The organism is Paenibacillus sp. Dod16, assembly GCF_049893405.1.
Lineage (GTDB): Bacteria > Bacillota > Bacilli > Paenibacillales > Paenibacillaceae > Paenibacillus_AQ.
Map to the genome: position 1 here is coordinate 1 of NZ_JBNDYG010000024.1, position 57,671 is coordinate 57,671.

Genomic DNA, 57,671 nt, shown 5'->3' on the forward strand with positions numbered 1-57,671 from the left:
AAGAACAAAATAGCAGTTTAAAAAATAAGAACAAAATAGCAGTTTAAAAAATAGAAACGGCAAAATTCTGCAGGTCTGTCCATTTTTAGAATGGAGCCACCATATAAGCTTGATCCTTATTGGATCCTGTTGTCTTTACGTCAATTTTCGAATTATGCAAAATGCTCAATTATAAAATACATAACGGCACATATAAATTTACTTATTTTAAGGAAAAGCTTCTTTCTAAGGGGAAGGGTAAGCTACCAAGGGTAATTTCTATTCCAACAATTCGGGACAAAATTACACTTAGCGTGCTAAATGAAATACTTACTGAAGTTTTCAAGGATGAAATTGAGGGGAAATTGACTCAAACAATTATCGATGAAATAAAAAATGCAGTAAATTCCGGAGAATACAATTACTTCATTAAAATAGATATTAAGAATTTTTACGGTAATATTAACCATCCAATAATCCTTAAGAAAATCCAAAAGAAGATTAAGGATAAAAGTGTCTTATCTCTGGTTGAAAAAGCTTTGATAAACCCTACAGTTACGGAAGGAAAGAGAAATGTTGAACCGGAAGTGCCTTCAGTTGGGGTTCCGCAAGGTGTTTCAATTTCGAATATCTTAGCTAACATTTATTTATTAGAAGTCGACAAGAGAATCGGCAGTTTTAAAGGTGTTAAGTATTTTCGCTACGTAGATGATATTTTGATCCTTTGTAAAACTAGCAATAAGAAAAGAACCTTTAAGTCTATTGAAAATGAACTATGTAACAAACTAAAACTTGCTATAAATAGTAAGAAGGACGAGGGCCTACTTACAAAAGGTTTTGATTATCTTGGATATGCCTATAAAAAGTTAAATGAATACAAGTATGGTTTTAGCGTTAGACCAAACAATCTCTTGAAGTTAGAAACATCAATAATTGAAATTTTTTCGGAGTATAAAAAAAATAAAAGTAGTGAACAGTTTTTGTGGGATATAAACAATCGGATTACTGGTTTTGTTCTTGAGGATAATAAGTACGGATGGTTGTTTTTTTACTCGCAGATTGACAACGTCGCAATATTGTATCATTTAGATTGGTTTGTAAATAAAATGTGTGGTGTGTACAAAGTTAAGCCAGCTTTACAGAAACAGATAAAAAGATTCGTCAAAGCGTACTTTGAAATTATTATGAAAAGAGGAAAATCAGCTTACATACCAAATTCAAAAGAATTTCCCCTAGATGAGAAAAAAAGAATTCTTCAAACAATATACAACATTAACAGATCAGAACTTGATAAAATGCCTAATAATGATGTAGACAAACTATTCAAAAGAAAAGTGTACATCTCGGTAAAAGAACTTGAGAAAGATGTGCAAAATATTTCGTAGATTGGGATGGAAACAATGGATGATATTTTAGATCAGATAAAGCGTTTTGCTGATGAACGAATCTGGAAAACAAAGAAAACCAGAATGGAGGCTGAGGCTAGATTAAAGTTTAATCACTTGATATCAAATTTATTAATCAATTATTACACTTTTACAGTGTTAACGTTCTCAATTTGGGCATTGTTCTTAGACCCAGAAAGCGAAACAGTTAGGTATGTCACACTTATGACACTTATAACTTCAGTTGGGCTATTTGGAGTTACTCTACTTATCTCAACTTTAGGTTATAGAGAGAGGGCCGTTCAATTTAAGGATTCATATATTAAACTAGATATTTTAGAAAGCGAGTTCAAACATTTAATTCGAACAGCATATAAACTTCAAAAAGAGGAAGTTATTGATCAGTTTCATAAACTTGAGAAAAAATATTTTGATGTATTAACTTTGTCAGATAATCATGACCAGGTTGATATAGAAAAAATGGCCATTGATAGAAAGTTGCCTGGATTTGAAAATATGATTGACAGTTATAGATGGAAAAAATGGCTGAAAAGAGTTGTGATCACCTTGCTGTTTGTTTTTCCGCTAGTCCTCGTATTTATAGTGACAAGAATTCAATAAAAGAAAAGGGATCAAACTGGATATATTCAGCCCCTTATGTATAGATACTAAACCATGAAGTCTCGTACACAAGAATACAATTCGGCATAGCAATAACCAGTTTAACACTAATTTCTTAAAAACTATGGGCGAGTTGAGAAAGTCTCAGTTATAAGCATGGGAATTACGGAATGTCTCAATTGAAATTATAAGAAGTCTTGTTTGTAACTATTAGAACGACAGATTTGATCGATTTCTAGTCTCATTTGTAACCATTACTCACAGAATGAATGGTGAAAGAGGAAAATTGATTTGGAGGTATCTTAACATAATAAGAGCTAAAAAACCTCTGGCATTCATATTTGAAAATGTCATAGGTCTTGCGAAAAAGCATAAAAAAACTCTAGATCGATTAATCACTTACTTTAATAAGATAGGTTATGAAATAACCTTCAAGATACTCAATTCTAATCAATTTAATACCCCTCAAGATAGGAAACGAGTTATTGTTGTAGGGATTCGCAGAGATCTTGGTTTTGAATTTGTATTTCCAAAGGAAGTACCACTTACGAAAACCATTCGAAGTGTAATTGGAGATTTACCAATAGAGAGTGGTTCATTTCCAAACCACATTGTAACTTGGACCAGTCCTTCACCTGAACGTATTCAGGATGTTATTCAAAATCCTCGACCTAACCAATTTCGTGGGATGCGGAGGTTGGACTGGGATGGTTCAGCACCAACGTTGACTGCGCATATTGCCAAAGACGGTCGTGAATTTCTTCATCCTGAACTTGATCGAAGGCTAACCGTTCGAGAGTGTCTACGTATCATGAGTGTTCCGGATGACTACATATTTCCTGACCATATTCCAATATCACATCAATATCGAGCAATTGGAAATGGTGTTGAATACAATATGGGTAAGGCACTTGCGAGTTCACTATTATCCCAATTGAATCAAGTACCTACTCAAATTTGTCTTTTTTGAGCATGAAACAACAAAATAACGGTTATTTTCTAATTATGAACAGCTCTCCATTTGAGGAGAGCTGTTTTTTAGTAAATACAAAAATATGGGGAATTAAAGGACTGACTCCGCTAAGTAGTCTCTTCAGAATCAAATGTTGAATGAGTGGGAAACAGTTGGCCTGGTTTCATTCCAAAAAAGTCTGCTGCAACTTTAGCATTATTTTCATTTGGAATTGCATTTTCAAAAATCCACTTTAATACCGATCTTTCACTAACCCCAACATGTTTGGCAAGATCAGAAGTAGAACAGGATTTCTCCATCATTAAGTTGTATAGTATATGGTTAGTAATTTTCCATTTTTTTAGTTTTCTAATGGGGCGATTGGGGTATTTTTCTTTTTTCTTGATAAAACATTTTTCACACAAACTTTCTTCGAATTGTGGTGCTCGTCCACAATTCAAACAGAGATTGTTGTTCATTCGATAATGGATCCGAAGCTCTTTCCTGAAATCTCTACTTGCTTTACAAAAAACACATAAATACGTAGTAGAATGTAGTTCACACTGAGCGCATTGATCATTTGCTCTTCGTTCTTGACGGAGTTGCTTCATTGATTCAGATGCTTTAGTTCTGTTCATCTTGTAGATCACCAATTTCAAATAGTATAGATTTAGTATACATCAGCACACGCCTAACGATCGATTCTAAAAGGATTTTTTATAAGATCCATGGTTGTCTATCTTTATATGTCACTGAAATGTAAAGGGTCTAACCTATCTCTCACTTTTAATTGATTTCCTAAATCTTTACAACCCATTTATAAAACTCTATAATAAAAATATAATTCTTGTGATGATTCGGGTGGAATCATGCGATACCACTTTTTACTTGTAAACACCATTCCTTGAGACGAAAGCTCCTTTTTTTTAGGTGCCATTCATTACGTCCGTGGATTTGGTGTTTTCTTATTTTTCAAGAGGAATTCTCTAAATCTAAGGAGGTTTTTATATGAATTATTAATAATAGCGAATTAATCTTTCATTATGGTAATAAAATTATCATAGAATAAAAAAACTTTATGAGGTGAAATAAATGCCAAAATCAACAGTTCAATGGACATCCTACATTCTTAACAATATGAGAAACCAGTTCAATTTTGATTTACATTTTCAACGTGCTTATGTTCGAGGAAAGGACAGAGGATGGAAGAGTCTATTAATACATACCTTTCTTATAAATGGCTACGTTCCAAATCTACTTGTTTGGAAAAATGGTGATCATCTAGGAGAGTCCAAACCAGGAAAATTCAAATGGGTATATTACTCAGTTGATTGTAAGCAAAGGGTAACTACCTTGTTCCATTACTTTGATGATCAATTCCGTTTAGCAGAAGATACTCCTCTTGTTGATGGTGAAAATGTAGCTGGGAAACTGTTCAGCGAGCTTAGTGAGGATATGCAGCAAAGATTAAAATCGTATAATTTCGCAGTCACTATTTTTGATGAGGAATATACACTTGAGGATGTTGAGGAGATATTCTACAGAGTAAATCAAACCAAGCCGCTTACTGACTACGAACAGTCTCGTGCACTTCTCGGAGAGACTAATTTGACAATTCTATCTGAAATAACACAATTTGGATTCTTTAACAAGATCAATTTCACTTCAGCCGATTTAATGGGAAAAGTGAATGAAAAAATAGTGTTTCAGATTATGGCTCTAATGACGAATCGAAAAATGTCTTTTAGCGGTAAAGATATCAAATCATTTATCGCTGAAATAGGCAAGAATGTGATACCTGGACATATTATCGAAGAGATCAGAGATAATTGCGAATACTTGGAAGAAGCTATTGAGGATTGGAAAGTGAAACATTGCAAAGATGGGTTAAAGAAGTCTGTGATTCCTTCACTGTTTTTAGCAGTTTCATTTGCACGGACTTCCGGAATGAAGTCGAGTGACTTTGGGGTATGGGCAAAGAGATTCTTAGTTGATGAATATTCAAAGGATTCAGAATTTGGACAGACCATTCAAAGTAAAACGAGCAATCAAGAAGTGATTCAGAAACGTAGTACTTTGATGATGGAAGACTTACGTGAACATTTGGGTGTCGCTATCTGAGTATTGAACGTTTGTCTTTGTATACAGTTTTAAAGATATTAAATTGAGAGATTTTAGTGAGGAATAAATATGAGATCAAGTTATGAAGATACCACTAAAGGTCAAAATGCTTACTTGAATGACATTTTCGTAGTATACAATTTGATGAAAAGGAAGGTTATTAAAATGCCTAATATTGTGGAAATATTGAAAGATAAGTTATCTTTGATTGCTTACAGTTCATCAATCCCTGGGAATCGTCTTAACGGGTTAGAACTTGCTATGCGATGGGTCGAAAAAGCAAAGTGGGCAAGAGAGGCAATTGAAGCCATTGAAAAATCGGATATAGAGACAATCTATCCTATTATTGAACCTTTGAAAAATGACTTACAACAAATTTCGGAATTTCCTTATAAGCAAAAATTAGATGAAAATACACGGTTAAATCATGCTGTTGTTTGCTATAAGCAAATAGAAATTGGGAAAACAGCATATCTAAATTTAATTGATTATTTGGAAACTGCAAAGCCGTAATTCCACTATAAAATCTGAATATCCTAAAAAATTAATGAATGCCTTTAAAAACCATGGGTAACAAAGAGAGCCACCTACGTCATACGTAGGATGGCTCTTTTTAATATCTTGCTTTTGATCGAAAAGGTATTACATTGTTTCTTTTTTTAAACTGATTTTTGAAAGATGGTACATTGGTTTTCATCTTCTTTGGTCTACTCGAATAAACAAGATACAAGAGATGTGGAACAGAGGTTAGGAATCCAACAATGAGAGATACAATTATAGCAAAAACGAGAGCAAATGGAAGGAACCAAAACATGATTACAGAGAACAAGTTTCCATAGTATTTCACTCCAAAAAGCCATGCCTTGTAAATCGATAAGAGAATATAACCCCCGATTAAAAGGTAATAGAGTTCATTATTGTCCCGATAAGCCTGGTAACCGATAAGAATCACACCAAGAATGAAAACAATCATGTTTTTAATTAAAAGCGATTTGTGGTCCAATTGCGGTTCCCCCTTGAACAATTTGTATAATTTCATCTTAGCATGGATGAAAATTATAAAGTCGTCTTCAGAAGAATTATTTAGTTAGAAACTCAAGAAGGAAGGAGTCCGCATAAAACCGTTTCTTGTTAGCCGTACATATTTAACTTTAATTCTCAAGACTGGTGTTGGTAGAAGGTAATAATATGAAGAGTCTTCCTTATTAATATTAGTTCGAGCAATGTTCCAAACTTTTGATCTGATTTGTTGTGAGGTTCCCAATTCTAAGATCCCAGCAGGCTTGTATTCACCTTGCTCAAAACGACTTAGCATGTAACCGAATTTTTTCTTTCTGATCCCTGTTACATAAACTTCTTGCTCTTTGTAATTGAGCCATTTAAGCCATTGTTTAGATCGCTTACCTGTTTGATAGGAACTTTCGACTTCCTTGTAAACACAACCCTCCCAGCCCCGCTCCACAACCTGTTTTGCAAGGTTTTCCCCATGGAGCCCTGACAATGAAGCGACCTTAGAAATTACTCCATCATCAATTAAAACCTCATTTAGTATCTCTTTCCGTTTATAAAGTGGAAGACCTCGAAGATCTTGACCATTGTAATATAAAATGTCCCAGGCAATGAAAGTAGTTGGGGAACGCTCTGCAGCGATTTTTATCTTAAACTCATTACGAAGACGAAATCGATCCATCACGCTATCAAAATCAAAGTCAGACAAGTCAGGGTTAAACGAGGCAACCTCGCCATCCAAAATAATGGAGCGTCCTTTATTGATTTTTTTGCAGATCTCCGGAAACTGGTTTGTCATATCGGTTTGATGCCGGCTCCAGAGCCGAGAGTAATTAGTATCACCTATTAAGAGTCCTCGGACACCATCAATCTTGGGTTCTGCTAGATATTTGGAAGATGTTAATGGGGATGGTGTTTTCTCCAGCAACATCGGAGAGATGAAATTAGGTATCACTTTAATTCCCCCTTATTACGATGATAACACTTAACAACGGATTCTGGTCATGGAAATGAAAGGGGATATTAATCGATCGATCAGTCATTGTATAATTTTTTGTTGTATAGGAAATTTTAAGAAAATACCAAACACAGGAGGAAAATTCCATGGCACGAAATAACAATTTATTAGTACCACAAGCGGAAAGAGCTCTTCAACAGATGAAATTCGAGATCGCCCAAGAATTAGGAATTCAATTACCGGCAGACGGGTACTACGGTAATATGGCGACAAGAGATTTGGGATCCATCGGTGGTACCATAACCAGTAGATTAGTTCAAATGGCTGAGCAAAATTTAAGCAACAATACCATTCGTCATTGAGCCTAAATCCTTCATATTGATGGTTATCTTTAGAAATGTTAGTATAAAGGTATAGACTTATTCAATTGCGCACTCTTGGCCATGCGGCGAAAAGAGTATTAAGGTAAAACAATAACGCTTAACACAGCGGACTGTTTTTTGAACTCGCACTTTGTGCGTTCATTTCGGTTTGTGTGTTGGGCGTTTTTTTGTTGCCCTAAATAGGTCTAATCACAACCCAAATTTCAGGAGGATGATAAGAATGGCTCAAATGGAATTGTTAGAAGTATTGGAAAAGATCAATAGTGTTCAAGTGGAAAATACAAACCGATTGGATCAAGAAGATCGTATCTTTTGCGAGAATCAGGAACGGCACTATCGTCAAGCCTTGGGATGTTTCAACTCGTTTCAAAATCATATGCAAAAGATTCACGATAATGCCTTAGATGATGGCGAGTTGGAGTATTGCTTTATCGAACGATACAGCGACCATAGCTTTGTCAATGGACGGATAGAAGAAATTAAAGAAAGACATGTAAGGAAAATATGTTCGCACTTCATAAAAAAATATAACGTGACATTAGAAGCTGATAGCATATTCGCCAAGTACAAAAATCAGGATATTGATTATATCACCATTGTTGATGAAATCTATATCCAATTAGGAGGCTTCAATTTCAAGGAAAAAGCTGTAAATGAAATTAAAGAGGCCATGATTCATGCCACAGCAGAGCGTGAGGGTTGTAAAGTGAAGATAAAAGGGCATCGATTGTCATTCAATTATTCCTCTCTTATTACTGAAAGTAACATATGGGGAATAACAATGGATCGTCAAAAGGCTTTAATTATATTTAATGCGCTGACTCATTTTGATACGGGCAACACTCACGCGCACTGGATGTTGACCAATTATTACTTCCGAAAGGGAGATGAAGACAACGGAAGTTCTTTATTTGAAAAGCATGAAATTGCTTTTACGAAAGTAAAGGCAATCAAATTGTTTAAGAATTGCCGAGTGGATATTGAATTTAGATCCGGAGAAGCAGCTTTGCAATTCGCTAAAGAGTATTGTGGATACTTTGATTCAATACAAACTACATAGTAAATCGAGGAGGGGTGACAGCTATCTGTTATCCCTTGTTTTTTTAAAACTAAGGAGGGGGATTTCATGAAGTATCCTATTTACGATAACATTGTGCCAGTTTCTAAGCGTGCTGAGATCAATGAGAAGGTGTTCTATTTAGTGGAAAACAATTTATGTGCCCAGTACAATATATCTCCTCACGATGTATACAATACATACACCGGCAGCGGTGGATTGCATGGTTTATCGTTCAGTGAATTTGATAACTTTTACAAATATACTGAAGCAAAAAAAGAACTCGAAATGGGCCAGTTTTTTACACCCCACAACCTGTGTAAGTTTATTGCAGATTGCATAAGGGTCGGGAGTCATGATCTTATAGGAGATCTAACTGCCGGTATGGGTAATTTTTTTAATTTCATGCCATCTGAGACGAACTGTTATGGGAACGAGTTCGATATTAAAGCTTTTAAAGTAATGAAGTATTTATATCCAGCAGCGCAGTTAGCTGCTGATGATATTCGATTTTATAATCCCAATGTGACTTTTGATACGATTTTTGGTAACCCCCCGTACAATTTAAAGTGGAAGATAGGGGCCCATGACTATTCGAGCCAGCTATTTTACTGTTATAAGGCATTCGAGCTCTTAAAGCCAGGAGGCATGTTAGTTTTGGTCGTCCCGCTTAGTTTCATGAGTGATGATTTTAAAGACTCTGGGATAATAGCTGAGATGAACTCCCGCTTTAACTTTGTTTATCAAGCAGCTTTGCCGCCTCAATCCTTTAAGTCCGTTGGTGTAGATTTCTTTCAGACCAAGTTGATGGTGTTCCAAAAAAAGAGTAAGTCGATCCCGGACGGGAAACCCTACTCCACTCAGTACGAAACACTTTCAGCACTTGATGAGATAGAGTCATCACGTATCCATAAGACATACATTAAGCCCATTATCATTCAGAAGGATACGGTAAGGCATAAACTGTTTTTTGAGAATCTTCAGAATAATCATAAGGAGAATGAGTTTCAGCAACAGGTAAGAAAATACTTGTTTGATATTAAACGAAATCCTAAAATCAATGAACAGTATGCCAGATGTAGAAATCTGATTGACCAATACTACAACCAGAAGAAGCCTAAGGAAATGAAAGCTGATGAGTGGGAGAATCTACGTTTAACTAAAACAAAGGTGTTAGGTTCCCTTCGAGAGGTCTTAGTAAAACAACATGAGACTGAAAAGGATATGATCCGGTTAGTTAAAACCAATTACGGTTTGCGCTTAAAAGGTTATTCCAAGAAGACTCGACAGTATTTATCGAGGCTTAACGATTCCTCTAAGACTTTTACCGAAATGATGTTGAAAAATGAATATCCTTTTGAAGATCAAACTTACATCAAACTTGTGGAGAAAAAGAAGCGGGAATTTATGAAGCAATCCCAACCATTTGATGAGATGGAGCAAGATCGCGAAATAGCTGAATTTCTTGATAAATTGATCATTAAAAATGTTGAATGGGATTGGGAGATTCGCCCGAACAAAAAACAAAAGGAAGATACGAACAAAATCCTTCAAAAGCGCTACGGATATCTTCAATGGGGACAGGGTTCAGGAAAGACGATTTCCGGTATCTCGAATTTATTATACAGGGCATCCCAGACACGTATCCGGAACACCTTTGTCGTTGGGCCGGCAATTGCCATCTATAATACGTGGGAGGTTATGCTTAATGAGTGTCAGATTGATTTTATTCGAATCTCCTCTTTGAAAGATATTTCTTATATACGACATGGCCAGGTCGTGCTGGTGACAACTGATATGTTGATGAAATATCAAAGGCATATCAAGCAATACATCCGAATGCAGTCACAGAAAGTGCTTTTGATTTTCGATGAGGCTGATATTATAGCTAACCCATCATCGAAGCGTGCGAAAGCTGTGAAAAACTGTTTCCGGAAAGTGAAGTACAAAACATTACTAAGTGGGACCATGACACGTAATTCGATCGTTGAGGGATTTGGTCAGTTAGAGCTTCTTTATAATAATAGTATTAATATGCTAAGCGAATGTGAGTATATCTTTTCACGTAACAAAAAAGAGGATGATCAAATTGAACATCACTTGAATCCAGGATATATGCAGCCCATTCCAGCATACATGAAGGGCTATAAACTATTTTCAGCATCTCATACTCCAAAGAAGATAACTGTCTTTGGCGTTGGCCAAGATAATCAAGATATTTACAATGCTGAACAGTTGCGAATTTTACTTGATAAAACCGTTATAACCCGGACTTTTGAGGAAGTAGTGGGACGAAAAATTTACGAGATCGTTCAAACCACATGTCAATTTCATGATTCCGAAAGGAAATTGTATCTAAAATGCATCGAAGAGTTTCACCAAATGAGATACCTCTTCGAATGGACAGGAAACAATCGGAAGGACAGTATGTTGCAGATTCTGAACCAATTGACTTTGATGCTTAAAGTCTGCAGTATTCCTCATACATTTAAGGAATATGAGGGAAATGCTCTCCCATCAAAGTTTGATACAGTATTCCAGCTTCTAAAAAAATGGAATAAAGATTATGTGGCTATCGGAGTGAGACATAAAAAAGCAGCATTTGCTTATGAAAAAGCTATCCGAGCTATGTTTCCCCATCGACCTGTATTTGTCATTACTGGTGATAGGGTCAAAGTTAGGAAAAGGAAGGAGATGGTCAAGGAGCTGAGAAATCATCCTAATGCTATTCTAATTTCAACACAACAGAGCTTGAGTAGTAGTATGAATATTGGTTTTATCAATAAAGTCATTATCGCCGAACTTAGCTGGAATGATGCTTCAATGAGTCAGTATTATTTTAGGTTTATTCGATTTGATTCTCAGGAGGATAAAGAAGTACATTTTGTTACTTATGAGAATAGTATTGAAAGCAATCTTCTCGGGTTAATCTTGGCAAAGGAACGCCTTAATTTATTTATGAAAAATCAAGAGAAAGATGATGAAGAACTTTACGATATGTACGGAGTGAATTTTAATCTTCTGGAAATGCTGATGACCAAAGATAAAGATGAATATGGAAATGTACATATTCGATGGGGGCAGCAAGTTTTCGTTTCATAAAGGGCATGTATCTTAATCAAAAGAGAAGAATAAGGCTAATGAAAAAGCGAGCACCATTTTGGTGACTCGCTTTTTTTGTTCCTCATACTCTATGTAAAATCAAGTGGAGACCCGGGAATAATAAAACTCATGTCCTCTTCGTATTTCCAACTCAAATTCTTTGGATTGAGGTAGGAGATTCTCCATTTTTTCATTCAGATCAATTCCATTGCAAAACTCTCTTACCTCGTACAAGTCAATTTGCGTAATCACAAAGGTTGGGTTATCACTAATCAAAAATGTGTTGGTGATTTCCCATTGGTCTAATGGTATGCGTGTATACTTCATGTGCCCCTGGCATTTTTTAGTAACATCCTTTACGTTGAAGAATTTCGTCAGGATACTTATCAGATGTTGCTCATCCATGCAATCCTGTTCTGGTACAAGTTCTTCGAATTTAAAGATAATTGCACCTAGGATATCAATAAACTGCGGAAGGTTAATTTCTGTTTGAACGAATACTGAGTATTTCTCGTGATTTCTACTGTAATAATGTGTTATTTTATATGTATTTTCGGATGTATCCAAAACATTGGCCTCCTTAGCTTTCGTCAGAAACTAATTGGTTAGCTGCGACATGAATGAGATAGCCTCTAATTCGAATAATTACTTCATCGTATATGGGGTTATACAGTCTTACTGTAAGAAATAAAATAGGGAGAGTCTTGTAGCGGACTATAAAACTTAAAAAATGATGATGTATCGCTTGCTTGTACATGATCCAGATCTATTGGTTCAAGGCATAGCAGGTTCTCCATCAGCCATTTTTCTTCCAAGCTTTTTATTTCATAAAAAGATGTAAAGTTGTGGATATTGCGAAGCAGCATCTCCTCATTAGCAAGTTCGGTGAATGAATGATCGATTAAGCATAAACCTACACGATATCGACGCCCCAACATCAGTAGGCTACGGAGTTCTTCATCGGATTTGTAAACTAATGGGGTTTCAATCATTAGAAAGACAGGGATACGTTTTTCATCAGCTGATCGCCTAAATGCACACATACTAAATGCTGAAATAAAATGATCAACTAAACGAAATCGGAAGAATGGGTCTATCGATTTTGATGGATGCACGAGTACAATCCCCCCATTAGTCATGGCATCCGAGATTGAGGCGTAGGCCAAAGGATTAGTTGCTATTTGGGTGGTATATAGTGGAGTAAGATTGTGTATCATTGACTCAGATACTTTGTGCTTTATCAGAATGGCCTCTATAGCCTCCATGAGTTCTAGATCTTCTGATAGTATGAATATACCTACTGGTTCACCAGACACCAACTTTTCTATGTCTTGTTCGATTCGCGGTAAAGCTGCAAAAGTGATTAATTCTTGTTTTGAAGGCCCGATCAGGAGCTCATGTTTGAAGCGATCTTCTTCCAACATTACAGTCTGGGTTTCACTGAATATATCGTGGCCCAAAACCACATCGAATTGTTCTTTTATGACCAATCTAAACACTCCTTTTAAATAAAAAATTCACCGGCCCAAACAAGCCATGATGGCTTAATGGACCGGTGCTTCCGGTTTGTATAATATCAACTTTAGTTCGATCTTATCAGAATATTTCTCAAGATTCAAACGAGCTTCTTGAAGAGGCTCAGCCATGGTATAATAGGCTTTAAATTAAAGAAATCCACATTGAATCGGAAGCACCGAAATAACCCGTGATAGGGTTATTTCGGTGCTTTTTTTATAAGGAGGTCAATTTGATTAAACGGTATTATACTATTATGTTTTTAGTTTCTTTTGTTTACATGGGATTGGAGATGCTAGCCTCTCGAATATTTACCCCATATTTCGGCAGTAGTCAGTACATTTGGGGATCAATCATATCTATTTTCCTTGTTGGTTCAACTATTGGCTATTGGGTTGGGGGAAGGGCAGCTGATACCAATAAGAACAGAATGATCCTGACCGTATTTCTTTTGGCCGGAGCGGGAAGCATGGCAATAATCCCATTCTTTGCACCATATGTACTTCCGGTTTTGAACCAGTTACCACAAGGGATTGGAATACTAATTGCATCCATACTTCTCTTACTCCTCCCAAATATATTCTTAAGCGGGATCGTGCCGGTAATATCTAAGATTGTTTTAAATGAGGGTGTAAGCGGAAAAAAAATAGGTCATCTTCATCAGATACCTGCAGTTGGCAGCATTTTTGGAACCCTTTGTACTACCTTTCTGGTGATTCCAAATTTTAATGTCGCATTCGTAATTTGTGTTTACTCCGTGATGATTTTACTCTCAAGTTTCCTCATCGGTAAAAAAGGTGGTATCAACTCCATGGTAATCAGTATTCTAATTTTACCTGTTTGCTTTATTCCTATTTTGGGCATGGCCATCCATAATAAAGATCAAGGTTTGATGTACCATACTGAAAGCATCTATAACCCTATATCAATTGTAAAACTGGAATCTGTCTACGGGAAGAAAGGGAATTACTTGGGGATGCAGTTTAATAAAAACAGCTATCAAGGAATCATGGATATGGATCAACCAGATGAGCCACTACTGAAATATACTAAAAGCATGATTGAAATTGCTGATTACTATATGCCTGACTTCGATCGGGGGGTTGTGATAGGGCATGGTATTGGCACGATCCCCCAATTTTATAAGGATAAAAATCTTATCAGCGTCGAGTTGGATTCCGAAGTTGTAGAGCTGAGCAAACAATTTTTTGGTTATAACGGTGACCATGTGATAGTTGGAGATGGTCGTAAGGTGTTAGGCCAACAGAGAGATGCATCTTTCGATCTTATTTTCCTTGACGCTTATCAAGATTTAACGATCCCTTTTCATTTAACAACAAGAGAGTTTGTGCAAGAGGTACTTAAGAAGTTAACTTCTGATGGAATAGTTATTCTCAACTATGCAGGTAATCAAAGTGATGATTTATTAGGAGGGATAAAAAGCACTTTCGGTACAAGTTTTACCCATATTAGGATGTTCGGAACAAACGATAATAAGGCGGGTTCTCAAAATATTATCCTAGTAGGTAGTAATAAACAATTGGATCCTCATGAATTTAGAACCTGTGTGGAGATTACTGTAAAGGATGGAAAGGTTATAACTGACGCAAACACGCATTACAATCAACTTAATTAATTTTTTATAGACACAGAGCTTGTTTGGGGGAATTTTCTTATTTTATTTACTCCGGTCGTTTTATATCCTAAAAAGCTGGCCTGTAGCAGCGTCTCATTTAATCATATTCTCGATATTTTTTCTTTGTGATACCCTAAGGATAGATAGAGAGCGCATATACAGACAGAGGAGCACGTCATATGATTGGATCGGACCTGGGTCAGGTTTTTAAAGACGGAAATTTACTCCGTTTAGAAATTGTAAAAGCTAGGGGGAAACGACAAGTTATTTTCGGTAAAGTACTGCAATTTGATAGAACACGAGAAATATTATTGGTTTATGAGCTGGATTATAAACGAGTAGAAATACTCAGTTTAAATGAAATAGAGAACGTTAGCATTCCTGTAGAGCGTTAATTATCAGCTTTGCAAAAATAAAAGCGCCTCGGTACGATGGGAGTACGCAACGGGTCATAGCCCTTAAAATCCCATCATCCAGGAGGACGCTCTACTATGAAGTTTAAAGCCCAGGACAAACAAAATCAACTCATTGAAAAAATTACCCCTCAGCATCTCGTCGTCGGAATCGACATTGCACAGCTAACGCATGTCGCTCGTGCGGTAAACTTCCGTGGGATTGCTATTGGCAATCCGCTATCTTTTTCTAATGACGAAGAAGGATTCCAGATCCTTCTTCGCTGGATTCAATCGTTGCAAGCAGCCCATAATCTTAACTGCGCTATCATCGGCATGGAACCGACGGGGCATTACTGGCTAAACGTCTCCAGATGGCTATACGAGAAACAATTCGAAGTTGTTCTTGTTAATCCACATCTCGTGAAAAAGAACAAGGAAAACCGTGACAATACACCATCGAAGAGCGACAAAAAGGATGCTCTGGTCATCGCAGACATGGTTAAAAACGGCTACTATTCGTTCATTCGCAACACGCCTGAAGCGTTTGCGGAACTTCGTGTCTTACTTTCAAACCGAGACTCCATCGTTACAAGACTCGTTAGTGCGAAGAACCAAATCCATCGTTGGGTTGACGTAGTGTTTCCTGAGCTGCGACAAGTCTTTAAGAACCTGATGTGCAGAGGTTCATTGGCCACATTACGTCTTTTCCCGACGCCTGAAGAACTGAGCAAGCTAACGCCTCAGGAAGTGGTAAAGGGCTGGAAATCCATTATGCAACGTCAACCCGGGGACAAAAAAGCTCAAACCCTTATTGCGCTTGCTCATCATTCAGTTGGCTCTAAGCAGGCAACGAAGGCGTACAAGCTCCACCTAACGCAGCTTCTCGCTGAATATGACCTAGCTTGTGAGCAGCTGCAAGTAGTAGAGGCAGAGATTGCAGCAGTTTTAGCCCGTATTCCTTTTGCTAAATCAATGCTTGCTGTCAAAGGGATTAGCGCCATTTCACTCGCTGGTGTTCTTGGTGAGGCCGGAGATTTAAGTGGTTTTTCTCATGGTAATGCACTGCTTCGCCATGCTGGTCTCAATCTTGCAGAAGCAAGCTCAGGTAAATGGACGGGGCAGATGAAGATTAGTAAACGTGGACGATCACGCCTTCGCCGTTTCATTTTCATGATGACCATAAGTTTAGTTGGTAACAACCCAGAGTTCAAAGCGATGCATGCGTACAATGTACAGGTCAGAAAGATGAAGAAAATGAGGTCTCTAATGAAACTTTGTGGTAAATTAGCACGAGTACTCGTTGGAATGGCTCGTAGTAAAGAGGCTTACAATCCGTATAAAACGAAGCCAATTCAACAAGCAGCTTAAGTTTAATTTAGCCGTTTCGTCGTATGAATTTTGGCTTATTCGCAGGATTTCAAAGAAAGCACGGAGTACCGGATGTATTGAACCAAAGGGCACCGACCCGTAACGTTAGCAAGACCGGCCTCCACCCCTTGGACAGGCGTAACGAAGGAATGAGAGGGCACAGACCCGTTGAGACATGGGAGTGAAAACCTCCAGGGCGGCGTGGAGAATGCGTGCAGTATATGGAATTATATGGGGTTTGTAGCTTTCCCCTCTATTTCCTCACGCCTTCATGTTGTCTTGGTCTACTACGAGGGTTGTCTTACGTTCCTTCTGCAATTCTGGACAGGGGTGAAATCCTGCGAATAAGTGAGTATTCATGAGTAAATTGAATCGTACTGAGGGAGTTCAATTAATTGATTGGAGCAAGCAGCAACAAGATGTTTATCTTTGTTAACACATTACTAAGCATACTGGGCAAAGATTTCACTTAAGAATAACCAACAAAAACCAGATTTTTTATAAAGATCGAAACACAATGGCGTCTTGCTACCTAAATTACAGGTGTAAGGCGTTTTATTTGTTTATGATTTATTTCTGGAAAATAAGGAAGTCTGATATAACATTGGTATCGAGTGTTTATCTTACATTGAAATAAAAAATTGTACTAATATATCCTTGCTTAATCAGTGCGAGGGCAAGGGAGGGACGATAATGTCTGAAGATATAAGAAAAGTCTTTGACAGCGATAGTAAGACAAAAAAGCGGGCGGCAAATGGTTCGTTTAGTAGGGTTAAAAGCGGTAGAGGTGGTATGGTAACTGCTTATACCTTAATGACCAAGGAACAGCAACTTGAATACACTCAATGCGGGGATGGAAAAAGTTACAATATATATGAACAGATTATTCCAATTGAACAGTTTAAACATTTACCATTAGATATCCGAAAGCGTTGTTGGTCTGAATGGATAGATAAGTTTTTCATGAAGGATATACTACAAACTTGGTCAGTGAAATCGATTGATGAATTAAATTTGATTCTGGATGAAATTGATATTCCACTTGTAAATGGCCATTGGGTAGAGGATACATCTGTGTTCTTGGAGGAACTCCCTGCAGGCGTTAACATTGAAGAAGATTCATCGATGACTCTTAGTGACTTAATTGCCAGTGATGCAACAGTTCAAAACTTTAATGTGGATGGAGAGATGATGACAAGGGATCTAATACGAATATTAGAACAAGTAATTACCGAGGTTAGAGGAAGTAATCGAAAATTTTATGTAGGCCTATCAATCCAAGAAATGATTTGAGTTAAATTAAAATTGAACAGGAGTTATTGATGAAATCGATAAGTGGATCTTTTTTCAGAAGATTGTTTAATCCGGAAAAGTATACAGGGCCGAAGAAGGAAGAAATAATTCCAACATTCCTTAATCAAAACTTTGAGTTAACTTTACAGATTTATGGAGCGATTATGGGAAGCTGTGTTGGTGATGCATTAGGTGTACCGGTTGAATTCAAAGGCAGAAAAGAGCTGAGAGCGCGGCCCATCAGAGGATTGACTGGGTATGGTACTTGGAATCAGCCGCCAGGAACATGGTCAGACGATAGCTCATTATTCTTATGTACACTAGAATCATTACTCGAAGGTTATTCTCTTCAAAGTATTTCAGATAGGTTCCTTAAGTGGTATAAGGAAGGATACTGGACTGCAAATGGAGTAGTTTTTGATATAGGAACAACAACCAGACTTGCTTTAGATAGATTATCATATATTACGCCAACAGATTCAGGTCTACATGATGAAGATAGTAATAGCAATGGTTCATTAATGAGAATTCTTCCGCTCGCTTTCATATCATATAATAAGGATATCCAAGAAAGAGTAGAACTTGTTGAAGAGGTATCTTCTATTACACATGCCCATCGACGTTCAGTTCTCGCCTGCATTATTCTCATAGAAATCGCCTCGAATCTACTTAAAGGGCATGATCGAATCTCTAGTTATTATTTGATGCAGGAAACTATGAGAACTCATTTTGGACATGAATTTCAAATCACATATTTCCCTTCGGTATATTATGATATACAAGATCGTCCAGAGGATGCAGTTTTATCAACTGGTTATGTAGTGGATACTTTAGAAGCTGCCATTTGGTGCTTTTTAAAACATGATTCATACAAAGATGTGGTACTCGCAGCTGTTAACCTGGGTGGGGATACGGATACGATAGGAACCATAGCTGGAGGGTTAGCTGGAATGGCATTTGGTTACAACGACATCCCGAGAAAGTGGGTACTAAAGATCGCAAGGAAAGACGATATTGAGGATCTTGCAAAGCAGGTATGTGAATATATAGCAACAAGAGATACTAAGGATTTGTAATTATTAGTTTATTACTTATTGTATTACTCACCTTATAAGGGGAACGAAGTCTTGTTCATTATCAGAAAATTACCCGATCTCAATTCCCCATGAATTGAACAGAATACTTAATTCGGAGCTCCATTATGTAATTATTTTTGTTATGGTATTGATCATCTTTATGGTTTCAGAGGAACCCAAAAAATCCTTGACATGATTACCGTACTGGATGAGCCCTCTTTCCAATTTTACATAAATTTCAACTGGTAATGAAATGAACCATCGCTTCTGTTCTAATGCAAAAGGATCTATACCTAAATGTTGATATTCAACTGGAGAAAGAGTTAGATCACCTTGATATACTATCTCAATGTCTCCAATACAAGATAATAAGGTGATATGTGAATCTAAACTGAAATTTATGAAATAGAGAAAATAAGGATATTTTTCAAATAATCCTAAAACCCAATTCCTAACCTCTTTTAATTCGTACAATTCCGCTGGTATGTCTCCATATCCATCGAACATAATAATGACCGTTCCAAATGCAGAGGAGCCCATTTCTTCTAATAGCAAAACGCATTCATCTATAAACTTGTAAGACATATTATCAATTGATGACTTTGCTATGTTCATGAGATAAAGAGTTCCAGATGCAAGTTCAGTTTGGTTCGATATATCAATCATGAATTCATCGTTCATTAGTTTTCTCCAGTATTTTTAGTATTGTAAAAGCATTTATTACGTGAAAAAGACAACCATAATAATATTTATAATGAATAATTGCATTATAAGTGAAAACATCCTATATTGAGAAACAAGTTTAGAAGAGGGTCTCTATTTTTTATTGATTTGTTTGTATAGTTCACACACACTTTTAATACGTGAAAGGGTCGCCAAATAGGCGACCCTTTATAAATATGGCATGAAGTGAATGGAGATACATACGTTACTCAGTCTGTTTCCTCTGCTAACATTTCAAGAAGTACACGATAAATTTTTCTTTGTTTGGCCTCACTTTGCTGCAGCATAAGTGTAACACTTTCCCAGACCCAGTTCTTCTGATAGAGATATTCTTCATTGTCGTTATCCATAAGATTGAAGATGCTTACATCAAGAGCGTCTGCGATTTTAATGAGTGTTTGGATCCTAAAATTCTTCTCTCCTCGTTCAATTTGACCGACATAAGATCCTGTTGATCCTATAGCTTCTGCAAGTTGTTCTTGGGTCCATTGTTTTGCCATTCGATAAAGTCGGATTCTTGAACCTATCAGTTCCATCACATTATTCATCTCTACACCTCGTAGTCAGTGTAGAACATGAAATAGTCACAATTGGAGTTCTTATAACGACTATTTTCATGTTGTTATTGTCGTTTTTGTTTGTGTTAGTTATAATTTTCCATGAGCCTCCATATTTAATATGTAATTCGCAAGTTTACTGAGGAGGCCAAAGTTAACAAGAGAGATGTGTTTCAAGCATTATTCTATTATGTTGCTAGATGGGCCAACTGTCCAAGGAATAAAAGTGAGGAAATGAAAATGAAGGAATTTAAGCAGGGGGATTTTTTGTACAGTAGCTCAAGACTGTATAGGTCAGTTCCAGAAAAGAAACAAAAACGTGGGTTAAACATATTGTTATATTTCATTAGTGCTGCTTATCTTTTGACAACAATAGGTGCTGTTATGTATTATTGCTATATTTTTTTAAAGTTTGCTTTATGATATTTGCCGCATTAATACATACATATTGAAGACTCCCGAGATATGGGGATATTTCAAGGAGAGAACTAAATGAAAAGAGAAATTGAGAGAGCACGCATAGAATTATACGAGCTTGTAGAAGAATTCAACCTCACTGATCCTATTGTACTGTTGAAGTCAAAGGAATTAGATGAGCTATTAAATCAATATGATGAATTGCTATTAAAAGAAAAATCATCATTAAAATAATAGCGACTGTTTAGCTTTCTGTTTATTCGTGAGACCTAATTTAGTTCAATAACTATGGCTGCTTTTCTGGTTGAGCTCATCGAAAAGAGAAGTGAATGATTGCTTTCAAATAAATTGAGAAAAAATAGATGGTTTATTTGCACATAAAAAATCCCATCAATATTTTTATTGTTGGGATTTTTACATGTTTTATTTTATATGCTAAGGGGATTCAAAACAAAAGTATCGTATACTTATATTGGTGCCAATGGAAAAGGTTAACTTATTCCTGTGGTGAAATCGTTTCTAAAATGAACATTACAAATCCCAAACGGTGGGTTTTGTATAATATTGATCTAGTAAAAAGATTGCTTGAGCTCTGTAAATCGCTCTATGACAAAAGTGTATAATACAAGATCTTATGATGCAATACGATTATTATTTGAAACAGATAGAAGAAACGATATAAGCGAGATCTAGTAGTATCTTCAAAGAAAGGGTTGTGTCTTGTTAGATGATTTCATCATCGCTTCTTTTTATAAACTCTAGTATTTCTAATGTAATTTCTGAGATGGCATCCTCTTTAGGTAGATGAATGTATCTACTAATAGAGAGGATGTCTTTTTTAAATAAATCAATGAGTGCCAAAATTGATTCGTGATCATTATTCTTGGCAGCTTGTAATAATTCTAGGAATTCATGGTCTGTGATAATTTTCTTAACATTTTCTTTTTCCATTTATTCACCGCCTGTTGCGTCATGTTTAATTGATTGGCGACCTCGGATTCGGTTTGTTCGAATAAATACAATTGAGAAATAATAAATTTCCCCTGAGGTGGTAATGCTTCTAATAGTTGTTCTACGATAATCCTGTCCTCACTACTCAAGGTTGAACTAGTAATTGTGAACTGCTCCATTCCATTGAAATAACATTCTCTCCGTTTAATAGTTTTCGCGCGGTATTGAACCCTCCAACCAATACGGTATACTTCTTTCTTAAATCGTTCGTAGACATTTACTTGCTTCTCCATTGATCTATCCTCCCTTCATCCTTTCTAAATATAGGGAAATATATTGGGTGTTTCCACAACCAAAATAGGAACATTTGTTCCCCATTATAACACTTTTCTAATCTTTCGAGTTGTGAAGTTTAACTTATATGTTCCCTACATTATAAAAAATAAGGTGCGGAGGGGATTTCCTATGCAAGTAACAGATTTTGCAACATTAGTTACTAATGTCGGTTTTCCAGTAACACTATGTTTTATCCTCATTCGTTATGTATTACAAACCATTGTAGAGAAATTGGATTCTTTGGATGAATCTCTGAATCAATTAACTGAAGTTATCCATTCCCTTAAAATGAATGAGAGCGAGAAAAAAGATCAGGATTAGAATATATTATATGTAGTTTGAAATTATATATGTATACTTGAATGGCCTGCACTCAGGGGGTATCCCGCTTCACAACCTATTTATTGCTAAGGAGGAAACCATGAAAATAATCGATTATATTTACGGGATCGATGTTTCAAGCAGAAGCAAAAATTTAGGCTGGGTAAAAATTAATGCAATGGGAGAAATCGTAGATGGAGGCATAGGACTTAATAGATTGCCGTACATTCTTGATCAGGATATCAAAAATAAGAGTCTCAGCATTGCAATTGGAATAGAAGCAGTGATGTGGTATCCTTTTCCGGACATAACTGATGGAGTTTACGAAATGAAAGGCAGATTTCCTGAGGAATTAGGAATGTACAGGTGCCACCAAGGAGTAGCAGCAGCAACGACGGTCAAGACAATGTTGCTAGAAAGATCTATTTTTCTTGATAAGGATACACTAAAGACGGATGCGACCAAAAATGTCAAGAAAATGCTAATTGGTGATTCACGAATATTTCTGTACGAGGGATTTGGAGCTGGTGAATACAAACCTAAGGGGAACTATAATCTATTTATGAATAATGCGTCTTTGTCAGTCCCCAATGGCCCCTTACTTAAAGGAGAAGATTCTATTGATGCGTTTGTTATTGCATCAGCAGCTTTATATGGTTTAACTTCCTATATAAACCCCAATTTCCCAAACCAATATACAAAGCATTTGGTTGTAACATATGACAACCAATACAAAACGATTTTTCAGGGACTCCACGAAACAATATATCATGCTGGGTACCATTGTATTTGGGAATCGATAGTGGGACACTCTTTTAAGGAAGACGAACCTAAAGTGTGTAATATTTACGGGTTTAAATGGAAGTGATGACGATTTATAAATAAAGTGTTTTTCTCTTCAATGATCTATTCTAATTCGAAGATAGAGAGGAGCAACACCACGAATGAAAAATCCAAACGACATTACATATCACGCTACGTACGAACCAGATATGAAGAAGATGGTTAAAGCATTACAAATTATTTTTGAAGCTAGGGTTGATGATACGAATCAGGATAATGCGAAAGATACAAATACGAGTTGTATTGAGAATGAATCCTCAATTATTATTAGGAACTCAGAGAACTCAAGAGTATAAAAGAAGATCAATGAGCTGATTATTAGAACCTTGATATATTTTTAATTACTAAGAGATGAATGATCTAGTAAGAGGACCTAGCCAATTAGTACTACATATGATACCTTATGATAGGTAAGGATATCCATATAAGGTGGGGGAACTCATGAAAAAGGCACTAAAGCTACCTCTTTTAATCGCCACATTAGTTTCAGTAATACTGTTTATAAGTCCATTAGCTAAACTAGAGGCTGCATCCAATATTATCCCTAGTAATGCATATGCCTCTGAAGCAATTGCGATATTTTTAGATGGGCAGCTAGTTGTAACGAAAGAAAAAACATACACCCTTGATGGGATCAAGAAGAGTGGTATCTATTTACCAGTAAAACTTTTAGCCAAGCTCAAGAATGTAAAAGTAAATTATACTAAGCCGATTACGGTCAAATCTGATATAGGCACTTTTAAACTGGATCATACAAATTCATATTTGTATGATGATACGACTTATATAACAATTGAAGATTTTTATAAAATGACAGGCTTATCAGGGAAGTATCTTTATGAACCTAATTCCCTTTTTTTATGGAGTGACACGAGTGGGAAATCTAAAACTACACAACTAATTGATCAAATTAATAAAGTTTCAGATGATCTAAAAAATTATATGGGTAAGAAAGTATACATATATAAAGGTGAAAAAGTGGGTCACGTCATTGAAATAGATCCAATAACCGGTGATTCAGTTAGATTTAATATCCTCCTCAATAATGGTAAGGTAATTGAGGAGATTGTTATTGGTGAGATACCCGATTCATTTTGCACTTATTTCCACTATGAGCTCATGAGTTATCTTTATACAGGAAAGTATTTCTGGGCAAATAAAAATCTCTTACCATCCTCAAATCCCTTGTTGAATATTGAAAAAGTATATTTCAAATCAATTAAAATGAAGGGGAAAGATTTAATTATTCAAGCAAAGCGTGCGAGCGGGCATGATGTCACTTTTAAGCTGAGTTTTTACGATGATCCTAGTGAACCAATTAAGAATGGATTTTATTCAACGAATCCGAAGAGTGTTTACACCAACTGGTCTTCTAATGTCTGGACTAAAATAACACAACAAAAAATAAGTATAGGTATGTCTCAGGATCAAGTTTTCTTGTCTTGGGGGGCACCAGACGAAATAAACTCGTACACAAGTGCTAAGATGAAAATTGACCAGTGGGTTTATGGAAGAACGTACATACACTTCCATAATGGAAAACTTAACTCTTGGACTGATTTCTAATAAATCTTTCAGAGAAATATTATAAGGAGACAAAGACATGACAGAAAAAAAGGAAATTCATTTAGACAAACAAATGTTTCCTTTGTCGATTGATGGAAAAATGGTCACTCCACATGAATGCGTAACAATGATAGAAACTGTTCGTACAATGCGCTTAGAAACGTCTAATGAGATAACAACTAACCAGAAAAAACGGGTTAAGTTTCATGAGGATAGAGGCACATCGAAGAGTCTATGAGTGTTGGTTTTGACTATTGTAGCTGGATAGATTGGTCTAACTTGCAAAAGAAATATTTTGGGTTTAGCTCTGGACAAGGGGAACCCTCCTAAGAGCTGAAATATCTCTTATATATCTCACACTATTATGGATAAATCGATTCCTTTTGTCTTTACGACTCGTAGACAGAATGGTATATTTATAAATAACTAAATGATTTCAAAAGAGGAAGCACCTCTATATTGGCTCTAGTAGCCATTATAGAGGTGCTTTTTTTTTATTTCAAGAATTTGGGTGAGAAGTAAGAACCATGTAATTACTTTCTGGAAATATAAATTTAACCATGCATGAGCACCTCACTCATTTTGAATTGCTTTCAGACAATACAAACTAATTTCAGTAGGAGATGAGTAAAAGAAATGAAGATAATTTCAAAGATGAAAACTATCTATCAGCAATTTGGTCTAGTGAACAGAAGAGCATCAGGACATTTGAGGAGAAAACTATTTTCTTTAGCCATGATGTTAATCGTCACTTTAAGTCTTGCTCCAGAAAATGTTAACGCTGCAGAAATGCATCGGTTTGAATATGCATCATCTGAGAATTTGACTCAGCAGGAAATCGACCCAGCCCTTGCTCCAGAAGCTTCATTCTTATTATCACCAAGTAAAGAAGCAAGAAACGGCCTTGGATATTATCGAGATGAAGTTATTCCAGGAGAGAAAAGAAAATACACATTCTATGTGAAGAACCTGCTAGATGAGAAAATTAATCTCAAAATTTATGCTACAGATGCATTACCGGCTCAGAACGGAGGTAGAGGTTTTGGTAGTTATAACACAGGAGTGACGCTTGGAGGCTCGTGGTTTTACCCACAGGGGCCCAAAGACATTACATTGGGACCGAATGAAATGCGGGAATATACCTACACAGTTAAAATCCCCGAAAATCTAGAACCCGGACAGCATATCGGGGTAGTGGGAGTATCGCAGTTTAGAGAGGGTCAAGAAATAAAGACGAATATTGAGAACGCAACTTTAACTCCAGATGTATTAGAAGAACTCGGTATGTGGGTTGTTATGGATTATAAAATTGATAAAGCTAAACATGGCATGTCGATTAACTCTTTGAACCACGATTATGTGGCATCAGGGGAATCGAGATTTACAATCGATCTTGAAAACAAAGGCACCATTCTAGAACAACCAACAGGTTACTTGGAGATTAGGGATAGTGCTAAAAAAGTCGTATTCCGTGAGGATTACGAAGCTGGATCCATTTACTACGGAACGACTGCCAAAATGGTAAGTATTGCCGAAAACCAGCTGCTGCTGCCTGGTAATTATGAAGCTTACTTTGAAGCTAATTTCAATGGTCAGAAAGAATGGAGAATCTTCCAGTTTACTGTAACTCCTAAGGAAAAGGATGAAGCTCAAGCGGCGATGGAGCACAGCCAAAAGCTCGAAGTAACCGATGGCATTCCAGACTGGCTGAAATATGTAATTGTCATTGGTTTGCTTCTGATCCTGCTTCTATTAATTCTTCTATTACTATCTAAACGGAAGAAAGGCGACATTGAGGATCGAATTAAAATGTACTTGGAAAAGGGATTTACTTTTGACAAAGCAAGGAAGAAAGTGCAACTTGACCAAAAGACATTCACTCTTTATGTTGTCAAACTCGGGTATGTACCAGATGGTAGTGAACCTGAGTGGCATAAAACTATTCATACGAGCAAGTATGGAAAACGCATCGAGAGGGTTGAGAATTCCACTGCAAATTTAGAAGATACGTTTAGAAATACTAGTGGTGCTGTGATAATACTTGGAGAAGAGCAAGATGTTGTAACGGAAGGATCTGCATCATCTGAAAACCTGAAGAGGGGTGAGGACGATGTAGGCAAAGGAGCATAATCAACTAAAGAAGTGATACGGTTTCCGTTAGAACAAGTCGGAAAGCAGAATGGAAAATAAACGTAATTTGGAGGTCTGTATACATGGCTGCAGAAAGAGATGTACATAAAAACAGGAGAAAACCTGGTAAGAAACGTTATTTAAGCGCACTGCTGGCTGCTTCGTTATTGATACCGAGCGTATTAATGCCAGGAAAGAATACGGTAGAGGGCGCTGGGCATGCGAATATTGAAGACATTGGATACTATTATGAAGATCATCAATCACGTACTCGTGCATATCTAACTTTGAGTGATGGCAGGAAGATTCTCTTCAGAGACAGGGGAGAATACTCCGGTCCTGCTGATAAAGATAAACTAGACGAAATAGGCTCGGATATTAAAAAGTATAATGCGCAAAGCCCTGATGACAAAGGTGTAGGTATGCGCCTGATGTCTAACGGGGACTTTTACTACCGGAAAGACTCAGGTTACAATCCGGCGAGTTCTTTTGAAAAGATAGCGTCTGGGTGGACAGATTTCGTGTACAATTCCGAGGGTTATAATGCATATACCTTTTATGGTCTGACCGCAGATGGTAGGGTAGAGTCATTAGGGGCTGGAACTTATGGGCAATTAGGTAACGGCATAAAAGCAGATACGACTGTTCCTGTTGAGGTTGTAGATCCTGATCTATTCGATACCCCACTAACAGGGGTCAAGAAAATGATACAAGTAGATAGAAACGTTGTTCTATTTGTTACAGAATCGGATGTATATAAAATCGGTCGCGAGTTTGGTGATACTTCTTACACTAATGCGAAGCCCGTAAAAGTAACATCGATGTTTCCGGGATTCTCCGGTCCAGCTACGTTTGATATGGGCTATATCGATGAAACGTCCTACGGGACAAAGCAAATATCGTATACCTCGGATAACACTCGAATCGGAATGCGTTATTTCGAAGTTAACGGGAGCTTTTATACATTAAGGGATACGTCGGTATACCCGAAAAATACAGATCGTTATACACCCGGAGCTACCACTGAGATCAGTACTAAGACTTTATATCCATTTAACGGTGATCCGACGAATATGAGTAGGGAAGTTTCAAATTTGTCGGATAAGACTGATGGCAGTATCTCTAACACAAGCAATACGTTCATGTACTTGGATGGCAGCGGTAATCTGAAAGCATGGGGTCTTCCTGCTAATAGAATAGGTGCCGATTATGTATATCACACCGACTACACAACGTCTGAATCGACTGTGATGACGAATTTGAAAAAGTATACGGTAAACGCGAATCGTGATGTGTCTCTCGTTGCCGGACTAGGTACTAACGGCAATGTATATGTAATTGGGAGTAACGGTAACACAGCGTACAACGGCATCGTAAACGGTAAAGGGATAACGGGTATTGCGGGTAGAATCGAAACACAGACAAGATTATCTGGACCGGATGGAGCCATTAAGGATATCACTGATCTGGCATTCGATACAAAATCACTTTACCTGTTGAAAAATACAGGTGATGTATATGTATTTTCAAGCAATGCAAAGTACACCAACACATCAGCATCAGGCGTAAAATTTGTTGGCTTGCTTGAAATCGCATTGGACCTTAATGTCCAAAATGTTTATGGAATTGGTTCCGATGGTAACCTGTATAGATTGGATGAAAATGGTAATACAATCAAACAGGATGGGGCAACTGGTATCTATCCTCCGGGGTATACACCTGCACCGACAACGATTGATAAGCCAACTGAATCACGTTCTACAGATAAATTCGAAAACACAGTTGTAACGCTCAACTACCCTGCAGTAGCAAATAAGAAAGAGTACTCGTTGGATAACGGGGCAACTTGGTTAGAGTACACAGCACCAATTACGTTAACAACTGCGGGTCCTGTAAAGGTTCTAGCCAGATCCGGACTCGATTCGTTGTATAGTGAAGTGCTCGAAGTGACGGTAATTAATAATCCAATTGTGATTCCTGTAGGATACCCTAAACTACTGGAGCAAGATGGGGTACTTACGGTTGATACGGGTGCTATCGACATGAATCGGGTCAAATTGCAAGTAGAAGTAGATGGAAATATTCTCGATTACACAGCGCCTATCCAATTATTAGAAGGCGATCATGTAGTATCCGCTATTATTACAAACAAAAACACGAGTGATGAGCTTTCAAAGATTACAGAAAATATCACTGTGGCACCAGCTGCGCCGGGAACGCTAACAGCCCCTGTCGGAAGTGTAGGTGAAGTAGATGTTAATAATCAAAGACCACTGTCTATTAGCTTTAATCCAACTCAAGGTTCACTTCAAATTCAGCATGATGGTGGATCGTGGGTCGACGAACCAGAAATCTTGAATCAATATTCCGGCACCACTGAAGAACCTTCTTCCACAGAACGTAAATATACGCTTCTCGTTGATAATGTGGTGGATTCCGTATACAAAGCTCGTGTGACTGATGGCACTAATTATAGTTTTGAAACGATTCTGGTTGTAACGGCTCAAGTCTATGATCCGTCATTATCTCGGGATATTGATGATAAACTATTAATCGATTTCAGCAATTTACCGACAGGAAATTGGATGAAAGAATACTCTTTGGACAACGGGGCTTCTTATCAAGAGTACACAGGCCCAATCGACATCGGTGCTTCGTTACCTATCAAAATCCGAGTAACAGATAGTGGAAGTGGTAATGTACTGATTGATAAAGAGTATATAACTCCTCCGTTAAATGGTGGTGCAAATCCAAACCCTAATCCAGGAGTTGACCCAACTTGGGGTGCTGAGGTTACTGGCGCAGAGCAAGAGGCGATTCTAAACGTTATTGGAGGAGCGCTATCATCTAAGTTTAATGGTTTGATGCTGGATAACATCGAGATTCAAACTGTAAATCAGTATCAAACGATTAATTCGGTTACAAACACCTTGATTGAGGATAGCAGAGGTACCGCAGATGGTTGGACGTACTCGCTGTCTATCACTGACTTTGTAAGTGATCCGGTACTGGATACAGGTTTGGGCACTCAAGATCTTGTTGTAAAAATCCCGGCATCTTCCCTGAATGTAGATGTCAAATCGGCAAAAGTGCTGGCTGGTTCCCCGGATCAAACAGCGAAGACGGGGAGTTACGTACTTGATAGCACGAAACAGGTACTAGCGCAAGCGGAACCATTTAAGGGCATGGGATACTATGATATCCCAATGGATTATATGTTCCGGGTTCCTAGTACGGTAGATGTTGTTTCTACAAGTAATGGAAGTGCACATCAAGTTGGAGATAAAGTCGGTTTGAGAGTAGGCGTGTACAGATCCTTATTTACATTCTCTTTGGCATCGGGGATCTAAGCTGCGGATTGTGGGAGCCGGCAAAGCAGGTTGGTTCCCATCCGAATTTATCTAACAACAAAATGAAACAATGGAGGGGCAATACATGATCAAAGGGTTCAAAAAACAATTGCTCGGTATCATAGGTTTGTCGGTGCTGCTGCTATCTCTGGGCACTTCTGCTTATGCGGATGTGACCGAGCAAAAAGTGGAAGTTGTCGGTTCTGGATTGCGTGTGTTTCAGACCGCGTTAAAATTCGACGATATCAGGCTAGATGTTAAAAAGAGTCAAGCATCTAAGGCCGAAACCACTATGACTGTTATTGATGGCAGGGGTTCAGATGCTGGTTGGACAGTTAGTATGAGTTCAACCGATTTCGAGATAGAGAAGTCAGTGAACGGAACTTTGGAAAAATTCTACATTCCCGCTTCTGCAGTTGAGATTACTACAGATTACAAAGGGCCTGTTACTGGGGCAACGATTAACTTTGGATCAGGCCAAGGAACACTTTCGTCCAAATTAATCGTTTCCAATGCCCCACAATCCATTATCCAAGCAAAGCCATCTTTCGGAGGGGGAACACATCAATTTAATGTTCGATATGATTTGAAGTTACCCCAAACGATAAGTAAACAAGATGGCACAAAGATCGGTGTGCTACAAGGATCGTATAAAGCTCTGTTTAAGTATCAAGCTACATCTGGTATTTAACTCGAACACACTTTGATATACCATTATTAGAAACAGTTTTCTTGATATTCACCAAAAATCGCTGCCGTCTTCCTTTATAGGAGGATAGCAGCGATTATTGTAACTGTAATGCTTTTATAGGAAGAATATTGAATTAAATGATACATAAACAGATCCGCGGTTCATTAAGAGGAGAAGTCAGTACGTATCAAACTAAGTAAAAAGAGGTTATTCATAACTGTCTAGGAAGTGACCAGAATCTCCAGAAATTTTATTTATGTTTTCCTCGTAATATACAATATATCGTGAAGCTCTCTGAGTATCGGTAGAACCCATCAAAACAACCAAATCATCAAGTTTCATACCTTCCGATATTTTTCTTAAAACGAATGTATCTCTAAACGACCGACTTTTCAAGGAACTGAGATTGAGCTCATTTGCGAGGTCATTTATTTTCTTCTGAATAGTTCTTGATGAACTCTTTTTATTAAAAAGATTTGAATCAGGTTTATCTATAATTTTAATTGATTTCATATATTTAACAATTACATCCATGCTTTTTTTTGGTATATGAATCTTACGAGCTTTAAATCTTACATTATTCCCCTCAAAATTTATAACACATGATCTTACATCGATATCTTTAACAAGTATTTTACCTATTTCAGAAAGACTACATCCAGTATCAGCTAAAATACAAATTATTGCTCGATATAAGTAAACTATCGTTTCGAGAGTTTTTATCTATTTTTGAAAATATACTTAATATATTTGAATTTGATAGAAAAACTGGATCTTCCAAAGATAACGTATTGCTACGTCTAGATAGTCTAATAAGTATAGGGGATAGTTCATTTTCAAAAGCGAAGGTATGAACTGCATTTAGAATATATACATTTTTAATGTTGGTTTTGTGAGTGAACTCTTTAGAGCCTAAAGACTTTCGATACGTTAAAAAACCTTCATACAAATCGTAATTTAATTCATAGAGTAAAAGTGAAGTTTGCTCTGTAATTTGTAGATATTCAAGAAATCTATTAAGGAATGATCTGTATGTCGAAGATGATGGATTTTCTTTGTATTCGTTATCCTTAGCAAGATTTGAAATAAAACTTTTTATTGCTGATTCTATTGAAGCGAATTTTTGTAAATATTGTATCTTTTTTTAAAAATCCTCAAAAGAAATTTTAAGCCCCTTGCAGAGTTCATCATAATTTTCAAATTCATTCAAAATTCATATTCCCTCCATTTAAAAGACCATGAAAAAAAAGAATCTTATGATATTAGCGATTTTTACACTCAAATAAAAGAACACAAGTCCATCATAATGCAATAATTTGTTTTCAAGAAACAAACATCCTCATTAATGAGAACTACAGTTATGAATTCTTATATTCAAACAAACATTCCAAAAAGTGGTTGTGCAAAAATAAACAGATCCATCCTTATATAGAGAAATAAATAAGGAAGGAGTTGAAGTACTGTATGCAAGTAACAGATGTAATTTCACTTATAACGAATGTTGGATTTCCGGTTACTCTTTGTTTTATTTTGATTCGTTATGTCTTACAGACCATAGGAGAAAAGATGGACAAATTAGATAACTCACTTAACGAACTGACTAAAGCCATTCAATCATTTGAAAGTAACAGAGACAAGAATACAGACTTAATTTCATGAATTTTGTTTTGAGGTTGTTATTAGAGCTTTGAATCTCTCTTTTATAAGTACAAGGTGAGGGCAACTGATACCTTGATAAAGAGAAAAGGAGGCAGGAGAGAGTGATGTTGATGACACTCTCGGATAATAAAGTTTTAAAGGAACAAATTACTAGGTATCAAAAATCAAATTAAACTTTGGAGGAATGTTAAATGACTTGTACAACAACTGATTTGCCTGTAATCACACACCCACTGCTTACCACAGCCCCACCCCATATTACCGGTGTAAAATCTGGCTCTACGCGTTTTATGATTTCGGACAATCCTGAAACCATCGGCAAACCGACTGATGCCAACTGGCCAGTGAAGTTTACAAATGGATTTGCTACATTGTGGCACGATTATGTCGCAAATAAGAATACACTAACTTACCGAATCTTTGTTTGGCATCTCAATACTACCGGAAAAACACTAAAATACGGGGTAACGATTGGTAACGGTTCTAACTCGACCTCGACTCCTGGTACAATCCAAATTTCGAACTTGAAACATTCCATTGTAACAACAGGTTCCTACGTATCGCATGGGATTTGTTCAGCTCAAGCGTTGCTTGCTAACACATTGGATAGTGCTTCCCCAGTTGATACAAGTATAACAGCGGGTAATGTTGGTCTTGTAAAAGAATGGCCAGTGGAAAGTGGCAAGCTGATCGGTGGAATAATTGAGTTCACACTTAAAAATACATCCTCTTCGACAGCTCCGATGGCCTTCAGAGTGAGGTCCTCGGTTGCTGATACTACAACTGCAAACCTAAGAACGAACTCAACTCCGGTTATTGATAGGCTGGGCACGCATCCTCGTGGTTCTTGGGATTTTGCCGACATTCAGAGTAATATCAGTTTCCAAACGGGTGCTTTGAACTCTTATCAGTACTACAGCTTTTCTAATGGTACAAATGATAACTTGATGACACAAACCAGCAGTTATGATGGTGGGGTTAATGGGCAAGCATACGGTGACAACAAAGGTCACTATGGTGTTAAGAACAAAGTGAATATTACTTTCAAAAATACATCAACAACAGAAAGTCGTAAAATTAAGGTTTTTGTTACTTCACGAGTAAAACCTTTTGGAGGGGCTATCCAATGGCATAACAATGCTGCTGTTCGTGTCCCCGCACTAAAAGTTGGGACCTCTACTCAAGATATGGTCCAGGTTGTGACATTTACACTAGCACCTAACGCGTCGGCGACCTACGCTCTTACTACATCGACTGCTGGTTCACTCTCTACTCCTGGAGTTATTGCGATTCAGACTCTAGCACCCTAAATGATTAAAAAAGAGAGCCTCTATTTTCGTGATAGAGGCTCTCTTTTTATTTATTTATTATTATAAGTAAGACCTGGGATTACCGTATATTCGTTAACATCAAACAGTTTGGCTTTTTTCATTGATTTAATTTTGCCTTGAGTGATTTCAATGTCCCATTCTTCTCCAAAGAGCTTTTCTTCTTCAATGATTACTCTTACTCTGACCTTAAGCGTTTCCTTGGTTTGCTGAGCATCGACAATCTCATAATCAATAATGGATGGATACATACCGCCGATAGGGATCATGTCAAATCCTTCAACGGAAATTGATTTGATTAACTTATCATCACGAGTATCAAAACCTACGATATAAAGCGCAATAAGGTTTTTGACTTGTGACCAGCTACTGCTTGACATATCAAGGTTTTGATTCCAGACATCTTCCTGTACGTCTGAATTACTACTCTTTATTGAAACTGTTTGATTCTTTTGGTCCCAACTTACATTAGCACCCAGAGCCTTCGAGATGAAGCTTATTGGCACCATTACTCGATTGTTGCTCATCTGCGGGGCAACATCCGATTTAATCTGTTCGCCATTTACGACGATCTTGATTGCTCCCTTTGCAAAGGCCATCCCTACCGCAGCTGTTAAAGCGATGACTATTGCAAATAACGAAATGAATAACTTCTTTTTCATTTAATATCCCTCCACGTTAAATGTCGTACATAATAAAGACGTAAAAAATTGGATATAGTTTCAATTTTATAACCAAAAAAAATTAATTTCAATCAGTTATTGTAAATACTTTTGAAAGCAATTCCTTTTTTGGGTGAACGATGGCGTTACTTAATCTTGAAAAGCAGCAGCAGAGGATACAGGCCGGCAACGCGATTAAAGACAATATCATTGACGCTTTTCATGAGATATTGGATAGGTTTCTTAGTCTCTCGGGCTATCTTCGAGTCTTGTGCGGTCTAATTCTGTGAGATCGAGATTCTCAAGGTTGAATCCAATCCTTTTTATTTAGATCCTCACGGTCGGTAATTTAGATCCATAATGAATGCATTCTCTATATCGATCATGGACCACAGTAAACATAAAATAAACTGTCGCCAGTAGAGTACCGACGACAGTTTAAGCCTAGATAATTTCTTGAGTCTACAATGGTGGGGATTATAGGTTATTCAGAAATTGTCTCAATTTCAACCTCACTATCCCCTACTTGTTGGATATTAAATGTACCTATTTGTTTACCATTAATATCGTATAAAGGAATTGTTCGAACGCTATTCAAAGAAATGCTTTGTTGTTTAGACAATGCTTCTTTAGGGCTTTTGGGCGGTTCGGTTTCCAGGTCTTCTGCACGTATATACCCGTGAGTGCCATCAACACCAATTGCTTGAATTAAATCTGGTGCTGCGTTTGATTCCACGTTTTCTGCAGATCCATACGTCTCGCCTTTCTCGTTTACCGGGAATGTGGGAGTATGTTCTTGAGTGAGTGTACTGGCAATAGCAGAACCAAATTGCAAGCCCCCTAAAGTCACACCAAGAACAAAGGTGACACCAAGTAATACTGTTTTCTTTGTAAACTTCATTACGTTCACCATCCAATCTTAATAATTTCGAATTGCAGGAGTTGTATTTATTGAGAACTCATCGTATCCGTTACCATTATATGCTCTGGTCGAACCATTAGCTGTGTAGTTACCATTTCCACAGTTTCCACCCACAGGAATTCTCATACTCACAGTACCTGAGCCTGATGTTTCATTATAGTACCAATCATTCGAGGCACACAAACTACCATTGTAGTAGAGTTTAGTCTTTGCACCCATATAGCCAGTTGGAACACCGGTACCTGCAGGATTAGCAACATGTGCATAACCTCCAACTTGAGAGTCGCCATTATTATGTTGAATTTCGCCTTGATTTTGATAACGGTAACCGAGGATAGGGCCATATGCTTTCGCAGTGCTAAATGCTTGTGCCGCATATACAACAGACGAAATTGTTCCAATAGCCATACCCACAATGAAAACACACACAACAGTCCTTATTCGCAACTTTTTACTCAAAATTTTGTTCTCCTTCCTCCTGGTTTGCAATTTAGATATTCCAGACAACTTCAAATCGCTCATCCTTTCTGTTTAAATATGTATTTCATAGAATATAATACCATAATTGGAATGTTGAAGGAACCTATATTTTGTAATATGTTACAGTTCAAAGATTCTGAACAATCCAATAGAACGCTTTGCTTCGTGAGCGGCTCTAATACTAGAAGCATTCTAATTTTGAAAAGGTTTTTTATAAGCCAAAAGACGTAGCAGGATTAGTCGTTCGCAGTGACCATGTCCTCCATGGGAGTGCTCTTTATCGCATCTCAATATGGAAGGACAATATACTTGACTCATGGATGATTTGGGATATTTCAAAAAGCATAATGAAAAGTATTAAAATATTTAAGATACTTTTAGCAAAGAATGCACAGATCAGTTCCTTTAGCCATGGTAACAACTATAAAACTCGTGGTTGGATGATACTATAATTCTTTTGAGCAGATATAATTTACTGAAAGAAACTTAACTGTATATATATATAACGTAGAATTATGATGTTGGTTATGGATTAATTTGAAAAAATTTGAATTAATGTGATATCAATAGGTGTAGATTTCCAAATTCTTAATACCAAGAATTTATTTGTTATTAACTCCTTGAATATAAATTTCAAAAAATACAATAGAACGTCGAAAAACTCGTGTATTAGTTGCAACACGAGTAGTTCCTTTTGGTTGGGCTATTCAATGACACAACAATCCACGAAAAGCTCATATGGTATTAGCCGAGAAAGATCCGGGTTAATTTTTCCTCATTAAACCCAAGAACTACTTCCTTATCGGCTCCGTTTTGTATTACCGTATAGGGAACACCTTTGATCTGACTTTTCAATTCCAGATCTGTCATTGAGGAAACATCAACCTCCTCGAATTGAAGTTGATTATTTCTCATCCATTCCTTAATACGCATACAGTAGACACAACCCTGTCGTGTATAAACTGTTACTTTCATCTCCATGAATTTGCACTCCTTTTGGTTTTTTAGAAAAAGGGGACACTCGGATTTGAACCGAGGATGAAGGTTTTGCAGACCTTTGCCTTAACCTCTTGGCGATATCCCCTAACTTGTATAACAAAGAGTGTCTAGTCACCATAATCACAACCTGTATTCAAAAAAATCTGGATGGTTGTTGAATTATTTTCTTCTCTCACTTTAATAGTTAGTAAATTAAAGGCGAGGGAAGGAGAAGATAATGATGGATTTCCACCAATTGGTTAGTTTGTTAAATCATGAGGTTTTGGATAGCAGTGATGAGAAAAACAATGGCCTCGATATGATTCATGTACATCATTTTTGGAACCGTGGAATTTTTGGATCGGGTGTGGTTATTGCAGTCTTGGATACTGGAATTGACATGAGTCATGAAGATCTGAAGGAGAACGTGATAGGAGGACGAAACTTCACCCAGGATTACCAATATGACCCCATGCAATTTCAAGACGAACATGGGCACGGCACTCATGTAGCGGGCATCATTGCTGCGCGTAATGATATGATTGATATTGGTGTGTCTCCAAAGGCTAAACTATTGATTCTTAAGACTTTGGCGAATAACGGGAATGGACTTATCAACAATGTAATCGAAGCTATATATTATGCCATCCTTTGGAGAGGGCCCAACGGTGAAAGAGTTAACATTATAACCATGTCGTTAGGAACTAAAGTGAATAATCCATTGCTACATGATGCTATCCGTTATGCGTTAGCGCATAATATTTCGGTTGTTGCAGCTTCCGGAAATGATGGTGATGGACAAGTTACTCAAAAATATAGATACCCTGGTGCGTATCAGGAAGTCATCCAAGTAGGTGCTGTGAATAGCACAAAAAACTTAGCCAGGTTTTCTAATTCAAATGAACAACTGGATCTTGTAGCCCCAGGGGAACATATTTATTCCACCTATTTGAATAATAGCTATAAGTCTCTAAGTGGCACTTCGATGGCAGCTCCTTTTGTTGCTGGTGCTCTTGCCCTTATTATTGAGGAAAGCAAAATGTTATTTAATAGAGATTTTTCTGAACAAGAGGTATACGCACAATTGATAAAAAGTACAAAGTATCTCTTTGGCCAGCCGGCCATCGAAGGAAATGGCTTACTCAATCTTTCAAGATTCCTAGTAATCGGTTAGATTGCTGAAATTCTATATTTTTCTTTGCTGTTGAGAAAGCTAAGCGTATTTCAATTACTGGGCTGATTAGGATTTAAAAAGATGAAAAAAGAGAAAAGGCTAAAGTCTCTGAATCCCGGAGATTTTAGTCTTTTTTATATACGGACCATCTGTTTCTCTAATATCGACATCATAAGGTATGATGAAGCAAATATAGATCTTACGACAAGATGATGAATGATTGAGGAATATTAAGGGGGAGACAAGGAAATGGTAGCAGGTATTGAAATGGTAAGTTCGATGCTCTGGACCATGGCGGGGTTACTTTTAGTTTTGATCCCCATAAAATTTTATATAGAAAGGGAACAATGGTGTGAATTTTTCGCTGTATACTTTAGCGGCGAGAATGGTGAATTTCGGAAGGTTGCTATAGCCGGAATCAGTGGTGCAATTGTTATTGTTGTTGTCGGTTTGTCATTTCTCTACCAAATAACCAATTGATTAAGGAGGTTTTTTAGATGAACAAAGAAAAGAAAATCAGATCTATTGGGGAAAAGGTAAGTGCACGATATAAATCGTTCTTTAACCAAAAGTTAGAGCGAGTGCATTCTGCTTGGATTCCGTACATTCAAGCAGATGGTGAGATGCTTCCCATATATGATCCAGGTACCATAAGTGGTCAAAAAGAAGCTACCAGCAAGTACAAAGCCCTCAAACTAGCTGAAAAAACTAGGGATGAACTTGTTTCCCGTTCGAGTAAAATATGAGCAGTTTATTCTGATCAGAAATCAGGGAATATATTGTATCCTCACTAAAGAGGTGGGATAATTCAGATTGATGAGAAAAAAGTATTGCGTAGCAAAAGGACATTAAACCTTTGACTTGATTCACGAAAAATGACTGCGGTTGAAGTGCCAAATACAGTGTCTGACAAGTTGATTGTGTGGACGCGTATGGGATAGGGATTCTTTAATCGGATCTGAAGGTAAGAATTGAAATTGAATGGAGTGCAGTGAATTCTATGGCTGAACCAAGCAAACAAAGAGAAGAGGGGAGCGGGATAGACAAATTGTCTATACTTGAAGATTCCCCGCTTTTCAATCTATCTTTATCTTCAAAAGAGCTTTTTCATAGCAACATGATCGTCTGGCTGTTTCAACAATATCCGATCCTGGGAGCTGAAATTTTATCTCATTGGATCGGGGATGATGAATCGAACTATTCGCTCGAAAGAATTACGAGAGAAGAGAAAAACAGAGATATCGTTGCATATTTCCGCAGTGATACAGGAATTGAAAGAACTCTAATTATTGAAAACAAAGTAAAAAGCCATCCCAATCGATCTCAGTTGGAGAGGTATTCGGACAATGCTGCCAAGAATGATTATTTTCTGCTTCTTAGTTTATCCATTCCAAAATATATTAAAGGTGCTTCATTTCAATTGAACAACGGGGTCACTTGGTCGTTCTTAAGTTATGAAGAGCTGGCTAATCAACTAGAAACCCTAGTTGAGAAAATAAAGAAACTCAATTTTTACCATGCGCAAATATTAGGTGACTATGTTCAATTTATTCGGCAGCTACATCACATAAGTTACTTGGCTACTGTCGATATCGTAAATGATACATATAATTGGTATAGCACAAAACATCCACTGGTCTCCCAGCTGCGTAAACTTCGTATTCATGACTTATATTTGAAGCACATCCATGCCTATTTGGCTGATGAATTGGAAGTTACAATGAAGTCAAGAGTCCCTAGCTTACCTCATACCAGTGAGACTGATTGGAAAGTTACCCCGGCTGGCCATTTCTTTACAAATTCAGGATTCACAAAGGGTACGGGACTTTCGGAAATAAAATATGCTGTTGGGTTATTACGCGGAAACGTGATCATAATTGGTGTGCAATTTCAAGGAGATCAATTTAGACTTTTTATTGAATGTGAGTCGGGGGCAAATGAAATTGCAGAAAAGCTTAATGCGGCCGGTGACTGGTTCAGGTTTAATATAGGCGGGATTACTAACAACCTAGAATACCCTTCAAAGGGAACGCTATTTAATAAGTACGGAAACACGTTTCGATATCGTTACGTGAAAATAAACTCCAACACATCTATAAAACAAATAGTAGATACGGCGGTAGAGTACATAGTTCACGCATATAATAATCAATCGGAAATTCAAGTAAAACTGGGATTGGATCCTATGTAATTGAGTTTCTTCGATGAAGAGTATCAAGGTTGCCACGATAAATGAAACCACCTATTTCATACCACATGACATTTGTTCGATTAATTATCCCCCTATGCTTTCGTACAGTAAAAAGGATGGCAACAGCCATCCTTTTTTTGTTTTCCTCATATCGACTGAACCATGTATACATGATTGGAATACCCTGGTGAAAATTATATAATCTATATAAAATTATTGTAGTAGAACAGCTCATAAAGAGTAAATCAGTTGTAGTATCCGGCAGGGAGGTACAGATTATGGATATAGGTTTCTACAATAATGAGGTTATAAATATAAAGTCCCTTCTCCTCAGTACAGAAGATAAGGATAACGCTATTGACAGGTATAGGAAAATTGCAGAAAAAGGGCATATCACCTGCCCTTTTTGTATGGAGAAGTTATACCTGCGAGCTGGTGATGTTCGTGATATCCATCTAGCTCACCGTAGAGGTCGTACATGCCAAATTGCTAAAGCTTATGATACATACCAAGCTCAAGTTACCAGAGAAAATAAGAGACACTCAGTAATTAAAGAAATAATCTACACCGATCTTAAAGGGCAGGAGCGGTTTAAAACCGATTTAAGAGTCAAGTATGGGTATGAAGAAAAAGGCCATGAATCCTGGAAACACTACCCGGATATCTACCTTAACAAGAATGGAAGAGAGTTTGCGATCTGTCTCATTACAAATATTCATGAGATTGGTGATACTAAGATTGTAAATTTAATTAATAAGCGAAATAAATATTTCGTAGATAAAGGGCTTGAGACCATTTGGTTTATAGAGGAGCGGGAACTGGCGTATGATTATGATCACAGAGTATTGTTCTTATGGGAAGCCGAGTATGGCCTTGCGATAAAGACTAAGGAAGACCGCGAGTGGGATAAGCTTGTAAAAGATTTAATCGAGGAATTCCCTAATGTCAGTGTTACGGATCTTTTTGGTTATCGTTCGTACGGTTCATTAGATATTGATGTTAGAAGTTTGTATTATGTCCACTCGGAAGGGAATAACATCACAATATCTACCCATCGAATCATTTTGGATCGAAAAAAGTCACCTTACCGTGCATATGCACTAACAAAGGGATATAAACAGAATATATCATACGCACTAATAGTTGAAGACGAAATCCTCCTCTGCGATCAAGAAATCGAGGAAAAGGCCCGCTTGGAATTTGCGAATGAAGTAGCATTCAGGGTTGACGAACTTATGAATTACACTCTGGATGAATCCGAGTTGATTGTCACAGTTGGAGAGTCAATCGAATATAGAACTGAGGAAACCAGTAAGACGACTGATTTAAAGGAAGACCATGATAGGAGATTTTCTATTGACGAGGATACCTTATCAGAAGTCCTCGTCGTCGATATTGATTTTACTGATTATCTTTTAAAGGTTAAGAGGCGAACCATAACAGTTGCAGAAGCAAGGCAATTGAATCACTATGTAAGATTGAATAAGGGTGAGCTAATTCATTATGGTTTTACCATTCAGGCACTTTCTAAAATTATAGATGAATCGATCGGAAGAATAGATGATCCTGCAATTCGCACTTGGCTTGTTGATATTCAATACTTATAAATTTCACAGGTAGTCGTTTTTACAGAAAAATTATGGGATCATGGAGGATCTATGTACAAGAGAATTCAAAGAGTAACCTTTAATTCAGCAACCTTTGCAGAGCCTATTGAGAACATTCTCTTGAACCAAAATAGACATTTTCTTAAGTCGGTCGAGTATTCGCTGTGGAAAAAATACCTTAGCGTTTTTCCTGAAGCTATGGGAATTGATGATATATATGACTATATTCAATTACACCTTGGTTTCCAGAGTGATGAAGAACCACTTGAATTTGATATCCATCCACAAGTTGTTGTGGAATTATTGGATAGCATTCTGACTTCTAAGATGGAAGAAATGATGCTTGTAACAGACTTAAAGGAGCCTTCAGATATTAAACCACTTATTCCATCAGTTACTTTCAATGAGTATCTTGAATTAGATCAACAGACAGATATTCTTAGCGTTCTCGGAGTTGTTTTCGAAACGCATCTTGAAAGTTACCCAGAACTTGAGAGAAAACCATTATATTTTATTTTATACCGGTTGCGAAATAATCTATTGTACACCTTTGATGATCGAATATTTACTACGGATCATATTGGAAAGACTTTAGATAAACTCAAAAAAAAGTTCGATGCTCTTTTATTAGATTGTGTACTTTATAATCACGGAGGCGTTCTCTCAGTTAAGATTATTCAGAGTATCTATAAAAAGTGTGAAACGCTAATAATCCATTATTTTGCTTCCGAACAGAGAGTGGGGAAGCCTCTGGAAGAGGGACGTAGAATATATGATTATGTGACTGAACTTATTAAAAACTCTAGAGAATTTGAACATTTAACCGCAAGATATATCGAGATATTTGAGAATCTATTTAAAAATGAACTGAGCGAATCTGATTTGAGGGGTTGGATTAGCCTTTATTTGAGCGATTTTTACCACATTGCTTTACAATTTGCCTCCACCTACCTACGAAAAAAATAGCCTTTCAGGACGTTATTTTGAAGCTGTTCGATTGGCAATAGTTGAAGCAATTCTGGAACAAGGCGATCCAGAACTAATCATAAAGACTGAATATGACGCATTACAACCTGAGCAGTTCAAACAACTATTTGACTGGATGTACGAAGAGAACCTGAAAATTGTAAATTATACAGTATGTCTGCATGTAAAGGATCTTAAAGCTGACAGCCGTTTTTCTCGACTAGACTTGAAGGATATAGAATTTATGTCGGATGCACTTTTTGAAGGATGGCAACATGGCCTTCCATTTCAAAAAAATTTTGAAAGGCCGCATCTTGTGAGGAGTTCAGAAGATCAACAGAAAGAATACATCTGGGTACTCGTACATAATATTCTGGCTGGTATCAATGACATTCAGAGCACCTATCAACTAGCAGAGGAAAAACTCACGAGCTGTCTAAGTCTATTGTATTTCTTTTCGGCGCGAGACGATGATCATAACTTTATAATAGAAGATCAATACCTGGCTTATAATCATGATAGAAAGAAAATGCATCATGCATATGCAAGTAAAAAAGGAAATATATCTGCCAAATCCATTGATGAGCTAGATCCTGAATTAGTGGATCTTTTAGTTCGCTTTCATGACACTGAACTGAAGTGGAAGGCCGATATATTACAAGCTGCTAAAAACTTCGAGCATTATTTCCGATCAATGGGTATATCAGAACAGATGAAATATCTTAAGGCTGTAATCACAAGTCTTTTTGGAAACACGCAGGACCAAAGATCGTTAGCAGCAGCTTGTTCTGTTTTCGTTTCGGGAACAAATTATAGAGGTTCTGATGTTACATTTATAGATACGAGAGCTTGGCTATTTGATGACTTCATGGAGTTCTTTATGCTTTGTGAAACCTCGGGAAAGTTTGCATTAAAAGAACGTATTATGGAACGTTTCAAAGTGTTCTGCAAGAATGTTTTTGTGACTACGTTGGTTAATTTTGATATTCTGGATAGCAACGTTCATGCAACGATTAAAGACATAGTGGATTGGCTGTACTTCGTTTATCCTAACCATCGTCCAATCAGGGAAGAGGTGCGTGACCAATGAATACTCATTCACCTACCTACGACATAATTCCCTCTCTTGATGATCTGAATGGAGAACGTTGCTATATTTATCAGTCATCTGGTTCAAAACTATTAGCACACGGAAGCTTTGTTTTCCGACAAGGATCGTCTTTTAGAAAGAATATTGAGCAGTATGCGATGGTGGCTTCAAGTCATCTGCAAAAAGACACAAATGAGTGCCGGCTAGCGCTTAAACAAATCACAAAAGAACTTAAAGACGGAATCTATAAAGTCATTGTATTAACCCAATATGATGATAATAAGTATGCATTACTAGAGATTGAGGGTATCAACTGGGAAAACAAGCGGGGGTACTTAGAAACAAAAGTCCCAATTCCAACATTAAGTATTCAACCAATAACTAAAGATGAATATATAGAAATTTCAAAAACGACTTATGAGTTTGACTGGTCGAAACTAAACGTTCCACCAGGTTGTTCAGGGACTAAACAGTCGGATGCCTTTGAGGATCTTATAAATGAATTAATTCTTCATTCTAAGGATATCGTAAATTATGCTCGGATAGGTACCGGTGTTGATCGTGCAAGAGATGGTCAATTTGAGATAAATATGGCTTCTTGGCTTCCTAAGGTTAACGCATCGACGAGATGGATCCTTCAATGTAAGTACTCGGTAGATAAGAACACGTCCTTGGCTATTGATGAAATATACAGTGAAATGATAAAGGTCCTTATGCATAAACCTGATTATTATTTACTCGTAACAAACCGGAAAATAACAAGTGATTTTCTTGACTGGTTTAACAGTGATCTTATGTTAGAGACGAATTACTTTATTCCATATAAAAAAATACTGATTCAAAGAGAAGAACTAGAAGAGCTACTCGTGCAGCCAGAGTATATACATTTGAGGAAAAAGTTCTTCGGATGAGTTATCGTTTTTGTATCTCGGCAGTTAAAGGCAGCACTAGATACTCTCATTCTACTAAGATTAGAATAGGTGAATATATTTAGAATCTTATAGTGTAGGCTCTTTTTGGTGTCTTATACTCCCCAGTTAAGGTGAACATTATGGATCGGAATTTTCGTAATTTGTGTTCAGTAATCTCTTAAATCTTTCCGATATAAAGAGTAATTGGAGAGGGGGATAAACATATACATACCGAACGTTTGAAGTCCAAGGAAGGATTCTTATTGTTACTACTAAGTGCAATTCTACTAGTAATCAGTGGTTGCTCATCGAAGGAAGATCTTGTAGCCAGCAATATTACCATTAACATTTCGGTAAAAGAAGAGTTCGATGTTGATAATCGACTCAAATTTAGTGGAACTACTAATTTACCGAATGACATGGAGCTTATTTTATCCGTGTCTGGGGAAGAGGGATACTCTTCTCAGACTAAGGTTTATATCACTAATGGTCTATTTGAAAGTGAATGGTTCACCAATAAGGGGGAGGGGCTATCACCTGGCAGCTATAATCTTCGTCTCTCATCCCCCACAGCAAATGTGCAACCCGAATCGGTCCAAGATTTGATTGGAGAACAAGGAGCAAATTTGACTGGTGAGTACGTTGTTTCCAATGACACCTGGGGAAATATGATCGAATATACATATGCATTTCATGCAGGTAGTTTCACAAGTAGTTCAACAGATGAAGATGAAGAGATTTGGGAAACAGTTGATGAATTTTTGGCTTCGGGGCAATACGCTCTCGTAAGGGATTTCATTGATCAGATTCCCAACCCAAGCTATGATCTTCAGATGATGCATCACTTGGCCATGTACCATATTTATGGTCAGGGAGGAGAGACGGAGAAGTCATTTGAGTCTTTGTACAGCATACCGAGCAGCTATAGTGGTCGAAATGAGGACTTGATAGCCTATGAGAAAAGTTTGTACACAGATATCATAGACAGTAAAGACAGTAAAGAAGACAGTGACTTTAATATTTATGGAGAATACCAACCAGTAGAGAGTATGACACCTGAGGAAATACAAGCCGAATTAGAAGCAATCTTGAAAGAATCAATACCCGACAATTAACAAATATACCCAATGATACAATGTTTTGATGATTAGGAACATCAGAAGTTAAAGATCTTTTTGCTTCTGGTAATTCGACATCTCGATCTGATTATCAAGTAAAATGGAGACTAAACCTAAATCGAAGGAACCTACAAAATTAAAGTGGTTGTAAATGATGGTGTGGCCGTCCGAATGGACGGCCTTTTAATATACAGCTGAATAGTCATTAAAGGATAAGGCGGCATTGAAGTAAGGAGGGAAATCGTTGACATTCAAGTAAGAATGATCGTAGTTTTATATCTCGAAACAATTCTTCGTCTTTTCTCTTGGATTTTTCTTCTCAGTCTTGGGCTTCTCCTAAGGACTGAGCTCTTTTTTCAGCAACTTAATCGACCCCACCGAATCATGGGGAGCACTAACAATCTGATCAACTCTTTGTCTACACCCTTAGCTGACTCTCCGACAAGTGCATCTGAAACTCTAACGAAATAAACCCAACATACCGCTAGTTAGGAGCAGTATGCCGGTTCCGACAAGCATTAGGCGTCGTCGCGAGTTCCTCGCAGACTGAGGGGGACGATTTCACTGAACCACCATCCAGCTGCTGGAGTTTGCAGCCTAATTTCCAAATTGCTGTAATTTTGAACAGTTCCTTTTTTGGGGATAATAACGGCAGGAATGTCGGTTAAGCTATTGCGATAAAGGCGGGCAGCTGTATTCAGCACACCTTTATTAAAAAAGGCATCGCGATCAGGACTATCAAATCCATCGACCTGGAATCGTAGAATTGTATTCGGGTTATATCTTTTTGTATCTTTATTGAATACCGTTCCACCTTTGAAATACAGGACGTAACTGTTTTTCTGGTCTTTAACCATCAGGTTCTTGATCGAAGGTCGGTTATTGAACCATTTGAGCGTATTGATCGGCTTGATTAACCCAAGGTTAGGGTCATTCGGATCAGTAAGGTCGATGGCAATAAGTGCGTCGAGCTTGCCTTGATACAGTCCGTCTTTTGACGTGATGGTCATACGTTCTTCTTTCCACATTTCTTCGACCGAGGCCTTTCTAGCATGTCTCAGATCGGCTTCCGTGGTTACCCACATTTCCGGCATCACGGTGAAGATGTTTGTTCCATGCCATGCGATTTCAGCACTGCCGACCGCATACTTATCGACGTGGAGGTCAGTGCCGTTTTTCTTGGAAAGAATTCGTTCGATCACAACGATCGCCTGTGCACGCGTGGTCATCCCTTTCGGAGCGATCTGCCCTATACCGACGCCTTTAATAAGACCGGCTTTCGTAGCGAGATACATCCATTTGTCATCTTCTTTTGTCGTTTCTCCGATCGCACGAGCTACAACGCGGGCCATTTCTTCACGTGTCATGACTTTCGTCCAAGCGGCTTCGTTATCGTTGAAATCGGCGGATGCGTAAAGGCCTGCTTTGCTTGCAGCTTCAACGTACTCCGTGTACCATTTACTGCTTGCTGGCGTGGTCTCAAGTTCCAGGGCCGAGACGACCATCTTCACGAATTCCGCGCGTGTGACACTGGCGTCTGGCTTAAATGTACCGTTCGTGTATCCATCGACATAGCCTTTGGAAACGGCTTTGGTAATGGCGCTAGCGCCCCAGTGGGTCGATTTCACATCGAAAAATTGAGTTGTAGCGGCTTGAGCGTTAGGTGTCTTGATGCACATCATACTCACCATAAGTGCTGATGCCAGTGCGATTCCTGCAATTTTGATGAATTGTTTTTTCATGGTACTCTCTCCTTTTGATTAGGCGCTCTTAATTTGGGAGAACGCTCCTTTATATTTATCGTCATCATGGGCTTAGCAATTTGCTTTTCTATATACTAAAAGGTAAATAACCATACCTTGCCACGCCTTATTCGTTCTCAAATCATTCTTCTACGCGTCCCATGGCTTCGAAACGACGTGATCGTGATATTGAATTCTGTTCTTAGTGGGACAGATACGCGTTAACGTATCGATCAGAAGAATGGGTTATTAAATTTCAGGCACTGAAATCCATAAACTGAGGTAATCATTGTATACGGATCCTGCAGAGGGTTGGAATATCAAAACTGAAGTGAAAGCTTGAAGACCACTTGGGATTTCATCCAAAGTGGTCTTCATTTAGTTTAGAATTCTGTTTTTTACTTTTTTTCGTTTTTATCAGGAACTTGTTTGATAGCGGAACCTTAGATGGAAAGAACGACAAGATTACCGTTACTTTTCAAAAGAAATTCTACACCTTGGACCCCAAAAATCAAATCGTTTGGAATAACCGCACATACTACCCTACCAGAAAACTTGTGACTGGTATCGGTCTAAAACTATTGACCAAAAGCAACGAGCAGGCTGCAGATGATTGGAAGGAGTTTCAAATCATCGAATAGCGATCGGACGTATTCAAGTTACTCTAAAACAATAGAGAATCGCTAGGTAAACGGAGAAGACTAACGAAAGCCCACCTCACGAGGTGGGTTTTCGTTTAGTTTTCGACTGATCAAACAAAATAGTATGTTCGGGTGTTTGGGACGGTTTGGGCTACGAAATTCGGATATTCGATCTTGGGAATTTGAGGCGTATGGTCCTGAACAGTGAGCATCAGATATCCGGATTCGTAGTTGATCAATGAGTAAAGGACACATTCTCGTTAGTGATGTGTCCTTTACTTATGTTATCAGCATCCATAATGAAACAAAATTAAATTGAAACTATTCATATCTTAAATTCGGATTAACTATCCTCTATTAACAGCATTTAAACGATATTTCGATAAATTTTGTGTGAATCCCGGTTATGTTATTACGTTTCAGAGAAGTTCTTGGAAATAGACTACAAACGAAACGTTAGAAAAATCATAACTAAGTTCATAATAGATGCGTTATTTATTGGAGAGGGATGATTACACCGACTAGGTTGATAAAACTTAATACCTCAATCTACTAATATATTACTTGTTTTACAAATATAAACTATTGTGTTAAGGTTGTTTTGTAAACACTTCCAATTGTTAGGGGGTTGTGAGATAGTACGATACATTTACTAAAGTTTCATAAATAACGATTGAGGAGGATTTTTCAATGAAAAAAATGCTTGTAACAATGTTGGTAGTTATATTGACATCTGTAGGTTTACATACTGGTAGTGTCTCTAATGTAGAGGCTGCTGAAAACGATTGGGTAAATGGATTTCCGCCATATTCTGAAATTGTGAATACAGACTCAATTCTAAGTGAACTTACTGAGGAAGAATATCACGAGGCAGTAAGAAATGCTATTCCTATAGAATCATTGATGGTAGAACCCACAGAAACTCAACCAGAAGGAAATATTAAACCTATGGCTAATATGTCTTGGGCTTTTGATAATTTGCAACCACCCGGTCCATCTGGTGGGGCCCACTTCTCAGGTGAATTCACTTCTTCAGCAACTAAATTCAAGATTACTGTTGTTCAGTGGGCTACTAATAGTAACAAAGCCCCCTCTGTGAATTATACACTCGTCAACAGAGATTACTTTGGAACGCCAGCCCTCATCTATGGGAGATTTACACATACGAACGAAACAAAAGAGATATGGAACGTACCTCCTGGTACATACCAAGTAATGGTAACAAATTTGAACGATTTTCCAATTTCAGGGAATGGATATATTGATGCTATCTTTTAAGTATTTCCTCAACAACAAATAACATCTTAGAAGGGGTGAGTGATCATGAATAAGAAGTTTTTAAGAAGAACTATAATCATTGCATCATGTTGTTTTGTATTAATGAGCGCTTTTTTTATAATCAGAGAACTTATAGATAATAAGCAAGTTATAGACTCGACTATTAATGACACCACTCCACCAAAAAAAGCATTACCAGATTGGCAAATTGAATACGACAGAAAAGCTCGAACAGAACCGGTGGAAAGTGTAGCAACTGAACATGGAGAATTTTATTATGCACCTTTTCCAAAACAATTTCCACGAGAGGAAGTTGTTAGAGGAGATATTGGTGAGGAAGTGACCGAAGATACAAAACAGTTGATAATAAGAGGATATTATTACGAAAAAAAATAAAAATAATATCATCGTATACGGATTTCTCCGGTCTAACCTTCAAAGATGAAGGCTAGAAAGTGAAAAGCTTTCCAAGAAGCAAGCGGGACTGACCCTATTGCGTGAACAAAAACACCTTCAAGAGATGTCCATGTTTTTAGAAATGGAGACAACCTTGGAGGTGTTTTTGCGCACCTATATATCAAACTCTGAGGATGCCGATAAAGGATGAAAAAAGGAAGAGGAGCAAGATCAACTCACTTACTGGGTTCTAGACCTTAGGGATTAACTATTCGCTCTAATAACAGAATTTCAACTGTCGGCCTTGTTTACCGAATGACGTCGATCCTCTTGTGCAATATGAGTATAGATCATAGTCGTGTTCATATCGGAATGACCGAGCTGCTCCTTTAACTTGGCAAGATCATTATTCTCCTGATGAAACTTCGTCGCAAATGTATGACGCAGTTTGTGGATCGTCAAAGCAGGCCGGCCGAACGAATCAACGTACCGCTCAAGCATTTTCTGCGCGGCCCGAACGGTCAGGCGGCTAACGGTTCCGCTCGGTCCAGTGGGGAGGGAGAGGAACACGGCCGTCTGGTTGTCACCGACGCGGTAACGGTTTTTTCGTATCGCCACATAGGACTGGAGATCCTGAAGTGCAATATCGCTAATCGTTACGCTGTCCTTTTTATTGCCTTTTCGAGTCACAGAGACTTTTGCTTTCAACCAGTCGATATCGTCAAGATCAAGCGAGAGGGCTTCTGATATGCGGAGTCCGGACCCTAGAATAAGGCTGACCAAAGCCAAATCCCGTTCCTTGTTTTTTATATGGGAGTTAAAGATACGCTTGTTGGGCTCACATACGCCCTGGAAGCCTTCAGCTACAAACACTCGAAAATCAAAAATTTCATCATCTCGCAGAATTTTATCCTCGATACGAGCCGCCTTTTTCTCCACTGTGAGTTTTTCCTTGTCGGCCTCGACCTTAATCATGACATTCCGCTTCAGGTAAGGAAATCCTTGATCATCTTCCGAAATCTGCGACAGGAAATGGAATAACGATTTGAGAGAGGCGAATTTACGTGCAATCGTATCCTTTGAATTTCCATGTTCAATCGAAAGGAAATCAGCGTATCGTTCGACGTCTGCTGCTCGAAGGCTCTCCAGCACATCAAGCGGGAGATCCCCGCGCTCCCCTTGGTAGAAGCCCTCGGAGATGAGCCAATTGAAGAATGAGATATAATCAAGACTGTAATTCAGCAGCGTATTTGGCGACTTCTTGCGCTTGCTGCGCTCTATGTATTCCTGGGCGTACCACGGGAGTTCGATCATTTTGCTGTCGGTTTTTTTGAATAGGCGTTTACGTTCGTCGATGTGCATTGTGACCTCCACAAGTTCAAAGTTAATAACGCATACATTGGTAAATTTCGAATTGCGTAAGGGATTGGCCTCGTAAAGCTAAAGGAAATTGTATAATGAAATTCGCGCCAATTTTTTCAATAAAGAAGATTCTCTCAGTTCGAATGACGTCATCCACATAGCACTCACTTGCATTAACTAGATCCAGAAATCTAAGTCCGTCTCTAAGTAATCCTTTAACGGAAATAGGGACGGTTTTCCATTCGTCATTATCGTTTTTAAATGTTACATGATAGCGATGCTTAGGTTCGTATTGCATATATCCTCCAAAAAAGGTGGCTTATAGGAAAATTGCGTATAAACCGATGACTATGTAATCTTTAACGGCATTAAATAGTGTTATGCTATGCTGCTACTACATATATATTGTACCAAACATAAGTTCCATTTACTATGATTTCGTCTAACTTGAGTTATACGTAATTAAGATTAATTGACAAATACAACTTCCACATCGGAAATTGTTAATTGACAATGTTGCTTTAGAACATTTCGTATAGCTCTTTCACCCTTTTCGGTTAATATCTAATGGTATAAATTATTACCCCAAAGATAATAGCCACAATAATAAAGAGCCCTGCAGCCCCTAGAGTCATTAACATATCGCTTAATAATCCACGTTGTTTTAATCCATTAAGCTTTTCCTTTGCTTTTCTTTCAGACACATCTTGTTGGATTTGATCTAGATTCTCAGGGCCCATAACCATTAGTAATCCCCCTGTGCTTGTTTTTTCTATTTTACCACAATTAATAAAAATAATGATTAATTTGTAAATTTTAATGGTTTTTAAGTGGTTACTTAGATGTCCGGTTGAATTGGAATATCTTAGGGCAAGACCTATATATCAATCGTATAACTTTTCCGGCCAAAAGAGGATTCATGTATCAAGCCATTGAATGTACCATTCATAATGACGACGGGGTTTTGAGTTAAATGACGAACATACAACGACGTGACGAATGGACATGATAGGGTTGACGACGGATGATGACGGGAAGAGAGGTGAGTCATGGATATTAAGCGAACATATTCTCTTGTAGATATAGCCGAGCGATTGGGAAGGCCACGGACAACGCTTGCGGATTGGTCACGTCAATTCCGGGAGTTGTCATAGCCTCTATTACCGCCATTTACAGGGGGAGATTTGTGTCATTCTTCATTCCGCTCACCATGAGGGTTAATTTGTGTTACTACTTCAAACGTTTCATTAATGGTGCCGGCGCTCCACCGCAGCTTCCAGATCCTCGGTACCAGGAGTCGTATAGATCATCGTCCCAGCTGCGCAACGTCCTGGTATATCCAGGGGTAACGTCGCTGCAGCAACGAAATAGGTCTATCCTTCATCAATGTTTTTAAATCCAGCTGCTTTCAGAATATCTAAGTATTCCTGAGTGGCATCCTTTTCTTGAATTTTTTTTGTTTCAGCAAAGACGAATAATGCTTTGGCAACAGAATGGCCATCATAATCATTCTCCATCGCCACGCCAATTTTTTCTGCATTATAGCTAACCTGTCTAAGATCGCCAATAATCAATCCAGCATTCCAATCGGGGATACAAATAAACCATTGGCCAAAAGACGCTTGACCAAAATAAAGAGAAATACCTGATCCCCTTGCACTGATATCTAGCGAATAATGATTACCATACTCTTTATAGTTTTTGATCTTCCCTTGCCAGGTTGTTTTTCCATTTGAACAATTGAACTCCATTCTTCATTCACTCCCGAATTTTATTTGATTTGAATTTATGTCCAGCTGATCGACTCCACCACAGCCGCCACATCCGCTCTTTCATTTTAAAGTCTCACGGCCACTCTTGTTATTGCCAGGCTCCATGATACAGCGGACTAAAGGATACTTTTTACGTTTCCATGCCTCTATCTTGTAGAAAGTAGCCCCAATACTTGTACATTTATAAGCCAACCATTGCAACGGATTTGCCCGTCGAATCTCTATTGAAATATTCATATTTTTTGCCAGTTCATGAAGCCGTTCTTCCTTGTAATGATCAGTATAAAATAATACACTAACCCCCTTTTTCAAAGCTAGTCGTCGAATTTTTGCCGCTCTTATGGCAATCATATTCCAATCCGTGAGGGATCCAATATGAAATTCAAACGTATTAAACAACCGATTGTACCATATACCGTGTCCGTATCTTTTGTTGGAAATGGTTACTTCGACAATAGGATAAATAATAGCAGCTATTAAAAAAAAAAGAGAAATTGATGTACCGAGAATATTAGCTCGAAAAGCAAAAAAACTCCCGATAATAGCCATAGTGAATGATAATGAAAATACAAACTCGGTTATCTGCAATCTTATTTTCAATTGCGTTCTTCTCCCTCGGTGATTTGTTTAGTGTTTTAATTTCTCCAACAAGCACACAGGTCGCGGCCGACAGCTGGCCAAAATAAACCTTCCTCTCATATTACTTATTCATTTTTCTTTTCACCTCATACAACTCTCCAGACAAATAGGCTATTAACCCTGCTGAAACGTACAAGGCAATCCAATCGCCGTCTGCTCCAATAATTTTCGGAAGAAATTCAGAAGCACCTATAATAAGAAAGACAACGAATAGCATAATGACAATTTTCAAAATGAACAACTCCTTTTAAGAGGGATAAGAATATATTTCCCGGTGTAACGCTACAGTAGAATTCTCAGCCGATGAATTCGGCTCGCTTCTTCCATTATATCTCATCTTATCATCTCCTACATAGAAGACGGCGAATGACGCATGGTCAATTTCACCGATAAAAGGAAAAACGGACTATACAAGCCAAATTCAGTCCGTTTCTTCTGCTATCCCCGTTCAAGTTCAAGCTGCTGTTCAACAGCTGAAGGACGGTCATTTCGCCGAGATCGATGTTGATGAACTCGATCAACGGAACCTCATTTGTTGTCATATTGGACTTGAGCATGAGCTTGGATTCCAGTCGACCGTGACTTGCCCTGGGCCTGTGTGTGGAGAAGAAGTTCTCATATACCGGTGTTCAGGTTGTACTCCATGCTCGCGGATTGTAACGTCCGATCGACCAGCCTTCAGTTTCCTTGAACGTCGAGGGTCCATATCGGTGGACGGCAGCACCGTTACCGGAGAGCTAATCGTAGTGTTCACAGCTGGCCCAATCCCCAATCAGCGCATTATTGAAACTCTCTTCTTCTCTGCCTGTCCTAAGCGTGAAAAGGGCTGTTTCCGAACGAATAAATTAAAAATAAAAAAAGGAGCAAATGTCAACGCATTGCTCCCTCTCATCTATTTTCTATCGTTGTCCTTGTTAATTAAAGGACTTTTGTCCCGCTCTTCAATCTTTCCCGGATCAAAGATTTCTTCTTGGTTTAACATGTGTGGTGGGAATTTTTCATCTGTCATGTGTACCGGTGTAATTTTTGACGTAGAATTATCCTTGAGGAAGACGTTCCCAGTATCGTCTTTTCCAAATGTGTAAGACCATTTAGTCAGTGGTTTATTTTCTCCAACGGTAAATTCTTCAACTGTTCTTCCTTCTACCCTTAATGCTGATCCGACTATAAAAGAAACATTCATCACAGAAGAAATACCTTCAATTTGGTAAACAGTTGGTCCAAGTTCTTTCAGTCTACCAATTATTTCACGCTCAACCACATCAGTGGCAGTTCGAACGTTATAACCCTTATCCAGTGCATTCTTAAATATCTTCGATAACGGAGTCAACGTTTCCTTAAACTTTGACTGGTTCGTAATTATAACTCCGCTTCCTATTACTTCATTTTCAAAACATAAGTCCGGAACAAGATTATAAACACGCTTTGTTCCATCTGATAATGCATCGATACGGAACATTTTATTTGTCCCACTAGCAACATCTAAATAAACTCCTATAATGGCCGATTGAACATTATGTGGCTGTCGATCAAAAAAATCAATAATAGACTGATACAACACTCCATGAGGATCATCAACGTTTTGAAGCGTAATCTGATTTATTTTGGGCTCAAGTATGTTTTTTAAATTGCCTAGGGTGAAAACCGCCCCAGCCATATAAAGAGCTAGACTGTTATCTACAAAGACAAACTTCTGAGCAATATCAAACTGTTCACCAGTATTCGTTTTTGTTAAACGAAAATCACCAATTACACAGCCATAATTCCCGACCTTAACACCTGCAATTAGAGTCATGACTCTTTTACCCCTTTATATTTTTTGAAATGATTTTACATGAAGTGCTTACTCAGGCGGCTAATCTGTCTGAATTCCATCCAATTCCTTATAAACTCTACGCCATTCTTTTTTCAGTCAATCAGGAGGCAAACCAATTAGTTGCGCTATGGATTCAAGAGAACATCATTCATGTCTTTTTCGATTTTCTCAAATTACCTTATGTCAGTTAAGGTCATACCCATCATGTAGGCTACTTCCTTCTGTGTGTACTTCTGTACCCTTCTTGCTTTAACGATCTGTTCATGTAAGTATCTTTTAGCCATCACTAATGCTCACTCCTTTGTTTAGCTGACGGGTTTACTCACATGCTACACCATCCCCATCACGATCTAATGCGTATCTGTAGCCAGCTTCGTTTTTATATAAAGGAGCAACATTCGCAACCCTTGCTTCAGAGCAGTTGTTGTAATAAACATGATCAGAGTCTTTCTGGTTATTTATCCCCGCAGCCATTATAAACAGCCAAGGTATTAAAGCAGAAATTCCCCATAAATATGTCCTTGTTTTAAACTTTGAAACTCTCTTCATGTCTTCTGCATTAAGCCACTTAAACCCACTAATTATGAACATTAACATATTCAGAGTTATTATAGCTGATATCGCATACTCAAGAACAGAAAGTTCTTCGTTCAAGTATAGAGCCTCCTAAAAATATTGATTTTCAAAACGCCCTCATTATTAACGGAAGCAAACGTTCTTACCTAGAGGTTAATTATGTTGAAAATGTTAAATGGAAATGGGTTGTATAGAGTTCAAGATTTATTATGACTGATCGTGAGGCGACCGATCTTGGACTCACTTGGTTGGATGGTGGGTTGTTTTAGATGACAGGCACGACGTAAGGAATACTCAAATTCAAGGTGTGCCCGCTTCCCATAGGGAAAACGGGCACGCTGATTAATCATTAATCATAATAATACATTCGGTCCAGTAGATTATCTAATTCTTTCTTCAGATACTTCCGCATTTCTACGCGCCAATATTCACGGTTGCTGAATTTCGAATGAAACAGTTGAATATTTTCATGGAAACCTTTATCCCACGAATTAAAATAATATTTGCTCTCCATCTCCGTACGAAACGCATCGTAACTCAGCGCTATAGCGATCCTAGAGATAATTTGAGATTTTTGCTGAATGTAAATCTCCACAAGCCGTTCCGGCGCTTCGTTTATAGCCTTTTTTCCGGTCTCAGTCTGTTTCAAGTTTTCAAAGGAGATGTCAAAATGCATGCTCCAATCTTGAAAAAATGCGATTATCCACTTTTGAAGCATGTTCCGGATGTGCAACCTAAAATCAGCATACACGTTAGCCTGGGTTACATGCCCTACCCCGATTCGGTGTTTAAAGAGGAAAGTTTGTACCGACCTACCATGGTACACCTTATTAGGATCTGCATATTTCAAGTATTGCGTCAATCCTTCCTTCTCATTGAGATCAACCATATGTTTGGAGAATTCATCCAGTACGTGGACCATATATCCGTCCATGTTACTCTCCATGGCAGGATGAAGCGGGTTTGTTCCTTGTAACCACATTCGGCCGGCCAAAGGGGGCATATATGCATCATATACTTCACGGGAGAGGCTCAAGAGAGTCTCAAAAAGTCTCTCCTTCCCCATGTTTTTCTCGGCAAAGAAATCCGTCAAGCTATTGAGAGTGTGCAAATCAAGAGACACGAAATCAATCAGATCTGAACTGCCGAGTTCCTGTGAGAGTTCATCCTCTTCCCGCTTCAGCTCATCCAGATATGCTTGATACGCAGCCTGGGCGTAGGAATCCGTACTCTCTCCCTTCATGAAATTCGTGTCCCCGATTGCTATCATCCGGTCTTTCTTCATCTTCTCATACAATACAAGGTCAGATCGAGTACGTAAGATCTTTTTCGGCATGTTCTCAAGAGTTTTCTTATTCGAAGCCAGGAGCTCCTTACAAATATCGTAGATGGTTGGACGCTCATCTGCACCACATAGAAACAAAAAGGCATCAAAACGTTGAGTCAACACATGGTTCAAGGCATTTTCAATATCGTCTTTTTCCTCTCCAATTTGAGTGAGTCCAGGCGTATCCAAAATGTTAATCTTCAGAAGTTTTCCGGGATACTTAGATTCTGGATACACGCGTTTAAAAGCTTCATGGAAATCATCTGAAGGCGCAACCGCGTAAGCGAGCTCCTCTACAACCA

General features: G+C 37.9%; 58 protein-coding genes and 1 tRNA gene (1 of these 59 running past the window's edge). 34 read left to right on the plus strand and 25 right to left on the minus strand.

Annotation, left to right across the window (positions count from 1 at the left end; genetic code table 11):
- The first annotated feature begins 161 nt into the window (after nt 1-161).
- The 3 genes from ACPV3A_RS17560 to ACPV3A_RS17570 all read left to right on the plus strand — a co-directional run bounded on the left by ACPV3A_RS17560 (nt 162) and on the right by ACPV3A_RS17570 (nt 2,955).
- Entirely contained in the window at nt 162-1,364 is a 1,203-nt protein-coding gene (locus ACPV3A_RS17560; protein ID WP_156515013.1) for a reverse transcriptase/maturase family protein, read from the plus strand.
- A 15-nt stretch (nt 1,365-1,379) separates the two neighbouring features.
- Nucleotides 1,380-1,985, plus strand: a complete 606-nt coding sequence (locus ACPV3A_RS17565; RefSeq protein WP_036638612.1) for an SLATT domain-containing protein — start codon at nt 1,380-1,382, stop codon at nt 1,983-1,985.
- Nucleotides 1,986-2,238: 253 nt separating this feature from the next.
- Nucleotides 2,239-2,955 carry a DNA cytosine methyltransferase gene (locus tag ACPV3A_RS17570; RefSeq protein ID WP_256719866.1) on the plus strand — a complete coding sequence of 239 codons (717 nt, stop codon included), beginning with the start codon at nt 2,239-2,241 and terminating at the stop codon, nt 2,953-2,955.
- A 110-nt stretch (nt 2,956-3,065) separates the two neighbouring features.
- Here ACPV3A_RS17570 and ACPV3A_RS17575 read toward each other — a convergent pair whose 3' ends face one another.
- The gene (locus ACPV3A_RS17575) at nt 3,066-3,575 is read right to left on the minus strand and encodes a helix-turn-helix domain-containing protein (protein WP_063477385.1); all 510 of its coding nucleotides are present in this window, start codon (nt 3,573-3,575) and stop codon (nt 3,066-3,068) included.
- 454 nt (nt 3,576-4,029) lie between these two features.
- Between ACPV3A_RS17575 and ACPV3A_RS17580 the strand changes: the two genes are divergently transcribed.
- Entirely contained in the window at nt 4,030-5,058 is a 1,029-nt protein-coding gene (locus ACPV3A_RS17580) for a DUF262 domain-containing protein (RefSeq protein WP_063477384.1), read from the plus strand.
- Between the two features lie 69 nt (nt 5,059-5,127).
- Complete coding sequence (locus tag ACPV3A_RS17585; protein ID WP_063477383.1) at nt 5,128-5,571, plus strand: hypothetical protein; 444 nt, start codon at nt 5,128-5,130, stop codon at nt 5,569-5,571.
- A 574-nt stretch (nt 5,572-6,145) separates the two neighbouring features.
- Here ACPV3A_RS17585 and ACPV3A_RS17590 read toward each other — a convergent pair.
- The gene (locus ACPV3A_RS17590; RefSeq protein ID WP_082834221.1) at nt 6,146-7,021 is read right to left on the minus strand and encodes a hypothetical protein; all 876 of its coding nucleotides are present in this window, start codon (nt 7,019-7,021) and stop codon (nt 6,146-6,148) included.
- A gap of 149 nt (nt 7,022-7,170) precedes the next feature.
- On the opposite strand from ACPV3A_RS17590, the gene ACPV3A_RS17595 reads away from it, so the two are divergent.
- The 3 genes from ACPV3A_RS17595 to ACPV3A_RS17605 all read left to right on the plus strand — a co-directional run bounded on the left by ACPV3A_RS17595 (nt 7,171) and on the right by ACPV3A_RS17605 (nt 11,566).
- Nucleotides 7,171-7,386 (plus strand): alpha/beta-type small acid-soluble spore protein, encoded by a 216-nt coding sequence (locus ACPV3A_RS17595; RefSeq protein ID WP_063477381.1) that lies wholly within the window; start codon nt 7,171-7,173, stop codon nt 7,384-7,386.
- A 241-nt stretch (nt 7,387-7,627) separates the two neighbouring features.
- The gene (locus ACPV3A_RS17600; RefSeq protein ID WP_063477380.1) at nt 7,628-8,467 is read left to right on the plus strand and encodes a hypothetical protein; all 840 of its coding nucleotides are present in this window, start codon (nt 7,628-7,630) and stop codon (nt 8,465-8,467) included.
- Nucleotides 8,468-8,533: 66 nt separating this feature from the next.
- The gene (locus ACPV3A_RS17605; protein ID WP_063477379.1) at nt 8,534-11,566 is read left to right on the plus strand and encodes a DEAD/DEAH box helicase family protein; all 3,033 of its coding nucleotides are present in this window, start codon (nt 8,534-8,536) and stop codon (nt 11,564-11,566) included.
- 99 nt (nt 11,567-11,665) lie between these two features.
- On the opposite strand, the gene ACPV3A_RS17610 is transcribed toward ACPV3A_RS17605, so the two are convergent.
- Together ACPV3A_RS17610 and ACPV3A_RS17615 are read right to left on the minus strand one after the other, a co-directional pair.
- Nucleotides 11,666-12,133, minus strand: coding sequence for a hypothetical protein (locus tag ACPV3A_RS17610; RefSeq protein WP_063477378.1), 468 nt, complete (start codon nt 12,131-12,133; stop codon nt 11,666-11,668).
- A gap of 98 nt (nt 12,134-12,231) precedes the next feature.
- Nucleotides 12,232-13,056, minus strand: coding sequence for a hypothetical protein (locus ACPV3A_RS17615; protein ID WP_063477377.1), 825 nt, complete (start codon nt 13,054-13,056; stop codon nt 12,232-12,234).
- A gap of 257 nt (nt 13,057-13,313) precedes the next feature.
- Here ACPV3A_RS17615 and ACPV3A_RS17620 point away from each other — a divergent pair, with 257 nt between their 5' ends.
- The 5 genes from ACPV3A_RS17620 to ACPV3A_RS17640 all read left to right on the plus strand — a co-directional run bounded on the left by ACPV3A_RS17620 (nt 13,314) and on the right by ACPV3A_RS17640 (nt 18,849).
- Nucleotides 13,314-14,717 (plus strand): fused MFS/spermidine synthase, encoded by a 1,404-nt coding sequence (locus ACPV3A_RS17620; protein WP_082834220.1) that lies wholly within the window; start codon nt 13,314-13,316, stop codon nt 14,715-14,717.
- Nucleotides 14,718-14,896: 179 nt separating this feature from the next.
- Nucleotides 14,897-15,112 carry a hypothetical protein gene (locus ACPV3A_RS17625; RefSeq protein ID WP_063477376.1) on the plus strand — a complete coding sequence of 72 codons (216 nt, stop codon included), beginning with the start codon at nt 14,897-14,899 and terminating at the stop codon, nt 15,110-15,112.
- A 96-nt stretch (nt 15,113-15,208) separates the two neighbouring features.
- Nucleotides 15,209-16,480: an IS110 family transposase gene (locus ACPV3A_RS17630; RefSeq protein WP_063477375.1), complete on the plus strand. Its 1,272-nt coding sequence runs from the start codon at nt 15,209-15,211 to the stop codon at nt 16,478-16,480.
- 693 nt (nt 16,481-17,173) lie between these two features.
- Entirely contained in the window at nt 17,174-17,773 is a 600-nt protein-coding gene (locus tag ACPV3A_RS17635) for a hypothetical protein (protein ID WP_063477374.1), read from the plus strand.
- 29 nt (nt 17,774-17,802) lie between these two features.
- Nucleotides 17,803-18,849: an ADP-ribosylglycohydrolase family protein gene (locus ACPV3A_RS17640; protein ID WP_197477050.1), complete on the plus strand. Its 1,047-nt coding sequence runs from the start codon at nt 17,803-17,805 to the stop codon at nt 18,847-18,849.
- 123 nt (nt 18,850-18,972) lie between these two features.
- On the opposite strand, the gene ACPV3A_RS17645 is transcribed toward ACPV3A_RS17640, so the two are convergent.
- Both ACPV3A_RS17645 and ACPV3A_RS17650 read right to left on the minus strand, forming a co-directional pair.
- Nucleotides 18,973-19,530, minus strand: coding sequence for a hypothetical protein (locus ACPV3A_RS17645; RefSeq protein ID WP_063477373.1), 558 nt, complete (start codon nt 19,528-19,530; stop codon nt 18,973-18,975).
- 251 nt (nt 19,531-19,781) lie between these two features.
- Nucleotides 19,782-20,120: a helix-turn-helix domain-containing protein gene (locus tag ACPV3A_RS17650; RefSeq protein WP_063477372.1), complete on the minus strand. Its 339-nt coding sequence runs from the start codon at nt 20,118-20,120 to the stop codon at nt 19,782-19,784.
- A 501-nt stretch (nt 20,121-20,621) separates the two neighbouring features.
- Here ACPV3A_RS17650 and ACPV3A_RS17655 point away from each other — a divergent pair.
- Nucleotides 20,622-20,780, plus strand: a complete 159-nt coding sequence (locus ACPV3A_RS17655) for an aspartyl-phosphate phosphatase Spo0E family protein (RefSeq protein WP_082834219.1) — start codon at nt 20,622-20,624, stop codon at nt 20,778-20,780.
- 489 nt (nt 20,781-21,269) lie between these two features.
- Here the strand turns inward: ACPV3A_RS17655 and ACPV3A_RS17660 are convergent, their stop codons facing one another.
- Both ACPV3A_RS17660 and ACPV3A_RS17665 read right to left on the minus strand, forming a co-directional pair.
- Nucleotides 21,270-21,497, minus strand: a complete 228-nt coding sequence (locus tag ACPV3A_RS17660; RefSeq protein WP_063477370.1) for a hypothetical protein — start codon at nt 21,495-21,497, stop codon at nt 21,270-21,272.
- On the minus strand, nt 21,449-21,790 hold the full coding sequence (locus ACPV3A_RS17665) for a sigma factor-like helix-turn-helix DNA-binding protein (protein ID WP_063477369.1): 342 nt from the start codon (nt 21,788-21,790) through the stop codon (nt 21,449-21,451). Before ACPV3A_RS17665 ends, ACPV3A_RS17660 begins: the two co-directional genes overlap by 49 nt.
- A 172-nt stretch (nt 21,791-21,962) precedes the next feature.
- Here ACPV3A_RS17665 and ACPV3A_RS17670 point away from each other — a divergent pair, with 172 nt between their 5' ends.
- The 8 genes from ACPV3A_RS17670 to ACPV3A_RS17705 all read left to right on the plus strand — a co-directional run bounded on the left by ACPV3A_RS17670 (nt 21,963) and on the right by ACPV3A_RS17705 (nt 30,734).
- On the plus strand, nt 21,963-22,154 hold the full coding sequence (locus tag ACPV3A_RS17670) for a hypothetical protein (RefSeq protein ID WP_063477368.1): 192 nt from the start codon (nt 21,963-21,965) through the stop codon (nt 22,152-22,154).
- Nucleotides 22,155-22,254: 100 nt separating this feature from the next.
- On the plus strand, nt 22,255-23,022 hold the full coding sequence (locus tag ACPV3A_RS17675; protein WP_063477367.1) for a hypothetical protein: 768 nt from the start codon (nt 22,255-22,257) through the stop codon (nt 23,020-23,022).
- 76 nt (nt 23,023-23,098) lie between these two features.
- On the plus strand, nt 23,099-23,293 hold the full coding sequence (locus ACPV3A_RS17680; protein WP_063477366.1) for a hypothetical protein: 195 nt from the start codon (nt 23,099-23,101) through the stop codon (nt 23,291-23,293).
- 145 nt (nt 23,294-23,438) lie between these two features.
- Nucleotides 23,439-24,563: a hypothetical protein gene (locus tag ACPV3A_RS17685; RefSeq protein ID WP_063477365.1), complete on the plus strand. Its 1,125-nt coding sequence runs from the start codon at nt 23,439-23,441 to the stop codon at nt 24,561-24,563.
- A 37-nt stretch (nt 24,564-24,600) separates the two neighbouring features.
- The gene (locus tag ACPV3A_RS17690; protein ID WP_063477364.1) at nt 24,601-24,801 is read left to right on the plus strand and encodes a hypothetical protein; all 201 of its coding nucleotides are present in this window, start codon (nt 24,601-24,603) and stop codon (nt 24,799-24,801) included.
- A 398-nt stretch (nt 24,802-25,199) separates the two neighbouring features.
- Nucleotides 25,200-26,693, plus strand: coding sequence for a WxL protein peptidoglycan domain-containing protein (locus tag ACPV3A_RS17695; protein WP_063477363.1), 1,494 nt, complete (start codon nt 25,200-25,202; stop codon nt 26,691-26,693).
- A gap of 83 nt (nt 26,694-26,776) precedes the next feature.
- Nucleotides 26,777-30,043, plus strand: coding sequence for an RCC1 domain-containing protein (locus tag ACPV3A_RS17700; RefSeq protein ID WP_063477362.1), 3,267 nt, complete (start codon nt 26,777-26,779; stop codon nt 30,041-30,043).
- An 85-nt stretch (nt 30,044-30,128) separates the two neighbouring features.
- Entirely contained in the window at nt 30,129-30,734 is a 606-nt protein-coding gene (locus tag ACPV3A_RS17705) for a WxL domain-containing protein (RefSeq protein ID WP_063477361.1), read from the plus strand.
- Nucleotides 30,735-30,941: 207 nt separating this feature from the next.
- On the opposite strand, the gene ACPV3A_RS17710 is transcribed toward ACPV3A_RS17705, so the two are convergent.
- Nucleotides 30,942-31,457: a site-specific integrase gene (locus ACPV3A_RS17710; RefSeq protein ID WP_082834217.1), complete on the minus strand. Its 516-nt coding sequence runs from the start codon at nt 31,455-31,457 to the stop codon at nt 30,942-30,944.
- On the minus strand, nt 31,399-31,872 hold the full coding sequence (locus ACPV3A_RS17715; protein WP_409372509.1) for a phage integrase SAM-like domain-containing protein: 474 nt from the start codon (nt 31,870-31,872) through the stop codon (nt 31,399-31,401). The genes ACPV3A_RS17710 and ACPV3A_RS17715 overlap by 59 nt, the downstream gene beginning before the upstream one ends.
- 712 nt (nt 31,873-32,584) lie before the next feature.
- Here ACPV3A_RS17715 and ACPV3A_RS17720 point away from each other — a divergent pair.
- Complete coding sequence (locus ACPV3A_RS17720) at nt 32,585-33,703, plus strand: hypothetical protein (RefSeq protein ID WP_063477358.1); 1,119 nt, start codon at nt 32,585-32,587, stop codon at nt 33,701-33,703.
- 50 nt (nt 33,704-33,753) lie between these two features.
- On the opposite strand, the gene ACPV3A_RS17725 is transcribed toward ACPV3A_RS17720, so the two are convergent.
- The 5 genes from ACPV3A_RS17725 to ACPV3A_RS17745 all read right to left on the minus strand — a co-directional run bounded on the left by ACPV3A_RS17725 (nt 33,754) and on the right by ACPV3A_RS17745 (nt 36,869).
- Complete coding sequence (locus ACPV3A_RS17725; protein WP_063477355.1) at nt 33,754-34,383, minus strand: copper amine oxidase N-terminal domain-containing protein; 630 nt, start codon at nt 34,381-34,383, stop codon at nt 33,754-33,756.
- 484 nt (nt 34,384-34,867) lie between these two features.
- On the minus strand, nt 34,868-35,284 hold the full coding sequence (locus ACPV3A_RS17730) for a hypothetical protein (protein WP_063477354.1): 417 nt from the start codon (nt 35,282-35,284) through the stop codon (nt 34,868-34,870).
- An 18-nt stretch (nt 35,285-35,302) separates the two neighbouring features.
- On the minus strand, nt 35,303-35,764 hold the full coding sequence (locus ACPV3A_RS17735) for a hypothetical protein (RefSeq protein WP_076153587.1): 462 nt from the start codon (nt 35,762-35,764) through the stop codon (nt 35,303-35,305).
- A 765-nt stretch (nt 35,765-36,529) separates the two neighbouring features.
- The gene (locus ACPV3A_RS17740; protein WP_063477352.1) at nt 36,530-36,766 is read right to left on the minus strand and encodes a glutaredoxin family protein; all 237 of its coding nucleotides are present in this window, start codon (nt 36,764-36,766) and stop codon (nt 36,530-36,532) included.
- Between the two features lie 31 nt (nt 36,767-36,797).
- Nucleotides 36,798-36,869 (minus strand) — tRNA-Cys (locus ACPV3A_RS17745).
- Nucleotides 36,870-37,004: 135 nt separating this feature from the next.
- Here ACPV3A_RS17745 and ACPV3A_RS17750 point away from each other — a divergent pair.
- The 9 genes from ACPV3A_RS17750 (at nt 37,005) to ACPV3A_RS17790 (ending at nt 45,817) form a co-directional block, all read left to right on the plus strand.
- Nucleotides 37,005-37,937, plus strand: a complete 933-nt coding sequence (locus ACPV3A_RS17750) for a S8 family peptidase (protein WP_255308650.1) — start codon at nt 37,005-37,007, stop codon at nt 37,935-37,937.
- Between the two features lie 249 nt (nt 37,938-38,186).
- Nucleotides 38,187-38,417 (plus strand): hypothetical protein, encoded by a 231-nt coding sequence (locus ACPV3A_RS17755; RefSeq protein WP_063477350.1) that lies wholly within the window; start codon nt 38,187-38,189, stop codon nt 38,415-38,417.
- Between the two features lie 17 nt (nt 38,418-38,434).
- Nucleotides 38,435-38,683, plus strand: a complete 249-nt coding sequence (locus ACPV3A_RS17760) for a hypothetical protein (protein WP_063477349.1) — start codon at nt 38,435-38,437, stop codon at nt 38,681-38,683.
- 254 nt (nt 38,684-38,937) lie between these two features.
- Complete coding sequence (locus ACPV3A_RS17765) at nt 38,938-40,128, plus strand: PD-(D/E)XK nuclease family protein (protein WP_063477348.1); 1,191 nt, start codon at nt 38,938-38,940, stop codon at nt 40,126-40,128.
- A 278-nt stretch (nt 40,129-40,406) separates the two neighbouring features.
- The gene (locus ACPV3A_RS17770; protein WP_063477347.1) at nt 40,407-41,735 is read left to right on the plus strand and encodes a competence protein CoiA family protein; all 1,329 of its coding nucleotides are present in this window, start codon (nt 40,407-40,409) and stop codon (nt 41,733-41,735) included.
- Between the two features lie 51 nt (nt 41,736-41,786).
- Entirely contained in the window at nt 41,787-42,701 is a 915-nt protein-coding gene (locus ACPV3A_RS17775) for a hypothetical protein (RefSeq protein ID WP_426200477.1), read from the plus strand.
- A 31-nt stretch (nt 42,702-42,732) separates the two neighbouring features.
- Nucleotides 42,733-43,791, plus strand: a complete 1,059-nt coding sequence (locus tag ACPV3A_RS17780) for a hypothetical protein (RefSeq protein ID WP_426200478.1) — start codon at nt 42,733-42,735, stop codon at nt 43,789-43,791.
- Nucleotides 43,788-44,702 (plus strand): hypothetical protein, encoded by a 915-nt coding sequence (locus ACPV3A_RS17785; RefSeq protein ID WP_063477345.1) that lies wholly within the window; start codon nt 43,788-43,790, stop codon nt 44,700-44,702. The genes ACPV3A_RS17780 and ACPV3A_RS17785 overlap by 4 nt, the downstream gene beginning before the upstream one ends.
- A 263-nt stretch (nt 44,703-44,965) precedes the next feature.
- Entirely contained in the window at nt 44,966-45,817 is an 852-nt protein-coding gene (locus ACPV3A_RS17790) for a hypothetical protein (RefSeq protein WP_063477344.1), read from the plus strand.
- Nucleotides 45,818-46,338: 521 nt separating this feature from the next.
- Here the strand turns inward: ACPV3A_RS17790 and ACPV3A_RS17795 are convergent.
- On the minus strand, nt 46,339-47,562 hold the full coding sequence (locus tag ACPV3A_RS17795; RefSeq protein WP_063477343.1) for an S-layer homology domain-containing protein: 1,224 nt from the start codon (nt 47,560-47,562) through the stop codon (nt 46,339-46,341).
- Nucleotides 47,563-48,893: 1,331 nt separating this feature from the next.
- Between ACPV3A_RS17795 and ACPV3A_RS17800 the strand changes: the two genes are divergently transcribed.
- Complete coding sequence (locus tag ACPV3A_RS17800; protein WP_063477341.1) at nt 48,894-49,481, plus strand: hypothetical protein; 588 nt, start codon at nt 48,894-48,896, stop codon at nt 49,479-49,481.
- Nucleotides 49,482-49,526: 45 nt separating this feature from the next.
- Nucleotides 49,527-49,877: a hypothetical protein gene (locus tag ACPV3A_RS17805; RefSeq protein ID WP_063477340.1), complete on the plus strand. Its 351-nt coding sequence runs from the start codon at nt 49,527-49,529 to the stop codon at nt 49,875-49,877.
- A 291-nt stretch (nt 49,878-50,168) separates the two neighbouring features.
- On the opposite strand, the gene xerS is transcribed toward ACPV3A_RS17805, so the two are convergent.
- The 9 genes from xerS to ACPV3A_RS17850 form a co-directional block, all read right to left on the minus strand.
- Nucleotides 50,169-51,239: a tyrosine recombinase XerS gene (gene xerS, locus ACPV3A_RS17810; RefSeq protein ID WP_063477339.1), complete on the minus strand. Its 1,071-nt coding sequence runs from the start codon at nt 51,237-51,239 to the stop codon at nt 50,169-50,171.
- A 557-nt stretch (nt 51,240-51,796) separates the two neighbouring features.
- The gene (locus ACPV3A_RS17815) at nt 51,797-51,985 is read right to left on the minus strand and encodes a hypothetical protein (RefSeq protein WP_063477337.1); all 189 of its coding nucleotides are present in this window, start codon (nt 51,983-51,985) and stop codon (nt 51,797-51,799) included.
- Nucleotides 51,986-52,612: 627 nt separating this feature from the next.
- Nucleotides 52,613-52,990: a hypothetical protein gene (locus ACPV3A_RS17820; protein ID WP_063477336.1), complete on the minus strand. Its 378-nt coding sequence runs from the start codon at nt 52,988-52,990 to the stop codon at nt 52,613-52,615.
- Nucleotides 52,991-53,071: 81 nt separating this feature from the next.
- Nucleotides 53,072-53,611 (minus strand): hypothetical protein, encoded by a 540-nt coding sequence (locus tag ACPV3A_RS17825; RefSeq protein WP_063477335.1) that lies wholly within the window; start codon nt 53,609-53,611, stop codon nt 53,072-53,074.
- A gap of 100 nt (nt 53,612-53,711) precedes the next feature.
- Nucleotides 53,712-53,882, minus strand: coding sequence for a hypothetical protein (locus ACPV3A_RS17830; protein WP_156515012.1), 171 nt, complete (start codon nt 53,880-53,882; stop codon nt 53,712-53,714).
- 151 nt (nt 53,883-54,033) lie between these two features.
- Nucleotides 54,034-54,207 carry a hypothetical protein gene (locus ACPV3A_RS17835; RefSeq protein WP_156515011.1) on the minus strand — a complete coding sequence of 58 codons (174 nt, stop codon included), beginning with the start codon at nt 54,205-54,207 and terminating at the stop codon, nt 54,034-54,036.
- A 335-nt stretch (nt 54,208-54,542) separates the two neighbouring features.
- Nucleotides 54,543-55,445, minus strand: a complete 903-nt coding sequence (locus ACPV3A_RS17840; RefSeq protein WP_063477334.1) for a hypothetical protein — start codon at nt 55,443-55,445, stop codon at nt 54,543-54,545.
- 339 nt (nt 55,446-55,784) lie between these two features.
- Entirely contained in the window at nt 55,785-56,120 is a 336-nt protein-coding gene (locus ACPV3A_RS17845; RefSeq protein WP_063477333.1) for an excalibur calcium-binding domain-containing protein, read from the minus strand.
- A gap of 271 nt (nt 56,121-56,391) precedes the next feature.
- Nucleotides 56,392-57,671, minus strand: the 3' portion of a protein-coding gene (locus ACPV3A_RS17850; RefSeq protein WP_063477332.1) for a hypothetical protein. It continues 814 nt past the right edge of the window; 1,280 of the gene's 2,094 nt are visible here — the last part of the coding sequence; the start codon falls outside the window, past its right edge; the stop codon is at nt 56,392-56,394.

Coding starts and splice junctions, on each gene's coding strand:
- ACPV3A_RS17560 (WP_156515013.1), top strand. CDS start 162: ATGCTCAATTATAAAATACATAACGGCACATATAAATTTACTTATTTT.
- ACPV3A_RS17565 (WP_036638612.1), top strand. CDS start 1,380: ATGGATGATATTTTAGATCAGATAAAGCGTTTTGCTGATGAACGAATC.
- ACPV3A_RS17575 (WP_063477385.1), bottom strand. CDS start 3,575: ATGAACAGAACTAAAGCATCTGAATCAATGAAGCAACTCCGTCAAGAA.
- ACPV3A_RS17580 (WP_063477384.1), top strand. CDS start 4,030: ATGCCAAAATCAACAGTTCAATGGACATCCTACATTCTTAACAATATG.
- ACPV3A_RS17585 (WP_063477383.1), top strand. CDS start 5,128: ATGAGATCAAGTTATGAAGATACCACTAAAGGTCAAAATGCTTACTTG.
- ACPV3A_RS17595 (WP_063477381.1), top strand. CDS start 7,171: ATGGCACGAAATAACAATTTATTAGTACCACAAGCGGAAAGAGCTCTT.
- ACPV3A_RS17600 (WP_063477380.1), top strand. CDS start 7,628: ATGGCTCAAATGGAATTGTTAGAAGTATTGGAAAAGATCAATAGTGTT.
- ACPV3A_RS17605 (WP_063477379.1), top strand. CDS start 8,534: ATGAAGTATCCTATTTACGATAACATTGTGCCAGTTTCTAAGCGTGCT.
- ACPV3A_RS17625 (WP_063477376.1), top strand. CDS start 14,897: ATGATTGGATCGGACCTGGGTCAGGTTTTTAAAGACGGAAATTTACTC.
- ACPV3A_RS17630 (WP_063477375.1), top strand. CDS start 15,209: ATGAAGTTTAAAGCCCAGGACAAACAAAATCAACTCATTGAAAAAATT.
- ACPV3A_RS17635 (WP_063477374.1), top strand. CDS start 17,174: ATGTCTGAAGATATAAGAAAAGTCTTTGACAGCGATAGTAAGACAAAA.
- ACPV3A_RS17640 (WP_197477050.1), top strand. CDS start 17,803: ATGAAATCGATAAGTGGATCTTTTTTCAGAAGATTGTTTAATCCGGAA.
- ACPV3A_RS17645 (WP_063477373.1), bottom strand. CDS start 19,530: ATGAACGATGAATTCATGATTGATATATCGAACCAAACTGAACTTGCA.
- ACPV3A_RS17650 (WP_063477372.1), bottom strand. CDS start 20,120: ATGAATAATGTGATGGAACTGATAGGTTCAAGAATCCGACTTTATCGA.
- ACPV3A_RS17655 (WP_082834219.1), top strand. CDS start 20,622: ATGAAAAGAGAAATTGAGAGAGCACGCATAGAATTATACGAGCTTGTA.
- ACPV3A_RS17660 (WP_063477370.1), bottom strand. CDS start 21,497: ATGGAAAAAGAAAATGTTAAGAAAATTATCACAGACCATGAATTCCTA.
- ACPV3A_RS17665 (WP_063477369.1), bottom strand. CDS start 21,790: ATGGAGAAGCAAGTAAATGTCTACGAACGATTTAAGAAAGAAGTATAC.
- ACPV3A_RS17670 (WP_063477368.1), top strand. CDS start 21,963: ATGCAAGTAACAGATTTTGCAACATTAGTTACTAATGTCGGTTTTCCA.
- ACPV3A_RS17675 (WP_063477367.1), top strand. CDS start 22,255: ATGAAAATAATCGATTATATTTACGGGATCGATGTTTCAAGCAGAAGC.
- ACPV3A_RS17680 (WP_063477366.1), top strand. CDS start 23,099: ATGAAAAATCCAAACGACATTACATATCACGCTACGTACGAACCAGAT.
- ACPV3A_RS17685 (WP_063477365.1), top strand. CDS start 23,439: ATGAAAAAGGCACTAAAGCTACCTCTTTTAATCGCCACATTAGTTTCA.
- ACPV3A_RS17690 (WP_063477364.1), top strand. CDS start 24,601: ATGACAGAAAAAAAGGAAATTCATTTAGACAAACAAATGTTTCCTTTG.
- ACPV3A_RS17695 (WP_063477363.1), top strand. CDS start 25,200: ATGAAGATAATTTCAAAGATGAAAACTATCTATCAGCAATTTGGTCTA.
- ACPV3A_RS17700 (WP_063477362.1), top strand. CDS start 26,777: ATGGCTGCAGAAAGAGATGTACATAAAAACAGGAGAAAACCTGGTAAG.
- ACPV3A_RS17705 (WP_063477361.1), top strand. CDS start 30,129: ATGATCAAAGGGTTCAAAAAACAATTGCTCGGTATCATAGGTTTGTCG.
- ACPV3A_RS17720 (WP_063477358.1), top strand. CDS start 32,585: ATGACTTGTACAACAACTGATTTGCCTGTAATCACACACCCACTGCTT.
- ACPV3A_RS17725 (WP_063477355.1), bottom strand. CDS start 34,383: ATGAAAAAGAAGTTATTCATTTCGTTATTTGCAATAGTCATCGCTTTA.
- ACPV3A_RS17730 (WP_063477354.1), bottom strand. CDS start 35,284: ATGAAGTTTACAAAGAAAACAGTATTACTTGGTGTCACCTTTGTTCTT.
- ACPV3A_RS17740 (WP_063477352.1), bottom strand. CDS start 36,766: ATGGAGATGAAAGTAACAGTTTATACACGACAGGGTTGTGTCTACTGT.
- ACPV3A_RS17750 (WP_255308650.1), top strand. CDS start 37,005: ATGGATTTCCACCAATTGGTTAGTTTGTTAAATCATGAGGTTTTGGAT.
- ACPV3A_RS17755 (WP_063477350.1), top strand. CDS start 38,187: ATGGTAGCAGGTATTGAAATGGTAAGTTCGATGCTCTGGACCATGGCG.
- ACPV3A_RS17760 (WP_063477349.1), top strand. CDS start 38,435: ATGAACAAAGAAAAGAAAATCAGATCTATTGGGGAAAAGGTAAGTGCA.
- ACPV3A_RS17765 (WP_063477348.1), top strand. CDS start 38,938: ATGGCTGAACCAAGCAAACAAAGAGAAGAGGGGAGCGGGATAGACAAA.
- ACPV3A_RS17770 (WP_063477347.1), top strand. CDS start 40,407: ATGGATATAGGTTTCTACAATAATGAGGTTATAAATATAAAGTCCCTT.
- ACPV3A_RS17775 (WP_426200477.1), top strand. CDS start 41,787: ATGTACAAGAGAATTCAAAGAGTAACCTTTAATTCAGCAACCTTTGCA.
- ACPV3A_RS17785 (WP_063477345.1), top strand. CDS start 43,788: ATGAATACTCATTCACCTACCTACGACATAATTCCCTCTCTTGATGAT.
- ACPV3A_RS17795 (WP_063477343.1), bottom strand. CDS start 47,562: ATGAAAAAACAATTCATCAAAATTGCAGGAATCGCACTGGCATCAGCA.
- ACPV3A_RS17800 (WP_063477341.1), top strand. CDS start 48,894: ATGAAAAAAATGCTTGTAACAATGTTGGTAGTTATATTGACATCTGTA.
- ACPV3A_RS17805 (WP_063477340.1), top strand. CDS start 49,527: ATGAATAAGAAGTTTTTAAGAAGAACTATAATCATTGCATCATGTTGT.
- xerS (WP_063477339.1), bottom strand. CDS start 51,239: ATGCACATCGACGAACGTAAACGCCTATTCAAAAAAACCGACAGCAAA.
- ACPV3A_RS17815 (WP_063477337.1), bottom strand. CDS start 51,985: ATGGTTATGGGCCCTGAGAATCTAGATCAAATCCAACAAGATGTGTCT.
- ACPV3A_RS17820 (WP_063477336.1), bottom strand. CDS start 52,990: ATGGAGTTCAATTGTTCAAATGGAAAAACAACCTGGCAAGGGAAGATC.
- ACPV3A_RS17835 (WP_156515011.1), bottom strand. CDS start 54,207: ATGCTCAAGTCCAATATGACAACAAATGAGGTTCCGTTGATCGAGTTC.
- ACPV3A_RS17840 (WP_063477334.1), bottom strand. CDS start 55,445: ATGACTCTAATTGCAGGTGTTAAGGTCGGGAATTATGGCTGTGTAATT.